This is a genomic window from Glutamicibacter sp. HZAU (genome assembly GCF_004100365.1).
Classification (GTDB): Bacteria; Actinomycetota; Actinomycetes; order Actinomycetales; family Micrococcaceae; genus Glutamicibacter; species Glutamicibacter nicotianae.
Genome location: NZ_SCKZ01000002.1, coordinates 1 through 57,671, shown reverse-complemented (window position 1 = coordinate 57,671; position 57,671 = coordinate 1). Strand labels below are relative to the sequence as shown.

Sequence of the window (57,671 nt, the reverse complement as noted above, 5' to 3'; positions counted from 1 at the left end):
GACGAGTCCCCGGTCTTCGAGGAGATCAATGAGCAGAAGGCCCAGACCGCTGTGCCGATCCTGGTGCTGTTCAAGAAGCATTGGCCGCTGGTCATCATCGCGGCCCTGGTCTTCGCCGGCAACAATGCCGCCGGCTACATGACCACCGGCGGCTTCTTCCAGGCCTACACCACCGATCCCGAGGGCCCGGTGGGCCTGGAGCGCACCGACGTGCTGATCGCCGTGGCCTTCGGCGCCACAGTCTGGCTGGTCATGACCCTGGTGGCCGGCTTCCTGGCCGACAAGATCGGGCGCAAGCGCACCTACCAGCTGGGCTTCATCATCCTTGCCGCTTCCCTGTTCCCGGTCTTCGCACTGGTGAACTCGGGCTCGCTGGTCCTGCTGTACGTGGCCTTCGGCCTGTTCTCCATCGGCCTGGGCCTGACCTACGGCCCGCAGGCGGCGCTGTACTCCGAGCTGTTCCCGGCGTCGGTCCGCTTCTCCGGCGTATCGATCTCCTACGCGATCGGCGCGATCGTCGGCGGCGCGTTCGCTCCGACCATCGCCCAGGCGCTGGTGCAGGCCACCGGCGGAACCACCGCGGTTGCCGTCTACCTGCTGGTCGTCGTGGCGATTTCCTTCACCGCGGTGAGCATGATCCGCGACCGTTCGGGCATCGATCTGTCATTCCGCAACCAGGCGGAGCAGGAAGTCGGCGCGCTGGTCTTCGACAAGCGCCGTGCTGATGCGGTGAAGGCGACCCAGGACGCCTAGGCACTGCTGAAAAAAGCCCGATGGTCCACGGCCATCGGGCTTTTTTCTGTTCGCGCCTACTTCAGTTTGGTGCGCAGCACCGTTTCGGCTCCGGCGCTTGGCTGGAAGCGCCGGCTGCGGGCCTGCGGCATCAGCCGGCGGGAGTAGCCGTATGCTCCCCCGGGAGTATTCCAGCGATATCACCGAGTGCCGTTGCGCAAGATGCCGCAGGGATCAAAAACCGGCAGCCCATCTGGGCTGCCGGTTTTCTCGTATCTACTTCGCGGCGTTGCGCTCGGCGGCTTCGACCACGTTGTTCAGCAGCATTGCGCGGGTCATCGGGCCCACGCCGCCCGGGTTGGGCGAAACCCAGCTGGCGGTCTCGTACAGGGCTGGATCGATATCTCCGGTGACCTTGCCGTCCACGCGGGAGACACCCACGTCCAGCAGGATCGCTCCGGGCTTGGCGGTCTTGATCATGTGGGCCGAACCGGCGGCGGCGATGACCACATCGGCCTGCGCCAGCAGCTCGTCCAGGTTGGTGGTGCCGGTGTGCGCCAGGGTCACGGTGGCGTTGATGCTGCGGCGGGTCAGCAGCAGGCCGACCGGGCGGCCAATGGTCACGCCGCGGCCGACCACCAGCACGTGCTTGCCGTTCAGGTCGATGTCGTGGCGGGCCAGCAGGTCCACGCAGCCCAGCGGGGTGCACGGCAGCGGGGAGGTCATCGGGCGGTTGACGTTGGCAACCAGGCGGCCGAGGTTCATCGGGTGCAGGCCGTCGGCGTCCTTGGCCGGGTCCATGGCTTCCAGGATCACGTCCTGGTCGATGTGCTTGGGCAGCGGCAGCTGGACAATGTAGCCGGTGCAGTCAGGGTTCTCATTCAGTTCCTTGACCTTGGCCAGCAGCTCGTCCTGGGTGGTTTCCTCGGGCAGGTCCACGCGGATGGATTCGATGCCCACCTCGGCGCAGTCCTTGTGCTTGCCGCCGACGTACCAGGCCGAGCCCGGGTCATTGCCGACCAGGATGGTGCCCAGTCCGGTGGTGTGCCCGGCAGCCTTGAGCGCGGCAACGCGTTCGGCCAGTTCCTGCTTGATAGCGGCCGCGGTGGCCTTGCCGTCGAGAATGCGTGCGCTCACGCGTATCCTTCCGTAGGTGCCCTGTTCAGGCGGATGGCATGCAAACCCAGGCGCGCGGCTCGCACGATTAGCTCCCTGGTGGTTACCCACCTAACGCCAGTCACGCCCTCCAGTGTAGCGAAAATGGCCTCGGGAATGACTTTGAAGTGTGCAGGGTTACCTTGATTGTGTACTCGACAATCGTGATCGGCGCAGGGCAAGCCGGGCTTGCCGCCGCCTACCATCTGGCCAAGCGCGGCATCGACTTCCTGGTGCTCGATGCGAACCCGGGACCCGGCGGGGCGTGGCAGCATCGCTGGGATGCCCTGACCCTGGGCACCGCGCACCATATCCACCCCTTGCCGGATTTCCCGCTTGAGGTGCAGGATTCAACGCGCCCGGCCTCCCAAGTGGTCTCCGAGTACTATGCGGAATACGAGCGTCGTTTCGCGTTGCCGGTCCGCCACGGCGCACCGGTGACCTCGGTGACGAGGGACGGCGAGAACTTCGTGGTGCACGCCGATGCCGAGTACCGGGCACGGACCATTATCAACGCCACCGGCACCTGGACCAACCCGTTCTGGCCGCTCTACCCCGGGCAGTTCGACGGCCCGCAGGTGCACACCAACGGTTTCCGCTCCCCGCAGCAGTTCGCCGGGCAGCGCGTCCTGGTGGTCGGGGCCGGAGCCAGCGCCACCCAGTTCATCGTGCAGCTGCGCGCTGCCGGGGTGGATACCCTGTGGTCCACGCGCAGCGCCCCGGACTGGCGCGAAGAGCCCACCGGCGCCGAATGGGGGCTGGAGGTGGAACGCCAGGTCAACGAGCGCACCAGTGCGGGGCTGCCTCCGAAATCAGTGGTGGGTACCACCGGGCTGCTGCTCACGCCGGCGATGCGTGCGGGGATCGAATCCGGCGCGCTGGTCTCGCGCGGGAAGATCGAGCATCTGGAATCCGATGCGGTGGTCTTCACCGACGGGTCGCGCGAGAAGATCGATGCGATCTTGTGGGCCACCGGATTCCGCCATGCCCACCGGCATTTGCGCGATTTGAAGCTGCACACCGCGGCCGGTGGCATCCTGCTGGAGGACGGGGTGGCAGCGGTTGAAGTGCCCGGGCTGTTCTTCGTCGGCTATGGCGCATCGGCTTCAACTTTGGGTGCTACCCGGGCCGGGAGAAAGGCCGCGCTGGCGGCCAGCAAATTCCTGTCCGCGGTGGCGGTATAGCCTGCAGAGTTACTTCTTGCTGACCTTGGTGACCACGGTGGTGTAGCCGGGTTTCGAGGCCGTCACCCACACGCCTAAGGTCTTCCGGGCATCGGCTTTGACGACCTTGTAGTTCGGCTTGGTGGCCTTGGGGATGATCTTTCCGGAGCGCGTCCATTGGTAGGAGATCTTCACGTTTTTAGTGTTGTAGCTGCCTGCCGTGGCTTTCAAGGTCTTGCCGGTGGATTTCTTGCCGTTGATCACCGGCTTCTTCATCACCTTGAGCTTGGCTGGTGCGATCTTCCCTGTCGCAGTGCTGGTCACGGTCTTGGTGGTGTAGTTGGTCTTGGCATAGGCCACCGAGACTGAGATCCGTTGGTTCAGATCTGCGGGTTTGAGCGTATATGTTTTTGCCGTGGCACCCTTGATCTTCTTGCCGCCGCGCAGCCACTGGTACTTGGTGGACTGGGCGGCTGGAGCCGGCATAGCGGCGTTGGCGGTGAGTTTCGAACCGACTTTTGCCGTTCCGGAGACCTTTGGCTTGGCAACCGTGATGGTTCCCTTGGCGACTTTCACCGCGCTGCTGGTCGGCAGCCAGACCGATTCTCCATCCGCAGCATGCATTGTTACCCGTACAGAGATCTTGCGATTGGCGTAGGACTGAGGCGGGGTATAGGTTTTCTCGGTAGCCTGCGGAATCTCGAAACCGTCGACTAGCCACTGATAACGGCGTGCGAAGTCCGGGAAGTATGCGGAATCGAGGGAAGCGGTGAGCTTGTGTCCCACGATTTTGCTGCCGCTGATCGTTGGTTTGGCAATCGAGGCCACCGTGGCGGCGATTGGGGCACCATAGTTCATCGTGCCCTGCACCGAGGGGACCCATACTTCGCCGTTTTGACGAACCGCCTTCGTCTCGTAGCTCAGCGCGATGACTTTATCAGTGTCCTCGCGCACCAGCTGGTAGCTCTCCCCCACCGCATCTGGAATTGGTTCCCCGTTGCGGGTCCACTGCAGGGCAGTGTATGGGTAGTTGGTCGTGGGTGCCAGCAAGGAATCGCCGACTACCGCCGCATCATGGCCCGCCAGCGACGGGTTCCTATTCAGTGAGATCCTGCCAAGCTGGACGGTATCGCGCACGCCGATGTGCCAGCTGGCTGCGTAGCTGACAGACTTCAGGTTTTCCTGTCCAGGGATCACCGCCTCGAAGTCGGTGAGTTCTGTCCTCAATCCCGCGTATCCGGCTTTATTCGCGGTGAATCCGGTGGGGCTGATCTGGCCCAGAATTCGTTCGCGGGTATATTCCCACGGCCTGAGCACACGGCCATCCACCGTTATCACCGGTTCAATTTCCGCACTGGCACCGATCTTCAGTTCGATGAACGGCTTGGTGTAGCTGGCGACATCCAATTTTTCCAGATTGGACAGGTCCTTGGCCCACCGGTAATCCGTTGAACTCGTGGCCAGCACTTCAAGCTCCTTCAGTCCCGAAAGCTGGCCTAGCCCCGCCAGTTGCACCTGCTGCCCCTTGGGGAATGTCAGAGACAGGGATTCCAGCACTGGCAGCTGTGCCAATTCCGGGATGATTTCCTGTGGAGCTTTGCTGATCCGAACCGATTTCAACTGGGGGTTAGCCGCCAGGACTTCCAGACCACCGAGCACTTGATCCTTCTGGGTGTCGATGCCGATCCACTGAATATCGCCCGTCATCGGCAGTTCCTGCAACGACGTCACATTCTTGCAGGATAATCCCACGACGACACTGGCGGTCTCATCCGTGTGTTCAAAGCAGTCTGCAGGACTGATAATACCCTGCGCCGGAGGCACGAGCCCGGCGAAAACCAAGGCTGTTGCGCCCACTACCGAAGCAAAACGATGCAACAACCCCATGTGTTTCCCCAAGCGTGAATATGCCAAATTTATAGACATCATGCCATAGCTTTGCCAAGCACCTATCATCGGTTCGTAAGATGCCATTGACGGCGCATCAAGCATGCCTCTGGGTGCGATTGCTGCTGGTGATTGTGTTTTCTCGATGCATGACTATGTAACTCCACCGTGACGAATGTGCGTACAGCGCGCCAGCCGGTTAATCTCAATGCATGAACAATTTCATCGTCACCCTATCTTGCATCGACCGCCCTGGCATCGTCCACGCCATTTCCGGAGGTCTGCTGGGTGCCGGTTGCAATATCACCGAGTCCCAGCAGTTCCTCTCGCCGGAGACCGGCACCTTCTTTATGCGCATCGAGGTGGCCACCGAGCAGTCGCTGGCGCAAATCCGCGCGGGGCTCGCACCGATCCGCGACGACTTCCACATGGCGCTGCGCGTGGATGACGGCACCAAGCGCACCCGCACCATGCTCATGTGCTCCAAGGCCGGGCATGCGCTCAACGACCTGCTGTTCGCCCAGCGTGCCGGCACCTTGCCCATCGACGTGCCGGTGATCGTCTCCAACCACCTGGACTTGAAGCCGATGGCAGACTTCTACGGTGTGGAGTTCGTGCACCTGCCGGTGACCAAGGAGAACAAGTCGCAGGCCGAGGCCGAGCTGCTGTCCATCGCGGACAAGCACGACATCGAACTGGTGGTCCTCGCCCGCTACATGCAGATCCTCTCGGATTCGCTGTGCGAGCGCATGGAAGGCCGAGTCATCAACATCCACCACTCCTTCCTGCCGTCCTTCAAGGGTGCCAAGCCCTACCACCAGGCCTACGCCCGCGGCGTGAAGCTGATCGGCGCCACCGCGCACTACGTTACCGCTGACTTGGACGAGGGCCCGATCATTGATCAGGAAGTCACCCACGTCTCGCATACCCGCACCGCCGAGCAGCTTGTTGAGCTGGGGCGCAGCGTGGAAGGCCGGACGCTGACCCGCGCCGTGCAGTGGCATGCCGAGCACCGGGTAATGCTTGACGGCCAGCGCACCATCGTCTTCTCCTAAGCATGGATTACGCTGCGCTGGCAGTCATCGCCCTGCTGATTGCCGCCTCGGCGTGCTGGCCCTTGCTCAGGTCATCGGGCAAGCGCCGCAAGGCGTTGAACGCCCAGGCTATGCAGCTGCCCGACCAGCATCGGCCGCGCTACCAAAAATCGTTGGCCTGGGATCCGCTATCTTTTCCGCTGGCCATAAGCAGCGGTTATGCGCTGTGCCGAGATGCGGACACCGCACGCTCATTCTGGCGGGCGCAACCGGACAGTGCGCTAGGCTGTGCCCACGACGTGCATCGGACGCAGGTACGCTCCGGCCCTGAGGGTTCTTTCGCGCAGGTGGCTTTCGCCGCACCGGTACCGGCCAGCCAGCTGCTGCTCCTCGATGCCGCGCGGGAACTGGGACTGTCGTTGCGCGCCGACGAGGAGAATCGGGACTGGCAGCGTGCACTGGTGGCCGCAGCCCGCTCGCGGACTTGAGATCTTCGGTAGTGAACTCGCCGTATCAATGCTTGGCCATTACAGTAGGTGAAATGACGCACATTATTACCATTGACGGCGCGACCCCGAAGGTCGGCCAGGACGTTTTCGTAGCCCCTACCGCCACCTTGAGCGGCGATGTCGAGCTGGCTGACCGTGCCAGCGCCTTCTACGGTGTTTCCGTGCGCGGCGATTCGGCGCCGATTCGCGTGGGCGAAGGCACCAACTTGCAGGACAACGTCGTACTGCACGCCGATGAAGGTTTTCCTTGCACCCTGGGCGCCGGCATCTCGGTGGGCCACTCGGCAGTGGTTCACGGTGCCAGCGTGGGTGATGGCTGCCTGATCGGCATGAGCGCCACCGTCATGAACGGTGCCGTCATCGGCGAACAGTCGCTGGTTGCCGCTGGTGCACTGGTGCTGGAAGGCACCCAGGTTCCGCCGCGTTCGTTGGTTGCCGGTGTACCTGCTAAGGTCCGCCGCGAGCTGAGCGAAGAGGAAGTCGCCGGCTTGAAGACCAACGCCGATCACTACCTCGTTCTGGCTGCCAAGCATCTGGAAGCCAACGCCTAGAGTTTTCAAGGAGCTTGTCAGTTTGACTCTTCTATGTCTGTCAAGCCGAAACAGAAACCTCTTCAACCATTGCTGAAGCACTGAAGATTTTGAAGATGCGACGGACGAGATAGCGTTTGATGCAGCGGCGGATCTCGCGATCGGTCTTGCCATCAGCCCGGCGCTTTTCAACATAGGCTCGCGTCTCCTCGTCATGGGTCATGCGCGTGACCGCGGCCAAGTGCAGGGCAGAATTCAATGACCGATCGCCGCCTCGATTAAGCCGGTGCCGGGTCGTGTTCCCCGACGATGCGGGAATTGGATTCACGCCAGCCAGGCAGGAAAATGCCGCTTCATCACGCACTCGTCCTTCATGGGACCACGCGACGAAACACTTCGCTGCCGTGATTGCCTTGAAGCCGGTCTCATGCAGCAAGGGTGCCGCTTCGCTGGCTTTGACCAGCTCGTCCAGCTGCTGCTCATTGGCCATCAGCTGCTGATCCAAGTCCAGAATATGCTTGGCCAGCCGTACCGCTTCAGACCGTGCGATCCTCAGCGAAAGTTCTTCTTCGCGTTCCCGCCACCGGCGGACCTCAGCGATCTGGATTCCGGTCAGCTTTCTGCGGGCGTCGATCCCTAGGACGTTGCTGCGTACCAGCGCGTTGAGGGAGTTCACCGACCTGGTGCGGTCTTTCGTCATCGAGCTGCGTGCCGTGACAAGGATGCGCAATCCTTGCCGGATCCCTTCATGCAACCGTGGATGGCGCAACTTGTTTACCTGTAGTGGCAGGGAAGCCATCGCCATGCGGTGGGCGTCCAAGGCATCGGTTTTTCCTACGCCGCGGTTCTGCTTCTTGCTCATGCGTGGTGCCTCGGTGAGGGGGAATCCGTGGGCGGCGACAGTGCCGGCAAGGATCGCTCCGTACGTCGCAACTCCTTCGATAACCCAGAGGGTGTCTGCGTTGCCTTCAGTGCGCCTCCCGACCCAGCTAATGGCTCGGCTGATGCCGGCCATGGTCACCGGAAAGGACTGAGTATCGAGTAGGGCGCCGTTGCTGGAATCAATGATGGCGTAGACATGATTGCGTGCGTGAGTGTCGACACCGACGACAAACGGATAAGAATGCGCGACGATAGATGCGGCGGTCACCGGATTTTCCTTTCCTGGATTTTCGTGGTTGGCCGTGACCGGCCGGTACCAGTCCGGGTAAGGGTCACTACGGAACAGAACTGTGATGGGTCACGCCCCTAAAAGGGGTGGACATTCTTCTAATGAAGCTACCGTGGTGGGCCGGATTGGTCCCGGCCGACCCACCCCGAGTGGATGGACAAGTCAATCTGATGACACCTTCCGGGTCAGTTGTGTAATGAGCCACATCCAGGGGGTGGGACGGCTGGTTTCTATCCTGCCAGCTAGTCCCAGACCAGCCACTTCAATACTCACAGTTTGTGTAAGCCCCTAGTCACATCCGTTATTCAGGGCTTCGTAACAATCAATTCGAATACGGCTCAATCCGTTCCGGGTAAGCCATCGCCAACTGCTGCAAGGCCTGCTTCCAGCCGCTCGTCCCAGCCCCTTCCACCAGATGCGCTCCAGCACCGGCCCGCGGGGTCCGACCCTTCTTCTTCGCATCCTTGAACCGCTCTCTTGCCCGCTTGTCCTCGATATTGCAGATCGCCAACCACAGCATCATCACCGCCGCCGCATCGATAAGGAAATCGCCTCGGGACTTGGTGACCTTGCGCAGCTGATAGTTCATCGACTCAATCGCATTCGTCGTGTAAATGACCTTCCACAACTCGGGCGGGAACTCCAAAAACGGGGTGAACCGCTCCCACGCGTTGCGCCAGGTGGCCACCGCCGATGGATACTTCCTTCCCAGCTCGGAGGCCTCGAAATCATCCAAGGATTTCAGCGCGGCTTCGATGCTCGGAGCGGTGTAAATCGTCTTCAACTGCTTGCTGACCGCCTTGCGGTCACCGTAGGACACAAACCGGTTCGCCGCCCTGATCAGGTGCACCACACAGGTCTGCACGGTTGCCCGCGCCCAGGTCGCCTCGATCGCCTCGGGGAACCCGGTCAGTCTGTCGCAGCAGGCAATCAGCACGTCCTTGACCCCGCGGTTGGCCAATTGCGCGCAGACTTGCGCCCAGAACTTCGCGCCCTCGTTCTCGGTGACCCAGATGCCCAGCACGTGCTTGATGCCTTCCACGGTGACGCCGATCAGCAAGGGCCACTGCCAAGTGCTCGAGCAGAACGTGCACTTTCAGGCTCCGCGGCGCCTAGGCAAGAATTCGTCGGCACCCTGCCGAGAAGCATAGACCCTCAACGGTCTTGATGATTCAATCCGCGCCTTGCCGATGAGACTGCTTTGCAAGTGCCTTACGCAACGCCTCATTTTCAGATTCCAGCTCCAAGATGATGCCAATGCCCGCCAAATTCACGCCTCGATCAATCAACTCTGAGATTTGCTGCAACCGAGCCAAATCCTTGGCTTGATACCTGCGCGTGCCACCGCTGGTACGTGACGGGGTGATCAAACCACGCAACTCATATAACCGCACTGTTTGCACACTCACTCCCACACTCTGGGCAGCGGTAGCAATCGAATGCGATCCAGCAACAGGAACGGATCGCGGCGAATTTTTTGTCATTTTTTACTTTCAATAGGCTTGCATGAACTCAGAATCCCATGCTATAAAATCTACATCGTTAGACATAGATCTAACGGAAAGTGAATTGCAGCATCTTAGAGAGTCACACCAGAAAGGAATGAGTTCAGATGATGCAGACCGAGGTACTTCGCGATTTCGACCGCTTGGTACAGCGAGCTTTCAACACCCAGCTCAGCTCCGAACCTGTCCACCCAATGCCAATGGAGGCTTGGAAGGACGACACCGGATTTCACGCTGAGTTCGACCTGCCAGGGGTCGACGCCGAGCAGATCGACATGGCAGTGGAAAAGAACATCCTGACCATCCGCGCTGAACGCGCCAAACCAGGAGACCGCCAGCACATCGCCGGCTCGGAACGACTCTGGGGCCATTTCACCCGGGAACTTATCCTTGGGGATCATTTGGACACTGAAAGTATCCAGGCCACCTACGTGGATGGCGTGCTACGTGTCGACATCGCTGTCGCCGATAGTGCCAAACCCCGCCGGATTCAGGTCGCGGTCGGCCAAGGCAAGAAGAACCCCAAGGAAATCACCAGTTAACCCAAGAAAGGCCCCTTGGAGGCCTGTGCGGAGATGATGTGTCATGTCTGCCCACATTGATTCGGAACTTGATCCGCTGGCCGCTGATGACGAGTTGCTTCTGGCCATATACGAGCTCGAGCTATCCACAGCTTCCCGTCAGCATCAGCCGCCTCGATCGCACCTTTGCACCTCGATCGAGGATGTTCCGCGGCCCAGTCAGCGGTGCCCGGAAGGAACCAACGAAGTACGAACAATTCAACGTTCAGTGCGTCGGGCGGGTCCCGTCCGGGTGTATTCACGCTCGCCACCGAACAAGAGATGACTCCCGGGGAAACTTTTAAGGAGTGGTTGATTCGGGGGTGCGTCCGGAACGCACCGGACGCACCCTGGCAACGAAAGGATCAGCACCATGCGTGAATCATTGCTCAACGTCCACCTCAATGACGAGCAAATCGAAGTTCTCAATGCTGCGCTGTGCGCCTACCGAGACCATTTCAGCGAGCTTCTTGAGTTGAACGAAGAAGCAGAAGGACCGCAAGCTCGCGAGAACAACAAGTACTGGCAGAGCAAAGTCCACGCGATTCAAGAAATGATCGATCAAGTCAACGACTCACTGTATGGTTCCCAACCCCGGGAGGGGCCTCAATAACACCCAGACATTCCGCCACCGCACACTATTCACCTATCTGCCTGTTGATCGTCGACCTTCGAGTGTTGGAATAGGCGTTTCGAGGCTAGGTACCGTGTTTAGGAGACTGATCGAATATAGGTCATCGAACCGGCGGCCCGCTGCAGCGCGTGCTCCGCGATCCTGCGAATGTTCTCGCGGACCGTGGAGCACGCGCAAATGAATCAGCATGGTCAGTGCCCCTGCTGCGGCATCGCCCAAAGGCGTGTGCGCCGCGATGTCGGGGAGCGGTTGGGCGAGACTGAGTGCATTAATCCGCGTTTCCCAGCTCGCGGAGCGTTTCAAGGGTACGTTCGGTGCCGGCTATCCGATGTGCCCAGATCACGAGCCTGCTATCGGCCCTCATGTATCTCAGTCATGCTTCCCATCGCGACCGGCTGGCGATGTGGCTCGATTCCCCGCGCTCGGTAAGCACCTTTTCCGCGCCAGCGGCACGCATCTTGGCTTCCTGCGGCGTTGGGGTCCCCTGGTGCCGGCTTACTCGCGCGTATCCGATAATTGCCATAGCAACAACGGGACCTTGAGCCCTTCGACCTATTTTGGTTTTAAACGGCGTTTCTGACATGCAAAGACCCTGCTTATCGTCGGAGCCGGTAAATGTTAGTTGCGACCGGCGGCTAAGACCAGTACCAGACAGAGGTTCTTGGCATGAATTTCCGCTTCAGCCATGGCGCCAGGGCGAAGGATTTTCGGCGGTCTCGGCTGGGGAACTCCTGACGTGGATGTGCCTGCTCAGAGCAGATGGACGTCGCACTGTCATCAGACTGCCGTTGTGCCTCAGTATAGGATACTGGCCGTTCCTCCGGCCCACACCATCCTGCCCCGGAATCTGACGGCGTGCTCGCCGGACCTGCCCATAAGCGTTCTCCGGGAGGCTCGATAGTTCGCAGCTGTCTTCGCAGTATTGGTGAGCCATTGGACGCCCGAGGCGTTCATCGATCCGCATACCTGATCCTCGAACACTTTGGCTTCAGGGGAGAAAGTGTGCAGCTCGAACGCATGCGGCGATCCCCCGGCGTGCGCGCCGACGGCACCGACCTTCGCATTGGGCAAGTCGGGTTCCAAGGCCTGAACCTCCTCGGAGGAGCCCACTGCACCACGGCCCCGTCCTTGCCATCGCCAACTAATGGATTTCGCGGCATAGGCGGCTCCCCGAAAGCAATCGTCGTGAGGGGCACAGATCGCGATGCCGGAGATCATTAGGTCGGAACCCAGTTTTGCAAGCTTGGAGTGCCCCGGAGGCGCGAATCGCTAAGCGGTGCCGACGTCTTGCACGCGGGCCTTCCTGTGCGGGCGGCCCGCGTGCTGCGACGGCAGGTCAGGCGGTAGCCAGGCTGCGGTGCTGGATGCTGTCGGCCTCGGAAGCCTTCGCGGCTGCGGCCAGCCCGCGTTCCAGATCGGCAATCAGGTCCTCGGGCTCCTCGATGCCCACCGAGAGGCGGACCAAGTTCGCTGGAATCTCCAGCGGTGTGCCGATCAGCGACGCGTGGGTCATTTCGCGCGGATAGCAGACCAGGGATTCCACCCCGCCCAGGGACACCGAGAGCTGGAAGTATTCCATGGACTCGGCGAAGGCGCGGGCTGCCGCTTCATCGGAGAGCTGCAGTGAGAGGATGCCTCCGAAACCGCGCTGCTGGCGCTTGGCAAGCTCGTGGCCCGGGTGGCTTTCCAGCCCGGGATAGTAGACGCGGGCGACCTCGGGACGGTCATCGAGCCATTCGGCCAGGGTTGATGCGGTGGCGCAGTGGCGTTCCATGCGCAGGCCCAGGGTCTTCAGCCCGCGGGCGGCCAGGTAGGAATCCTGCGGACCGGAGACCGCTCCCCCGGCGAACTGCTGGTAGCCGACGGCTTCGGCCAGCGCTTGGCCGCGGTGCAGGTGGTCGGCCACGATGACCGCGCCGCCGAGGACGTCGGAGTGCCCCCCAATGTATTTGGTGGTCGAGTGCACCACCGCGTGCGCTCCGAAGTCCAGCGGCCGTTGCAGGTACGGGGTGGCGAAGGTGTTGTCCACGACCAGCAGGGCGCCGTGCTCGGCGGCGATGGCGGCCCAGCCGGCCAGGTCGGCGATGCCCAGCAGCGGGTTGGACGGGGTCTCCACCCAGAGCAGCGCGGTGTTCGGGCGCAGCGCGGCGCGCACCGCATCCAGGTTGGTGATGTCCACCGCCGAGGAGCTGATCCCCCATTTGCCGTGCAGCTTGGAGATCAGCCGGTTGGTGCCGCCGTAGCCGTCGGCCCCCAGCACGATGTGGTCGCCCGGCTCAAGCACTGCGCGCAGCAGCGCGTCTTCGGCCGCGATGCCCGAGGCGAAGGAGAAGCCGGCGGCCCCGCCTTCCAGCGCGGCGAGCTGGGATTCGAAGCCGTTGCGGGTCGGGTTGGAGCCGCGCGAGTACTCGTGCCCGGCGCGCAGCACGTTGATGCCGTCCTGGATGAAGGTGCTGGTCTGGTAGATCGGCGGGATCACCGCACCGGTGTGCGGGTCCTTGTGCTGGCCGGCGTGCACGGCCAGGGTGTTGAAGCCGCTCATGCGAAGCTCACTTCCTTGGTGTCGGCGGTGGCCCGGGTTGCGGCCAGAGCACGATCCAGCGACTGGGTGATATCCGCCAGCAGGTCGGCCGGGTCTTCCAGTCCCACCGACAGGCGCAGGGTCGAGGTGTTCAGCCCGGCGGCTGCCAGCTGCGCTTCGGAGAGCCGGCAGTGCGTCATGGTGGCCGGGTGGGCGACCATGGTGCGGGTATCGCCGACATTCGCGGCCAGGCTGATCAGTTTGAGCCCGTCGATGACCGGGGAAACCAGGGATGGGTGGGCCAGCTCGATGGCCAGCACGCAGCCGGTGCCCTTCGGCGCCAGCGTCCGGGCCAGCTCGTGGCTGGGGTGCTCGGACAGCGCGGGGTGGTGGATGGCGGCAATGCCCGGATACTCGGCAAGCGCGTCGATCAGCCGGGCGACGCTGCGCTGCACGTGGGCCGCGCGCACCGGCAGGGTCTCGATGCCTGCAAGGATGCCCTGGGCGCTGGCCGGGGCGAGGGTCGGGCCCAGATCGTGCAGGAACTTGGAACGAACCAGCATCGCATAGGCCGCCGGCCCGTGGCGTTCAAGCAGCGAAGTGCCATTCAGCCGCTCGCGCGGTGCGGCGATCTGCGGCCAGCGCAGCGGATCGGAGAAGTCGAAAGTTCCCGAATCCACCACTACCCCGCCGAGCACCGAGCCGTGCCCGGCCAATCCCTTGGTGGCCGAGTGCACCACGATGTCCGCACCGAGTTCCAGCGGGCGCACGTTCAGCGGGGTGGCCAAGGTGTTGTCGACTACCACCGGGATGTTGCGCTCGTGCGCGATGGCCGCGATGGCCGGGATGTCGGCCACGGTGCACAGCGGGTTGGAGACCGACTCAAGGAAGAACGCCCGGGTGTCCTCCTCGATGGCCGCGGCCCAGGCGGCCGGATCGGCTTGGTCGACAAAGCTGATCCGGATGCCGAAGTCGGCGAAGGTGTCGGTGAACAGGTCCACGGTGCCTCCGTACAGCGAGGAGGAAGCCACAATGTGCTTGGGCCCCTGGGTCAGGGCCAGCAGGGACAGGGCCACAGCGGCCTGCCCGGTGGCGGTGGCCACCGCGTGGGCTCCGCCTTCCAGGGCTGCGACGCGCTGCTCGAGGATGGACACGGTCGGGTTGCCGGTACGGGAGTAGGTGAAGCCCGCCTGGCGAAGTGCGAACTTCTCCACCGCTTCGGCATGCGATGCGAATTGGTAGGCCGCGGAATTGTGAAGTGGCGGCAGCATCGGGCGGAACTCTCCGCTCGGGCGGTACCCTGCGTGCACCGCGTCGGTTTCCTGGCTCATTGCTCCTCCTCGATTCTCTGCGAGGGAGTGCACCGGACACCGAAGCCACGGGTCCGGAACTGCTCCATCGTTTCTGGCGGTAGCACCTTTCGGTTTCCCGGTGGTTGCTGCGGCGTCGTCGAGCCAGATCTCTCAGCCGCTCTTGATGGTTTGTTCTTCCATGGTTGGGCATCGGCCGCGAACCGGGCAAGCGGCCCGAATCGCTGCGCTTCACAGAAGGCCGCCGCGCTTCATATGTCGCCGAATTGTCATGATGACATGAGGGCCGAAACCCTTATATGACGCGCCGATGAGGAAAGAATCCTTGAAATCCAAAGGATTTCGGACTCGCACATGACAAAGCACCAAACTTCAATGACCGGAGATGACGCTCAGCCCAGGACTTCGACTCCGAATCCAGCAACCACCGCGCGCACCTCGTCCAGGTAGCGCCGGGCCTGCTCGGTCAGCGGGATCGCTGCGTGGTCGATCCAGCCGACATCGATGCGCTCTTCGACATCCAGCGGGATGGAGACGATGGACGGATCCAGCTCGTCGCTGATGATGCCGGTGGAGATGGTGTACCCGCCCAGACCGATCATCAGGTTGAAGATGGTGGCGCGGTCCGAGACCTGGATTTCACGCTGGCTGGAGCGGGTGGAGAGGATCTCCTCGGCGAAGTAGAAGGAGTTGTTCGCACCTTGGTCGAAGGTCAGCCGCGGCAGGTCTTCGAGGTCTTCGAGGGACACCAGGGTGCGGGAGGCCAGCGGGTTGCTCCGGGCGACGAAGATGTGCGGTTGGGAGCGGAAGAGCGGGTGGAACACGAGCCGGGATTCGCGCAGCAGCTTCTCGATGACCTTGCGGTTGAAGTCGTTGAGGTAGAGGATCCCGATTTCGCTGCGCAGCGTGCGAACGTCCTCGATGATCTGCTCGGTGCGGGTCTCGCGCAGCGAGAATTCGTACTCGTCGGCGCCGCTGGCCTGGACCATCCGCACGAAGGCATCCACCGCGAAGGAGTAGTGCTGGGTGGAGACGCCCAGCAGGCGGCGGGCCGACGGACGGCCGAGATAGCGGTGCTCCAGCAGCTCCACCTGCTCCAGCACCTGCCGGGCGTAGCCGAGGAATTCGGCGCCGTCGCTGGTGAGCGTGATACCCCGGGCCGAGCGGATGAGCAACGTGCGCCCCACCCGTGCCTCTAGCTCCTTCATTGCCGCGGACATGCTTGGCTGGGCGACGTACAAAAGGTCGGCGGCAGCCGAGATGGAACCCTCGGCCGCGACCGCGGTGAAGTAGCGCAATTGTTGCAGTGTCAGACCGCTCGTTCCCTGAACCATAGTTTGAGTCTATATTAATCCATAGTTAGACAGAGTTACCTGATATCAAAAATGCCATGCATGATTGACGCATCGACCTTCTTCCGGCCGCTTCCGGCCGCTGACCAACAGATTGGCCGCCATGGCAGACGCATTGACCTTCAGCATTTCGAGCACAGAATTCAACGAAAACTACACCCCGTCGGCGGACTCGCGCCTCACCACGAACTTCGCCAATCTGGCCCGCGGAGAGCACTGCCAGCAGAATTTGCGCAATGCCCTGACGATGATCAATCGGCGCTTCAATTCTCTGGCTCACTGGGACAATCCCGACGGCGAGCGCTATGCACTGGATCTTGAAATCATCTCCGCCAACGTGCACTTCGACTCGGAACAGGGCGCGCAGGACTTCCCGTTGCTGGAGATGCTGGACACCAGCATCCTGGACCGCAAAACCGGTGTGCGCAGCCCCGGCATCATCGGCAACAATTTCTCATCCTATGTGCGCGACTACGACTTCAGCGTTGTGCTGCCGCAGGCCATCGACTCCGATGGCAAGCCGGTGCCACCTAAGGATTTCGGAGAGCTTCACGGCAGGCTTTTCGAGCATTTCCTGAATTCCGCAGCGTACCGCGAGCGCTTCGAGCAGTTGCCGGTCATCTGCATCAGCGTCTCCACTTCCAAGATTTACCGCCGCAACGGTAATCGCCACCCAGTGCTGGGCTGGGAGTACCGCCAGGACGAATACTCGCTGACCGATGCCTACTTCGCGAAGATGGGGCTGCGCGTGCGCTACTTCATGCCTGAAGGATCCGTCGCTCCGCTGGCCTTCTACTTCCGTGGCGACCTGCTGGCCGACTACACCGACCTGCAGCTGATCAGCCTGATCAGCACCATGGAAACCTTCCAGAAGATCTACCGTCCGGAGATCTATAACGCGAATTCACCGGCTCCGGCGATCTACCGGCCGAGCCTCGGAGCGCAGGACTTTTCGCCAACTCGCATTTCCTATGATCGCGAGGAACGCACCCAGCTGGGCAAGATCCAGGGCAAGTTCACCGAGGAGCACTTCATCGCCCCGCACCGCGAGCTGCTCGAAACCTGGGCCTCCAACTGCGCAGTCCCCGCCGCCTAATCAATTATCTTCAGAATCCAAAGGACCAGTTATGACCAATTCCCTGCTTGCCACCTCTATCGTCGGCTCCCTGCCCAAGCCTTCCTGGCTTTCTGAAACCGAGACGTTGTGGTCTCCGTGGAAGTTGGAAGGGGCGGCGCTGACCGAGGGCAAGCAGGACGCGATGCGCTCCGCAGTGCTGGAGCAGACCCGCCGCGGCATCGACATCATTTCCGACGGAGAGCAGACCCGACAGCACTTTGTGACGACCTTCATCGAGCACCTGTCAGGGGTTGACTTCGAGAACAAGCAGACCGTGCTGATCCGCGACCGCTATGAGGCCAGCGTCCCCAGCGTTGTCGGCGCAGTGGAGCGCAAGGCCCCGGTATTCGTAGAGGATGCACAGTTCCTGCGCACGCTGACCGACCGGCAGATCAAGTGGACCCTGCCCGGCCCAATGACCATGGTGGATACCCTGCATGATGGCTACTACGGCAGCCGCGAGAAGCTAGCCTGGGAGTTCGCTGCCATCCTGAACCAGGAGGCCAAGGAACTGGAAGCTGCAGGCGTGGATGTCATCCAATTCGACGAGCCGGCGTTCAACGTCTTCTTTGACGAGGTGGCCGACTGGGGCGTGGCCACGCTGGAGCGCGCCTGCGAAGGGTTGAAAGCTGAGACCGTTGCGCATATTTGCTTCGGTTACGGCATCAAGGCGAACAATGACTGGAAGGCGACCCTGGGCACCCAGTGGCGGCACTATGAGAAATCCTTCCCGCTGCTGCAGCGTTCGTCCATTAACACCATTTCGCTGGAATCACACCACTCGAATGTCCCACTGGAGGTCGTGGAGTTGGTGCGCGGCAAACGAGTCATGCTTGGCGCCATCGACGTGGCCAACCAGCAGATTGAAACCTCTGAAGAGGTCGCAGAAACCCTGCGCAAGGCGCTGGAGTATGTGGATGCCGACAAACTGATTCCGAGCACCAACTGCGGAATGGCGCCCTTCCCCCGCAATGTCGCCTTGGCCAAGCTCAGCGCTCTGAGCGCCGGAGCCGCGGTGCTGCGCGAGGAGCTTGTCGGCGCCAGTGTCTGAGACTGCGCAAGTCAAAGAAGTGCTCGCACAGTCTGGCAACATCACCATTCATTTCTTGAGAGCGCAGGATCTCGATGTGACGAAGCTCGGCTCAGCAGCGTCGACTGATTCCCCAAAATTGGATCAAGTTCACAGCCTGTGCAATCTCCAATGACCGGGCTGGAGTATAGGCGATTTTTAAAATCATCGCATAAACCGTCCTCGGAAGTTTTCTACAGCTGAATGCGACAATGCCTAATTCAATAGACCAGACAACTTTGCTGGGTCTCGATAACCGTCGTTTATGACACACCACTCAACCGGGTTGGCCGGAAATCTTCGACAGTTGAAAAATCAACAGATTCTCAAGGGCAGTTCGTCGCAAAACTCCGTACCACAAACTAGGTGTCGACTCATTACCTATTTCACGAGTATTGATACTTCTTCCGCCATGGGCCGCCTCCGCAGCTTTATTCGAACCGTCTTTGGCAAGCAAGACGTGCGAATTCACCTCAACTGACGCTCCTGAGAGACTTGAAAGGACTCGGGGCTATGGACCACTTCTTAACTTGGCGGCGCGACACCGGCCCTTTTCCATAACGATGCTTCCATTCTGTAGCAACTTACCTACCCATACAGCAAGAGCCTCCCACCATCAGTCGCATTTGTAACACCGAGTTAGACAGCAGAAGCAAAACGATTGCATGAGTGCAAGCCAGAGATTGTGCACTTCAAGTTCACCCACTTAATTCGGCTTTCGTGCGTTTGTCGCCTTCTGAGTTCCCGATCTAGAGACCGATCGATTCCCTGGCCTCAATAATTGGTTGAATCTGATTATCATCAAGCGTGCGCTTCAAGGCAGCAAGTAACTCGTCTAGCTCATGAGTAATACCGTAAATATCCCTCCTTGTATGGCGAATCCGATGCGCATAATGACCGACCAAATCACTCCCATATTCCGAGATAACTGCATCAGGAAAATCCCATCGACAATGCCGAGTATCAAAACCAACCTCGTGAGGCTCATACATCTCAATCGCCTCAGGGACACCGTCCCCCAAATATGGAATCAGGTATCCCCATGAAGAAACCTCATCAGTCCCAGCATCTCTAGGGATGCCTCTTAAACGCCGAGACATATAATCGCGCAACCAACGCTTCCAAACTTCCGTTCGGTCGACACCAGCATCTTCCAAAAAGGTCCCTATTGTTTGAACAAAAGATGAAGCATATTTTCCATTCTCAGCAAGGATACTTTGTTCGAGTAGCTTCTCACGCTGTTCTTCGGAAATACTCGAATACGAAATAAGCGATATGACTAGGCTAAAGAATTGACCCTGGAGATGAACTTCGAGCTCGTGTATAAGCCCCCAAGCAGTGATAAGACGATCGGTGAACCCTGCAGCTAGAAGTTGGTTGTCAATACGCGGGTTATGCAAATATGCCCTCCAGGAAGCCCGTCTGAATCTCTCATCTTCGAATAGCGGAAGTATATGGTCTACGGTGAACTGAGAATCAGCTGCGTGCATGAAGTACAGATTTCCCGCGAAAGCAGGACCAGCTGCATCGCATACATGCTCGGGATCACCTATGAGCCGCTTTATCGCTGCCCGTTCTTCGTCATCCAGCCCAACCCATTCCTCACGATGTTTCCGCCACCTACGATCAACTTCAGAGATCCAGTAATGCGCGAGATCCCCTGGCCAAGAGTTGAGCTCCAACACCGCAATCGAATTCTTAGCAGATTGCCCTGAATGTCGATAACCATCGCTCTGTTTAGCGAAAAGGTCTATGGCTAGATGACGCATCTTGCCCAAGAATTCGGAATCATCCTCATCTATCCGTTTTTGGATCTGTTCCAGAAGAAAACGACTGACTGCCCGGGCCGCTACCTTGGAAGACGTTAGACTTGCAACTCGTTCAAGCATTGCAACTCCTACGTCTTCTTTCATTGCCATAGCCCAGCCTTCAACTATGGAGATGAACAGTTCATTCTTAGAATGGCTAACGTCTGGGTTGGAGGTAATGAGTGACCAAAATTCATATCCAATATCAGGTTGCGATTCCGCGACTTGCCGTACGAGGGAAAGGCAGTCAGACCATTCGGGCTCTTCGACGTTCTCTCTTGAATAGTCCTGGCTAAGGAGATCTTCAACTGTATGCAATGGTTCGCTTCTGAACTTGGAGATAAATTCGTCGACTTCCATGGGAAGTTTTCCGGCCCACGTTCCTCCTGTCATCCATCTGTTCATATCAGGATGCTCACGCTCAAGAAATTCTGGATTACCAGACTTCAGTTCGTCTAGTACTTCCCTCGCTTCAGTCCACCCGGGATCACTTCTGAACAACCAGCTCACAAGATTGAAAACAGCGTACGCATTGCGCCGCTCGTGGTCTGGAATTTCTTCATCCCTCACGGGTCCGATTCGGGTTGCGGCGAGAAGATTCTTGCGACTCGTCTCGGATGACTCCCCTACTGAACTTTTCAGGGCGAGATAAACTTCGTGTTTTAGCTCAGTCTCGAAAAGAACTGATCTTTCAAGCAACCAAGAAATTTTTTCATCTACGGATACTGCTTGGTTCAGTCTAAGAAGATGGATGGACAGTCGACGGAAAAGCGTTAGATCCGTTGACCACCAGGTGTCAATCAAAGTTGAGTTGACAGGAAGGGCTTTCTCGCCATAGTCACGAAGTCCATCGATGATCGCGTCAATGGGTTTGCGATACTGATCCTGTTCATGGGGCTCAATGGCCATACGACCGAAGGTTAAAGGATCCCAATTTCGGTCCCCGTGGTATGTATTGAGCAATTCGTACGCGCTTTGAAGAGCCATCTCCAGCAAATTGCCCAGCGCCCAGTCACCGGGCCTCCTGGATGCGACAGCTTTAGAGACGTGCCGGGCTAGGGTTCTGGAATGAGCTTCCCAATGCACCACAGCGTCAGGCAACTGCATCAGATCTTGCGTTTCATCAAACGTTATCCGGGGCTTCAGCAACAAATATGGGTCGATAACCGCACGAAGTACCGCTCCTGCCTCCTCTTCATCGTGAGGTTCATAGGGTAAGAGTCCGAACTCCAGGGCCGAGGCACCGGTACGCGACACTGAGGATGCCAGAAACGACTTCCAGCGCCGTCCCGCAAATTTGTCTTGCTTGTACAATTCGTTCGCAGCCATACAAGCCATCTCGATGAATGCCGCATCAAATTTTTGACCTAGTCGCTGCACTGTTTGCAAAGCCGCGCCGTGAAGTTCTGGTTTAGCGATAAACGACCAGCAGAACCAGCGCCCCAAAATCGAAGGAATTGAACCGCGCAATCCTGACGAAAAAATACCCTTAAACGAGGGAAAATCTTCAATCCATCGAAGCCACTGTGCTTGAAGAACCGGTTCAACTGTTTCGACGTGTTTCACAAATTCATGTGCACCTTCTTCCGTGGACAATCTGCTAAGCAGATAATCGTGGTCCACAGGAGTGATCTGAGTTCCCCCGGCAATGATTTCCGCCGTCATTGCGCTGTGGTCAGTTCCTCCCATCCTAACTCGCAGGTCCCACGCTTCGAGAGCAGCCACTAAAGCCTTGTGATCGTTGCCGTGGACAGGATATTCAATCGTTTCGATACCAAGGCTCGACCACTTATTGCGCTCTTTATCAGCGTCGGTGTTCGTCCCATCTTGTTCTTTCACCCCCATGAATGCATATCGAGAAGTTCTCGACGGCAGTCCCAAGGCAAGGTAGCGCATGATGGGATCCTCATGACTGTAACCAACAAAAAGAACTGTAAATTTCTGGAACAGTTGCAGCAAAAACCTTGTTGCCCACGCATCAGTAAGGTATGCCCGTCCGAAATCTCTGTCTGTCAGGACTAAATACCGAGGGTTCCTCTCGGTCGAGCCATGTAAGTGAACGATGCCAGTAAAATCATGTCCTAACGGAACGGCCGGGCCAGCCCAAATGTCGAGTTCGTCATTTTTGGATACAGTTGATAAATGTCTATCAAAGTTTGTCGTAACTAAGCGAGGCTGATCCCTAGATAAGGCAATCCTCATCAGCGCAGCATGAGTGCTATTCGGCTTCGATTCTTCGCGTTCAATGAGATCACGTGTATGTCGATGGACGTCGAAGTCGTCAGGCAGGGAGCCCAAGAAGTAGTCTAGTCCGACCTTACTGTTGAATGGTTCTCCCGCTAGCCTTGCGAGTTCTTTAGCCAATGCTTCAAATGAAGGAAGACTCGAAGGTGCACCCATTGAAGCACCCGCACCAATAAAGAGAACTAATTCACCGTTTTCGTGGTCATCAATAACTTTCTGGGGAAGGTTGACCTCGCTCGTGATCCACACTGCCAGTTACTCCTCTTATGTCGTTAGGATGAAACACACGCATAAATTGCTCTGTTTCAGCATGACTCTGAACGATCGTAGCAACTCACTATTAGTTCTCAGTGTCAAAGTCGGTTGATCCTATACAGTCTTTCAACCTATAGGTTGCAAGACGTCTCGTCGCGTGTCTCTCACTTGGCGAAAAATCCGCAGAATCTCAACGGTCCATAATTCTCGCAACTATGTCTCGCAACCAATGGCGTAAAATCAGGTCTACACCATTAGTTGCGAGACACTTTTGAAGGACCAATGACCAAACTGATCGGCTACGCCCGCGTATCAACCAAAGCCCAAGACGCCGACCGGCAAATCCAAGACCTCCTCGCCGCCGGCGTCCGCCGCGATGACCTCTATATCGACCACGGCCAATCCGGAGCACTGGCCAAACGTCCCGGCTTGGATAAAGCACTGACCGCCCTGCATCCGGATGATACCCTCGTGATCACTACCCTGGACCGTCTTGGGCGCTCCACCCAGAAAATGCTCGACCTCGCCGAAGAGCTTCGTAAGCGAAATATTGGTTTACGGGTGCTGAACTTGGGCGGCGGTGACGTCGATACGAAAACGCCCATGGGAGCCATGGTCTTCACCGTCATGGCAGCACTCGCGCAGATGGAGCTCGAGATCAAACGCGAACGCATCAATGATTCGGTCACCAAACGCCGCACCACCGGAGGCGACCTCGGCGGCCGACGCCCCACCTTCACCGAATCCCAAATCCGCACCGCCGCAAAACTCATCCAGGCCGGCGAACCAGCAACCCAAGTCGCCAAGGACATGGGGATGTCTCGCGCAACACTTTACCGAAGGATCAGAGAACAGCGTTCCAACAGCAACACATAGATACTCACACCTACTTGCTGGACTCGTCTTGTCAGTCTGGACTGTTCAAATAGGACCAGAACTATTTCATAGAGACCGGTAAGCTAAAGACTGGCCGAGGGAACGGATTACGACATGGCTCAGCCCGAACGCAACAAGATCAACAAGTTCGCCATAATTTTTTGGTTGTCAGTCATCGGTTCAGTCTTTTACGCTTGCGGTTGAGCATCGCGATCCATACCGAAAAATAAACACGGCCGATACTCTCAGTTCACCGGTCAAATTCCGCTCGAATCCCTCTACCACATGGAATCCACTTGAGAACCCAAATACTTCGCGCATCAAAAGTTCGCGGTCGCGCTATTCGTCGAGTCCGAAGGCCTCTGAAACCTGGTCGATAGTGAACTGGCTGCGCAGCTTAGTCGCCGTGTTCTGATTAGCAAACATCCCGGGCTTCCAAAAACCTTGCTCCCGCGGTACTGCGTGAGTCCATTGAACGGGCACGGACCATTCAGCTAAATCATCATCTTGGTCACCTTCGTGACGGTAAGATCCCACCAGTGGAAGTGCTGTCAGTGCCGTCTCGGTGCCGTCGTAGAGGACAGTGGTCTCATCAAACCGTTTCGCTTCACCCAGTACCGTGCCCACTCCGACGTACCCATTTTTGGGGATACAGGTAAATACACGGGCGCCAGGCGTGAGATTCTTCAACGTACGCGAGAACCACTTCTCACCCCCGGCAGATATGAACCCGTATTTCATTCCGTCAGTCCATTGCCTTCCTTCGGGTGAATCCCCGAAGGAGACATACCAGTCCTGACCATTCCACGGCTCACGAGACTTGCTCTTCCGTGATGTAGCGGCCGAGATGGCGGGTTGCACTTCGTGCTCTACGAGCCAGGTACGGGCAAGGTACGAGGCCCCGTTGTCGTGGAAGTGCCGGAAGAACACCACGTTGATCGGAACACCGAAGTCTTCGTTCAGGAACCGCACGATCCGCTCCGTTGCGGCATCAACAGATGCTGCCACAATAGTGAAGACCTGGGCGGTGTTCACCTCGGCGGCACACTGCCGGACGAGGTGAAGACCTGGGCGGTGTTCACCTCGTCCGGCAGTGTGCCGCCGAACTGCTCGTTGAAGGCTTCTTCCAACGCAATACCGGGCCGATAATTGGCGAAGATCTTGGTGATCTCTGCTCGACCCAGCGTGGCGACCCAGGAGCCGTAATCCAGTGTCTGTGCGGTGACATCGCGCGGTGTCCGATCCCGCTTGAGCTCGATCACATGAACCGCAGCAGTCTCATCGAGCGCCAACAGGTCGATGAAACCTCCATGAGCGGTCGGCACCTGGCGTCCAATAATCAGCAGAGTTTCACCCAGCATTGTCGGATCAGACTCGATATACGATTCCAGCTGGGCTTCCAGCCCAATAGCGGTGGGCGTGATGCGGGTGAGGTGGTCGCCGTCAGCACGCCATAATCCCATCTCCATACCCATTAGGAACGCTCCACCAGCCGCTGCACGGCAGGATCGTACACGTAGTCGGTGATCTCGCCGGACATGATCATGCTGATCGCTTGGTTGATCACGTTCAATGGCACGACAAACCATTCGGAGGGGTCGTAGTTCTTTCCCTCACGATCGATTTGGGTGATATCCAGGCGGACTGAGGCGAAGACTCGGTGCAGCAGATGCTCTAGCGCTGAAGCACGCAAGTTGTATGCCCGATAGTCGGCCACAATTTCCACTGGAGCCATCAAGTATGTGGGGCTGCCTGCCGCGTTCGCGATGCGCTCTTGGACTGTGGTGGTGCTGAACCCGATCTTGTGCAGGTTCTGGATCGAGGAAACCTGCGGATCAATGCTCAACGAGCGAAGCACATAGACATGGCCGGATTCCTGATCAGCATCCCCCACCTCTGAGGCATCATGTCCAGTCCGGACCAGTGTTTGGCCATCATTCTCGAAGAGCCGCTGAGACAACGACTGCCGATACATCGACGATTCAGTCCCATTTTCGAAGACAATACGAAGTCGTTGCTTACGCTTGAACTTGTCTTGGTTCGGAGTCAGGTTATCTTCTCCGACCTCGGCGATGAGGAGCATGACGCCGTTGAGGACGAAGAACTGTCCCTCGGTAATCGTGTGCAAACCTTTGAAAGGAATGAGGCGGAACTCGTTCGCGACTAGCTCAGCATGTTTGGCCTTGAAAAGGTGTTCAAACCGTTCAAAGTCAGTCGCTTTCTTCCGTCGAGCAACTGATTCCGCTTCCCTGCGCGATGCCGACTGCGGCAGATCAGAAACGTCGAGAAGACCCAGATCATCATCCAACAGATCCAACCCATCCGAACTCAGCAACTCGTCCAACGAATCCGGTGTTTCCGGGAACTCAAGCAACCCCAGCTCATCCAGAGGCTTCAACACAGAGATTTTCTCTTCACTGGCCAGAATTCCTTCCAACCGGGCACCGAGCTTACGCTCGGCAATCTCCCGAGTCGTGGAACTGGGTGGACGCCCATGAGACTTGTTGAACTCGACAATCTCCAAGAAAGCGCGTTCCAACCGCCCCTTGGCGGTGATCTTCCTCGGCTTCTCAGGAGTATCAAGCAACCCATCAAGATCAGAATCGATCAGCGACTGAATATCCAACACCGGCTCAGCGGCATCCAGTCCTGGGGTCACGTCTTCTTGTTCGCTCATGCCTCGTTGCCCACCTGTGTTGCTCGCTGGTTCGCCAAATGCTGCTGCTTCTTCCGCTGCAAGAACAGCAGCGCTTCAGCGTATCTCTTCTCCGTCGGGTCCTCGCTACGAACGTCAGGCTTACGCCCATTGACCTTCACCCAGGCCTGGATCTTCGGCCACAGCTGCAACGCTTCTTGCTCCGTAACCTCCACCCGGGTCGCAGTGATGGTATCCGAAATAATACGCAGCACATTCGGAGTCACCGATTTGCTCATCACTTCAAAGGCCCGCTGGAACGGATTAACCGAATCGATCAGGTTGATATCAATGTCATCGATATTGACGAACTTCTCCGCCATCTTGATGAAGCGCTTGTCCCCCACCTCACGCACCTCACCATTCTTGATCACGGAGTCAACCACGACCTGCTGGCGGACTTCCTCGACCTGAGCTTCGGTCAAGTCCGGGTATTTCTCACGGATGATTTTCGGAATCAGAACCTTGTTCGTCGTTTCCGGGTCAAGGCTGCCAGCAGCCGCCTTGGCAAAGGTGTCATCCTGCAGGATCGTAGCCTTCAAATCGTTCAGATCCGTTGTCACGATCTGCCGCACCCGCGCAGTGGAAGGCTCCTTGAAGCCCTTGATTTTCAGTTCGCCTGGTTTCGGTGCATCATCGTTGCCCCGCTTGGTCTTGAACGTGAAGTTCGGCGCCAACACCTGCTCCATCAGCAACGACGCAGTAATTGCCTTCAAGATGTTGTTGACCGACAGTTTCACCTCATCGGTCGCCGCATCAGGCTGGGCAATCAGATTAGTGAACTGGGCATGGGACTTGCCCTCACTATCACGGGTCACCCGCCCAATGATCTGGATAACCTCAGTGAGCGAAGCCCGGTACCCGACAGTCAGGGCATGCTCGGCATAGGGCCAGTCAAACCCTTCCTTCGCCATCCCCAACGCAATTATGATGTCCACCGCATCACGGTTCTTTGAAGCCGTATGCGCTAGGTAGTGCAGGGTATCGCCGCGCTTCTTCTGGTCCGTGTCATCGACCAAATCAGCCACCTGCACCATCTGTCCGGTGTCCCGACGGCGCACGCTAATAATCCCAGTGTCAGGATCGGTGCTTTCAACCTGGCCGATGGCATCGATGATGAACCCGACTTCTTCGATCTTGTCCTTGGTGGACTCCCCCGAGTTCACGTTCGGGATATGCACGATGGTTTTCTTATCCAGGTCGAGGACTTCCTCAATCGCCTCGGTATACCGGCCCTGGTAGAAATGGTGGCCAATACCCAAGGAATGCAGGTACTCGTACCCGTTGAGCTGGTCATAGTAGTTGAACGTTACCGGGGTGAACTTCGCTTCATCCTCCGGGGACAACACCGGAACGGAATCCCCACGGAAGTAGGAGCCGGTCATCGCGACGATGTGAACGTCCGACCCGTTCATCACATCACGCAGCAGCGCACCCAGTCGTGAGTTCTCTGTATCAGCGGAAACATGATGGAACTCATCGATCGCCAACACCGTACCGTTGAACGCTTCGGGAGCGAGTTTCTCGAACGCGAAGCGCAGCGTCGCATGAGTACACACCAGCACCGCATCAGGACCGGTCAGGAACTTGATGAACTCATCAACCTTGCCCGCCGACGAACCGGCATCGCACAGGTTATGCTCGTCCTTGATCTCCCAGTCAGCCCAGAAACCGAACTTAGTCAGGTTCGTAGATGCGAACGAAGCGCCGATAGAGCGTTCAGGGACCGCAACGATAACCTTCTTGCGGCCTTGGTTGTAGAGCTTGTCCAGGGCAACGAACATCAGTGCACGGGATTTGCCTGAGGCCGGAGGAGCCTTCACCAGCAAATGCTGGGCCTCCCGCTGGGCAAAGACCCGTTGCTGCATCTCACGCATCCCCAACGCATCGGTATTCACCGACGCTTTCGTCTGGGCGTAGGAGACGTTGACGATGTTCGCTGGCTTCTTCAACGCGTTCACTGGGCTACTGCTTTCTTCGACGCACGAGACTTCTTGACCGGTGCTTTCGCTGCCTCTTCAGCACTCATCTGCTCATAGAGGGCAAACAAATCAGACAGCCGCTGCTCGTCCGTTTCATAAGGCTTCTTGGAATAGATCGAATCCACCAACACGTCCACCGCAGCGTGCGCGTCGCGGAGGTCTTGCGGCATCAAATCTGGGTCATACAACTCCGCCAGCGTCTTCTCGCAGTGATACTCACGCACATCCAACACTCTCAGAGCCGCAACCGTCAGCTTCTCCTTCATCGCATCGGATAAAGAAGGGACAGGGAAATTGTTGTAAACGATCGTATTCGAGTACTGATAGTCCTCACGCATCCGTCCCGACACTGCATTGACCCATGCCATGTGAATTTTCGACATCAATAATGCAAAGACCCAAGGTTCCGCGTCATAGACGGCGAACCCCTTATTCGATATCACAGTGTCGGGGCCGAGATAACCCATTGGAATATACTCACGACGGCCCGACGAGATACTAGGGACGATGATCGAGTCTGTGGGTTTGTAGCTGATTTGAACGAATCGATGCGGTTGTGAAGCAAATGCCGCGGTACTTGCGGCCTTGCTTTCAGCGCGATTTTCGCCGACTTTCTTCAGTCGCGCTCCAATCGCAGAGATGGCACTGGCTTCAGCGGCCTGTCCATCTTCAATCCAAAGACAGTAACGTTCGCCGTCATTGATGATTTCGGAAGAACCTACATATCTCTTGATGAAAAAATCGGCTCGCGGATCGGCCGCAATCATTTCTGAACGTTCTTCCGCCGAAAGAATCAGGCCACCGCCATCGCGCGGCATCGACCCAAAAGCCATGCTCGGGAGGCTGCGGTTAAGCGGCATACTCCGACGCTCCATGAAGACAATGGGACCATCAGCTAGATACCCGTTAATGTTGTCCGCAGCGATCTTCAGATCATCTGTATAGAGATACTTTTGTTCAGAGGACTCATTCCTCAGTCCAATGACAGCAACGGTCACGCCCGCGTTTCTTCTGGCGTTGTTTTCCCATTTGAATGACGTGTAGGCGAAGCCGATTTCAATTCCTTGAGCGAAAATCATTGGGAACATCAACGAGACATGCTCACCTTGGGATACCGAGTTAGTTGTAACGAACGCCAGCTCAGCATGCTTGTCCCGAATGTAATCAGAGCCTTTCACGAACCATAAGGCAATGTAATCCAAGTTTTTGTTGTAGGGGCGACTACCGAAGACGAATTCGTAGTCTTCTTTTTGTTCCCTGGTTTGTACTTTTGCCCCTACATACGGTGGGTTTCCGATTAGGTAGATCTCACCACCGTCATTCGGACAGACCATATTCCAATCGACGCGTGTCGCGTTGCCCTGGACGATTTGCCCGGCTTCCTTCAACGGGATCAGCTCAATCTTGAGATTGAACTTCTCGTAGAATTCAGCGTTCATCTGGTGCTTGGCAATCCACAGTGACAGGATCGCGACTTCTACAGCGAAGTCGTCGATTTCGATGCCGTAGAAGTTCTCAATATTGATGCGGGACTCCAGGGAGATCCGCTGGTGTTTGACGCTCAAGTCACCGAGGCGTTCAAGGATGGCGTGCTCTAACTGGCGTAATTGCTTGTAGGCGATGACTAGGAAGTTCCCTGACCCACAGGCCGGATCGAAGATCTTAATCTTGCCGATTCGATCCAGCAGCTTCTCCAGTTGAGGCACCGAGTTGTACGCGTTGCCGAACTGCTCCTTTAACTCGTCCATGAACAGCGGTTCAATGGTTTTCAAGATGTTCGGTACCGAGGTGTAATGCTGTCCCAGGTTCGATCGCTTACCAGGGGTGACGATCGCTTGGAACATCGACCCGAAAATATCCGGATTGATCTCACGCCAAATCAACGACCCGGCCTCAAGCAACAGGTCACGTGCTTTCTTCGTGAACTGAGGGACAGTCTGCTCCGCGGTAATTTGGAAAAGCCGGCCATTGACGTACGGGAACGCTGCCAGATGAGCAGGTTTCGCAGAAGCGAACTGCGTATCCAATGCAGTGAACAAGTCCGTCAGGAATTCAGCAACATCCGAACCATCCGTTTGGGTATGTGACCCGACAGCGTTAGTGAACTGGTTCTCGGTAAAAATTCCGGTGTCTTCAGCGAAGAAGCAGAACAGCAACCGCGTGAAGAACGTATTCAGCGCGTGACGCCCCGTGGGATCCTCGAACAGTCCGGGATTGGCTTGGAGAAGCTCATCGAAGAGTTTTCCCATGCGTTCTGCCGCTTTGACATCCGCGTGTGCTTCGGCGACATACTGGGCTTTTTCCATCCCCGCCCAGGGAAGGAAGAATGTAAAGTGCTGATCGATCTCCCGGATGGGGATCATCAGAGTCTCATTGGTCTTGGTATCAATTGCCACCAGCTCGGCGAAGTCGGTAACGATGACGAACCGGGTGTTGTAGCGCACCACTGTCGGGGACGTGCGGAGTTCTTCAATGACCGTCAGAGGGTCCTTGGTGGTTTCCTTGAAGTAGACCACATTCTTCTGGGCCACTTCAGTCGCCGGATCTTCTGCAACGTTCAAAGAGCCATTGCGCAACCGGGTGATATTGCCCTGGGCTCTGCCATAAGCCGCCAGCAGGTCGAAGATGAATTCCCGGGTGTAGGTTTCTTGGCCTCCCAGGGGAGCGACACGTTCCTCGACAGCTTTGAGATTGAGCTTTATCAAAGCAACTCCTTCTACCGAGCCCCCGGCTCCGGCCTCATTACAAACCCTTGCTCGTCACCACGAATGCATTGAACCATGTAGCGGCAAGTTAGTCCTACTCGAATCTTACCGGTGTGCTGGGACAACTTGTTATTCCAGGCTCTTCAAAAAGCCTGCCCAAGCATCCATAATTCCCATGCCCTGGAAAAAATGAATTCATCGATGTTCCAGAAACGCGAATTTGATCGTTGGACCGCCTCAATACCGGTGTCCGGTTCCGCGCTACTGAGTCTAGCGAGATCGTTTCGATCAGTCGCACAGCTCGGGATGGCACGATCCTCCATCCCCAAACTACCTTGTCGTAATCAATCATTCCCGATTCAATTCTCTGAACCTTAGGAATACACATGTTGGCAACGTTGTGGTCAGGGCTATCCGCTTAAACTACGCGACAGAATCAAGCCATGGTGGCTCAGAACCGATTCCAAAGCCCCGAGACTCAACTTCGACAGATTATTCTGCACCGTCGTCTAAAGGATGAACTTTGCGGTGAATAGGCTTCTGTGAGAAGTCGAACCATGCCAGCGCCGCTACTAAGCACCATTCGGAGCATGTCAATGTCATGCCAAGCTGAGCTCACCTAGGAGCTGATTCGACCATAATGAGTCAGTCACGAACGGTGATCAGGGGAAGTCCGGACCGGAAGGAACATGCATCAGCTGTTTCTGTTCTGCTTCCGGTACTTGTCGTTCCTGGTTAGTTTCAGAGCGAGACAGTTCCTCGGTAAATGTTGACGTAGCTTGGAACGACCAATTCAGCTTTTCTATCGTCACTGCAATCGATCGTTCGCGACTACTCTGGCCTCGCAGTACCCGGCACCCAGGTGCGCGGTACGCGATGCGCGGCCTCCAGCTGTAGCTGACCGCGCAATTGCTGGTCTGCCGCCACTGCGGCGGCGGTGCTGAAGGACAACGGCGGCTCGATTGTTAACTTCGGTTCCGGCTCGGCCATGGTTGGCCAGCCGACCCAGGCCGCCTACGCTTCGGCCAAGGAAGCCATCCGCGGCCTGTCCCGCGTGACCGCCAATGAATGGGCGGCCAACAACATCCGCGTCAACGTGGTCTCCCCTATGGCGCTGACCGACGGGGTCAAGGCCTGGAGCCAGGCCTTCCCAGAACTATACGAGCAGTCGCTGACCAAGGTTCCTCTGGGCCGCTTCGGCGATCCGGAATCCGATGTCGCACCGGTTGTCGCCTTCCTGCTCTCGGATGACGCCAAGTACGTCACCGGCCAGACTCTCATGGCAGATGGCGGGGCCAACAAGCTCTACTAAGCCAACAGACTCCCGCACACCCTGGCTCCGCAACGAGCGGAGCCCGGGGCATGATTCGGGAAACAGCGTCAGCGTTGACACAATGTTTTGCCAGCAGCCAGTACGCGGGAAACAATGGCTGCAGGCAAGAGATTGGAAAGCATCGTGGCACTTCGCGTCCTGGTTCCCTGGCAGCATCTTGCAGAGCAACTGCAGCTGCCCGGCATCGAACCGATCCTCTGGCACATCAATGATGACCCCGAGGATGCCCCGCCGGCTGACGTGCTGGTCACCGAACGTCCGAGCAATCCGGAACTGCGCTCACGAGTCTCGCGTATCAAGGGACTGAGGCATGTCCACCTGCTGTCCCTCGGCTACGAGTGGGTACTGGAGCATCTTCCTGAAAAAGTTTCGTTAACCAATTCCAAGGGTGCCGTGGAAGATGCCACCGCCGAACACTGCCTCGCCCTGATTCTGGCATCCCTGCGCCAGCTGCCGCAGGTCGGAAAGCAGCAGCGTGAAAAGAAGTGGACCCGGACCTGGACCAGCTCGCTGCACGGATCAAAGGTAGTACTCCTCGGCGCCGGTGGAGTAGGCAGTGAAATCCGTTCGCGGCTGCTGCCCTTCAAGCCTGCCGAGATCACTGTTATTGCCCGCACCGAACGAGTTCATGAACAGGGCTACAAGATCCATTCCCTCGATCGGCTCTGGGCCTTTCTCCCCCTTGCTGATGTGGTGATAATTGCCCTGCCACACACCAAGGAAACCGAGCAGCTCATTGACACTCAATTCCTCGCTGCAATGAAGAACGGCTCACTGTTGGTCAATGTGGGACGCGGTCCCATCGTCGACACCGAAGCCTTGCTGGCCGAGCTGCAGACAGGCAGGTTGCACGCGGCTTTGGATGTCGCCGATCCCGAGCCGTTGCCGGCAGAACATCCGCTGTGGAATGCTCCGTACTGCATCATCACCCCGCACATGGCAGGCGACACCCATATGTTCCTGGATTTGGTGTCCCAGTTGGCCGTGGAGCAAGTCCAGGCTCTGGCCGCCGGTGATTCCATCGCTGAGCTGCAGGTGCTGCCCTAGCGCATCATCCGGACGCCGATACTGCCGATCATGCCGGAGCCCATGCCAAACGCGCTAAATACCTACTCCTTCCCACCGTTGAATCCACCCGACGTGCCCCGCAGCACGACGGCTGTGCAAGAATGCACAGCCTAAAACACCTTCCTGTGCAGCTTTGCCGTTGACAGTCCAGAGAGGCCCCTCCTACGCTGAAAATGTAACCTGAATCACCTTTCAGGTTTGGGGAATCACACTCAGCACATTCGGGGCCACCACCTTCCAGGACGCGCCCCATGAGGAAAGGCACGTCACGTGAAGCGAACCAGCAAGGTTGCATTGGCCCTGGTGCTCTCGACAGGCATGGCACTCACCGCCTGCGCACCCACCTCCGATCCGGCAGCCGCCGGCGACGGCGACGCCGCGAGCAGCGTCAATATCGGCATTGTCTACTCGAAGACCGGGCCGCTGGCGGCCTACGGCGAGGCCTACTACGAAGGGCTGCAGGCGGGCCTGGACTACGCCACCGAAGGCACCGGCAAGGTCGGGGACACCGAACTGAACATCACCTACCATGATGACGGCGGCGATCCGGACAAGGCTGTCACCGTCGCCAAGGAACTGATCGGCAAGGACTACAAGATCTTGGCCGGCACCGCTTCCTCGGGCATCGCGCTGAAGCTGGTGGAGCAGGCCGAGCAGAACAAGGTGCTCTACATTTCCGGCCCGGCCGCCACCGACTCGATCACCGGCGCCAACAAGTACACCTTCCGCTCCGGCCGCCAGTCCATGCAGGACGTCGCCACCGCCGGCACGTTTGTGGATGATCTGGACGGCAAGAAGGTCACCGTCTTCGCCCAGGACAACGCCTTCGGCCAGGGCAACCTTGCCGCCGTGGACGCACTGCTCGGAGCCCAGGGAGCGAAGGTCGAATCCATCCTGGTGCCAGAAGACGTCACCGAATTCACCCCATTCGCACGCCAGCTGGTTGATGGCGACCCGGACCTGGTCTTCGCGGCCTGGGCCGGCACCACTTCCGGTTCCATGTGGCAGGCTCTGGACCAGCAGGGCGCCTTCGACGTCGCACCAATTGTCACGGGCCTGGGCGATATTGCCACCTACGGCGCCTTCGGCGATGCCGGAGAGAAGATCAGCTTCCTGAACCACTACTTCCCCGGAGCTGCCGGCACCGACGCGGAAAAGGCCATGATCGACTCCATCGAAGAAGCAGGCAAGGAAGCGGACCTGTTCTCCCCTGACGGATTTGTCGCCGGGCAGATGATCGCGCACGCCGTGGAAGAGGGAGGTGCTGACGTGGACTCCATGGTCGGCGCGCTGGAGGGCTGGAGCTTCGAAGGACCGAAGGGCACCACCACGGTGCGCGCCTCGGACCACGCGCTGATCCAGAACATGTACCAGGTCTCGCTCTCCAAGGACGGGGACAAGTGGATTCCGGAACTGGTCGAGACCATTGACGGCGAGCAGGTGGCTCCGCCAGAAGCCAGCAAGTAAACCCGCTGTCCATCCCAATCTTTGGAAAGGAGGCCACGGCATGAGTTCAACGGCACCAGCCCTGGAACTGTCCGGCGTGGGCCTGCAGATCGGCGGAGCAAGGATCCTCGAGGATGTGAGCTTCACGGTGCAGCCCGGGGAGATGATCGGCGTGATCGGCCCGAACGGGGCCGGCAAGACCACGCTGTTCAACCTCATCTCCGGGGTGCTCAAGGCCACCGGCGGAACTATCGCCATGGCCGGACGCACCTTGGACAAGCTGCCCGTCCACCGGCGGGCCGCCGCCGGGCTGGGCCGCACCTTCCAGACCTCCTCCCTGTTCAACGGGCTGGATGTCATGGAAAACGTCAGGCTCGCCGCCCAGGCGAAACTCGGCGGATCGCTCTCCGTGCTGGCCTTCCCGCGGCGCCATGACGAGGCGAGCACCATTGCCGCCGAGTGCCTGGAACAGGTGGGGCTTTCCCACCGGGCCAAAGTGCGCACCGCAGACCTCTCCCATGGGGACAAGCGCAAGGTGGAAATCGCCATGCTGCTGGCCGCAGACCCCACGGTGATCCTGCTCGATGAGCCGATGGCCGGGGTGGGCATGGGAGATGTGCCTTCTCTGGTGGAAATCATCCGGCGGATGCACCGCGAGTCCGGGCGCACCCTGATGATGGTCGAGCACCACATGGATGTGGTGCTCGGCCTGGCCGACCGGGTGGCGGTCATGCACAACGGCACCCTGCTGGCCATCGACTCCCCCGAGGCGATCATCGCCAATGAAACCGTGCAAAGCGCTTATCTGGGACAGGGGGCCGCGTGATGGAGAACAACATTCGCCCGATCCTCAGCGTGGAAGGCCTGCAGGCAGCCATTGACGGCTCCCAGGTGGTGGAATCGGTCAGCTTCCAGGTTCCTGCCACCGGGATCACCGCGGTGCTGGGCCGCAACGGCGTGGGCAAGACCAGCACGCTGAAGGCACTAATCGGATTGATCACCCGCACCGCGGGCACCATCGAGCTGGACGGCGAGCGCATTGAGAAGCTGCCCACGCACAAGATCATCCGCCGCGGCGTGGGCTATGTGCCCGAGGACCGCGAGGTCTTCTCCGCGCTGAGCGTGGCAGAGAACCTGCGTCTGGCCGAACGCGACGACAGTCCGCGCCGCGCCCTGGTGGAACAGCTCTTCCCTGATCTGGTGAAGCGGGCCAACCAGGCTGCCGGCTCGCTGTCCGGCGGGCAGCAGCAGATGGTGTCGCTGGCCCGGGCGCTGCTCAACGAGAACAAGCTGCTGCTGGTGGACGAGCCCACCAAGGGCCTGGCCCCGAAGATCGTGCAGGAGGTGGCCGAGGCGCTGGCCGAAGCGGCGAAGACCGTGCCGATCCTGCTGGTGGAGCAGAACCTGCCGGTGGTGCGGCAACTGGCCGACGGGGCGCTGGTGCTCTCCGCCGGCCAGGTGGTGCACCGCGCCGACTCGGCCCGCGAATTCCTTGATGATCAGACACTGACCCAGCGCTATCTGGGCGTGCAGTCCGAACCTGCGGCCAACAATTCCGGGCATCAGATGCCCGCAGGAGGTGCACGATGAGTACCCTGGTTCTCTTGCTGATCACCGGTGTGGGGCTCGGTGCCCTGTACTTCCTGGTGGCCTCCGGCCTGTCGCTGATCTACGGGCTGATGGGCGTGCTGAACTTCGCCCACGGCGCGTTCCTGACCCTGGGCGCGTTTGTCGCCTGGGAATTCTCCCGCCGCTTCGGCGAGGGGTCTTGGCTGATGTTCCTGCTCTCCTTGCTGATTGGCGCGATTGTGGGCGGGGTCTTCGCGGCCCTGACCGAGGTGGTGCTGATCCGGCCCCTGTACAACCGGCACATCGAGCAGGTGCTGGTCACCGTGGGGCTCTCGCTGGCCGCGGTGGCCATCTTCGAGGGCGTATGGGGCACCGACCCCCAGTACCCGGCGGGACCGGCCTGGCTTTCGGGCACCACCGGGATCCTCGGGGCGCAGATCCCCAATGACCGCTTCGTGACGATCATCATTGCGCTGCTGGTGCTCGCAGGCATCGTGCTGTTCTTGAAGAAGACCCGCTACGGCATGATCATCCGGGCCGGAGTGGAGAACCGCTCCATGGTTACGGCCCTGGGCATCGACGTGCGCAAGGCCTTCACCCTGGTGTTCACGCTCGGCGGCGCTGCCGCCGGCCTGGGCGGGGTGCTGGCCAGCCACTACTTCGGCTACGTCTCCCCCGCACTGGGCGGCTCGCTGCTGATCTTCGCATTCATCGTCACGGTGATCGGCGGGCTGGGCTCGCTGGCCGGCGCGGCCATTGCCTCCGTGGTGGTGGGCGTGCTGCAGCAGCTGGCGAACTTCTACTGGGGCGTGGGCGATTTCGTGGTCATCGTGCTGCTGGCAGTCGTCCTGCTGAGCAAACCGACCGGATTGATGGGGAAGATGGCATGAACACGCAACCAACGAACACCTCGGAAGCCATGGACACGCGTCCTGCGGACCCCGGGACCGGCTCTGCGCCGCTCGAACCGGGCGCTGAACCCCAGACCGGCCAGGCCAGCCAGGCAGGCACTGCCACCAAGCTGGCACGCCGCGTGCGGGTAGCTGACCCAGGCCCACGCACGGCCGGCGGCCGGATCGGTGTCTGGGCTGCGGGCATCGGCGGGATCATCATCCTGGCGCTGCTGCCGCTGCTGAACATCAGTGTTCCCGGCCTGCTGCCCACCCCTACGTACCAGCCCGGAGCCCTGCAGCTGCTTTCCCTGTGCCTGCTGATGGCGGCCGCCGCGCTGAGCTACCACCTGCTCATCGGGGTGGCGGGACTGCTGTCCTTCGGCCATGCCCTGTACTTCGGGGCAGGCAGCTACGGGCTGGCCATCATCCTGAACACCTTCGGCCTGCCGCTGCTGCCCTCCATGGGCCTGGCCCTGGTGGCCGCGCTGCTGCTCTCCGCACTGACCGGCATGGTGGCGCTGCGCGTCACCGGCATCCCCTTTGCCATGGTCACCCTGGCCTTCGCCCAGGCAGGCAGCGTGCTGGTGCGACGCAACCCGGGAGGGGCCACCGGCGGCGAGGAAGGCCTGAGCCTGAATACCGCCGGCGTGCCTGGCTTCCTGGTGGGCGTATCCAATACCCGCAACCTGTACTGGCTGGCGCTGCTGACGCTCATCGTGGTGTTCGCGCTGGTCAGCTGGGTGCAGGCAGGACGCGCCGGGCATGTGGCTGCCGCGGTGCGCGAGAACGAGCTGCGCGTGCGGGTCCTCGGCCTGCAGCCCTACCGGGCCAAGCTGCTGGTGTTCGTGGTCGGCGGAACCCTCGCCGCCCTGGTGGGCATGGTGTTCCTGCTGCTGCAATCCGGCACGGTTCCGCGCCAGGTCTCCGCGGACTTCACCATCACGCTGCTGGTGATGGTGGTGCTCGGCGGGGTCGGCTCCAAGTGGGGCGCGGTGCTCGGCGGGGTGATCTACACGCTCCTGGACCAGCGGCTGACCACGCTCTCGCAATCCCCGGCGCTGGATGCCCTGCCACCGGTGCTGCATGTGCCGCTCTCCGAGCCGCTGTTCATCCTCGGCACGCTGTTCATCCTGGTGGTGCTGTTCATGCCCGGCGGCCTGGTCGGGGCAATCCACCGGCTGCGCGGCCGCTTCTCGAAGAAGCAGGCCTAGATGGATACCGCAGCCATGCCCCCAGCGGGGCTGCACACCCTGGGCCGCTGGACCACCGACCGGGCGAGAACCAGCCCGGAACGCATCGCCATCGATGACCGCGGGGTGCTGGTCACCTACCGCGAACTCGATGAGCGGGCCGAGGCCCTGGCCGCCGCCCTGCGCGCCGCCGGCTACGCCCCGGGGAGCCGGCTGGCCACCCTGTCCGGCAACAGCGCCGAACAGGTGATCGCGTTCTTTGCCTGCGCCAAGGCCGGGCTGGTGCTGGCTCCGCTGTCCTGGCGGCTGACCCCGGCCGAGCTGGCAGACCAGCTGGTCACCGCCGATCCGCTGCTGTGGATCGTGGAAGACGAGTTCATGGCCCTGGCCGACTCGGCCCGCGCCCTGCTGGCCGCGGAGATCCCAGTGGTCCGCATGGGCCACGGCGGCCTGGAGCTGGAGGTCCCGGCCGCCACCGGACTTGCCCTTGATGCGTCGACTGCCATGGTCCGCGCGCCGCAGGACGAGGACCCGCTGCTGATGCTGTTCACCTCGGGTACCGAGGGAAAAGCCAAGGCAGTGCAGCTGAGCCACGCCAACTGCTTCTGGAACAACCTCGCCCTGTCCCGCACCCTGGACCTGACCAGCCAGGACACCGTGCTGGCGGTGCTGCCGCTGTACCACAGCGGAGGCTGGAACATCCAGCCGCTGCTGGCCTGGTGGACCGGGGCCACCGTGGTCCTGGAGCGCACCTTCGATGCCGGGCGGGTGCTGCAGCTGCTGGCGCACCGCAAGGTCACCACCATGATGGGCGTGCCCACGCACTACCTGGCGCTGGCCAGCCATTCGGCCTTCGCCTCCACCGACCTGGACACGCTGCGCGTGGCCGTGGTGGGCGGAGCACCTATGCCGCCCAGCCTGCTGCGCACCTGGCACGCCCGCGGGGTGAAGCTGGTGCAGGGCTACGGGCTGACCGAAGCCGGACCCAACGTGCTCTGCCTGAGCGCAGAAGATGCCGTGGCCAAGAGCGGCTACGCCGGACGCCCCTACCCGCACGTCGAAATCCGCGTGGTGGACCCGGCCACCGGAGCCATCCTGTCCGGGGCCGGCACCGGGGAACTGCAGGTGGCCGGACCGAGCGTCTTCTCCGGCTACTTCCGCGACCCGCAGGCCACCGCGGCGGTGCTGTCCGGCGGCTGGCTGCGCACCGGGGACCTGGTGCAGCGCGACGAGCAGGGCTACATCAAGGTCATCGACCGGATCAAGGACGTGTATATCTCCGGTGGCGAGAACGTGGCGCCCGCAGAAGTGGAACAGGTGCTGGCCAGCCACCCTGCCGTGGCCGAAGCCGCCGTGCTGGGCATCCCCGACAGCACCTGGGGCGAGGTGGGCGCCGCATTCATCGTGCTGCGCCCCGGCACCCACGCCGATGCCCAGGAACTGGCCGAGCACTGCGCTGGTTCATTGGCCAAATTCAAGGTGCCGGCCCGGTTCACCTTCGTGAACCAGCTGCCGCACACCGGGATCGAGAAGGTCTCGCGCTCCAGGCTGCGCGGCCGCCTGCCCCGGCTGCCCGAGCACGAATCACAGAACAGAAGGACACCATGAGCACCGCACCGCGCACCGCGCCACGCACCGAACGGGGCACCCGCACCCGCGCCAAGCTGATCGCCGCGGCCGAGCAGGTTTTCGCCACCTTGGGCTACCACGAGGCATCGATTGTGAAGATCACCGAAGCCGCCGGCGTCGGCTCGGGAACGTTCTACCTGTATTTCGACAGCAAGCAGCAGATCTTCGATGACCTGGTCGAGGACTTGAACCGCCGGGTGCGCAACGCCATGAGCGCCGCGGCCAGCCAGGAAACCGACCGGCTGGCCGCCGAGCGGGCAGGGTTCCGGGCCTTCTTCGGCTTCACCGCCACCCACCCGGCGCTTTACCGGATCATCCGGCAGGCCGAGTTCGTGTCCCCCGGCGCCCTGCGCCTGCACTATTCGCGCATTGTGGACGGCTACATCCAAGGGCTGCAGGCATCCCAGGCCGCCGGACAGGTCAGGGACATGGACCCGGAGGTCGCCGCCTGGGCGCTGATGGGCATCGGCGAGCTGATCGGCATGCGCTGGGTGCTCTGGGAACAAGCCGGAGCAGACGGCACGCACCCGGATGTCCCCGAGCAGGTCTTCGAGGAAATGATGGACTTCATCAATCGTGCACTGGCCCCCAACGGCCAGCTGCCAGCGGAAGGAACACAGCGATGACCAACAGCGCAAACACACCCGGCAGCGCCGCAGACTTGTCCGGACGGCGGGCACTGGTCACCGGCGGCGCCTCGGGCATCGGCCTGGCCTGCGCCATCGAGCTGTCCCGCCTGGGAGCCACGGTCACCGTGGCCGACCTGGACGGGCAGGCAGCGCAGGCGGCCGCCGAGAAGGTCGGCGGCATCGCCTGGGCCGTGGATCTGTCCGATACCGCGGCCTTGGAAGAGCTCAGCCTGGACACCGACATCCTGGTCAACAACGCCGGGGTGCAGCGTGTGGCGCCAATCCACGAATACGCACCGGAAGATTGGCGGCTGATCCACCGGCTGATGCTCGAAGCGCCCTTCCTGCTGATTCGCGCCGCACTGCCCGGCATGTATGAGCGCGGCTTCGGCCGGATCATCAACATCTCAAGCGTGCACGGGCTGCGCGCCAGCGCTTTCAAGAGCGCCTACGTGGCGGCCAAGCACGGGCTGGAAGGGCTCTCCAAGGCCACCGCCCTGGAAGGCGCCGAGCACGGGGTGACCTCCAACTGCATCAACCCCGGCTATGTGCGCACCGCACTGGTGGAAAAGCAGATCGCCGACCAGGCCAAGGTGCACGGCATCGACGAGGCCGAGGTGGTGCAGAAGATCATGCTCACCGAGGCGGCCATCAAGCGCCTGGCTGAACCGGAGGAAGTCGCCTCGCTGGCCGGGTGGCTGTGCGCCGAGCAAGCCGGCATGGTTACCGGCGCTTCCTACACTATCGACGGCGGATGGAGTGCCCGATGAAGACTTATCGAACCACCACAGTCCCGGTCACCGGCGGGCAGCTCCAGGTAGGCCTGTGGGGCCCGGAGGACACCAGCGCCCCGACGGTGCTGCTGGTCCATGGCGTCACCGCCTCCCACAAGGCCTGGGGCCGGGTGGCCCAAGCCCTGCCCGGGGTGCGGCTGATCGCTCCGGACCTGCGCGGGCGCGGGCGCAGCAACCAGCTGCCCGGTCCCTACGGCATGCCGGCGCATGCCGTGGATCTGGCCGCCGTGGTGCGGCAGCTGGCCGGCGGCCCGGTCGCAGTGGCAGGGCACTCCATGGGCGCCTTCGCTTCCCTGGTCTTCGCCGATAACTACCGCGACCTGGTCTCCTCGCTGCTGCTGGTCGATGGCGGCCTGCCCCTGCAGGTGCCGCCGGGACTGGATGATGACCAGATCGTGCAGGCGGTCCTCGGCCCCGCCGCCGAACGCCTGGCTATGGAGTTCGAATCCGTCGAGGCCTACAAGGAATTCTGGGCCCCGCACCCGGCGTTCGCCTCGAACTGGAACGAGCTGGTGGACGAATACCTCGAATACGACCTGCACGGCACCGCACCGCACCTGCGCCCGGCCACCAGCTATGAGGCCGTCGCGCAAGATACCGCGGAACTGCACCGCGGCGCCTCCCTGCTGGCAGCGCTCCAGCAGCTGCACCATCCTGCCGTGTTCCTGCGCTCGCCGAAGGGGCTGCTCGGGGCGGAGCCCGGACTCTACGAGGCGGAGTATGTCAAAGAATGGGGACAGCGGTTGCCGGAGCTGGCCATCGAGGAAGTGCCCGGCACGAACCACTACACGATCGTGATGGACTCCCCCGGAGACCAGATCGTGGCCGGTCACCTGCGGGCCATGCTCTGCGCGGTGCGCACCTAGCTCCAACTGGCTATCCCGCCCGGCAGGTGAATCCTGCCGGGCGGATCCCGCTGGCACAGTTCGCGTGGCGCGGGCGGCCGGCAGCCGGGCTGCAGTACTAAGCTGGTCTACACCATGGATTACAGGGCCAAGACACACCTCAGCGGCGGGCGGGAACGCGCCATTGCCGAACCGAGCCTGAATGGCGAGGACGAATTCCGCATCGATATCGAGCGCATCCGCTTCTCCCCCTATTTCTCCCGGCTGTCCTCGGTCACCCAGGTGATCCCGCAGGCAGGATCCGGCACCCTGGTGCACAACCGGCTGACCCATTCACTGAAGGTCTCGGCGGTGGCCCGCTCCATCGCCATCCGGCTGCGTAACGCCGATGAATCAACTAGAAGACTCATCGACCATTTGGGTGGCTGCGATCCGGTGGTCGTGCAGGCCGCCGCGGCGGCCCACGACCTGGGGCACCCGCCCTTCGGCCACCTCGGCGAGCTGGAGCTGGACCGCGTGGCCCGGGGATTGCTGAATCTGCCCGACGGCTTCGAGGGCAACGCCCAGACCTTCCGTATCCTCACCGCGCTGGACAGCTGCGATGCCACCGCCCGCGGCATGAACCTCACCCGCGCGGTGCGCGCCGCCGTGCTGAAATACCCTTGGACCCGCAACGAATGGCGTGCCCTGGCCCCGTTGGCTCCCGAGATGCTGCCGCGCGGCGTGGGGACTGACCCGGCGGCCGGCGCTTTGAAGTATTCGGCCTATGATGTCGATGCCCATGAGATGGCCGATGTGCTCTCGGTGTTCCCCAATATCGGCCGGCACCAGCAGACCTTGGAGAGCTCGGTGATGGATATAGCCGATGACATTGCCTATGCCGTGCATGATCTCGATGACTTCTACCGTGCCGGGGTATTGCAGTACACCAGCGTTTCGGCGGAATTGCGCGCCTGGCTGGAGCAGTCCCGGGAACTGGGTCAGCTGAAGCAGGCAGAACTCGATGCCCGCCGCCCGGGCCACGCCTTGGAGGAAACGTGGCGCAGGGCACTGGCCAAGGATCCATGGATCGCGGATGCGCAGGCATTCCGCGACTCCGTCGAACGGGTGGGCCATGACCTGGTCGACGGGCTGCTGGCAGTGCCCTATGACGGCGGACTGGAAGCAGATCGCGCAGTCACCGCGTTCACCCGACGGTGGATCGAGCGGCTCCAGACCTCGGTGACCGTCGAGCAGACCCCCACCGTGCGCAGCGGGCATGTCCGGTTGGGCGATGAGGCCTGGCATGACGTGATCGTGCTGAAATTCGTCCATGCGCGCTTCGTGCTAGAACGCCCGGACTTGGCGGTGTACCAGCGCGGGCAGACGCGGATCATCCGTTCGCTGGCCGAAGGGTTCCACACCTGGCTCAATGATCCCGATGATGCCGGACGCGCCCCGCGCCGGCTGCTCGATTCGGTGGAAGCGGCCACCGAGGAATACCGGCACCTGCGCGAGCTGTCCCCCGAGCTGTTCCGCCAGGCCGGGCCGGACGAGGTGCAGCGCCTGGGCCAGTCCCGGGCCATCGTTGACTACATCGCTTCCTTCACCGATGCGCAGGCGGTCTCGCTCAATGCGTTGCTGACCGGCACCGCGGATAACCTGTGGGAGGCCGGCCGCGGGCTGTAGTTTGTACCTTTTCAGCTCGTCAATACCGCATCCGATGACGGGTCGACGCAACTAAATCGGGCAACAATTGCCCAGAGGCATAACGGCCGGGTCCTTCCAGCCCAAATGCGAAGGCGGCTGACCCTCGCGCAGTGGCGAACGTCCGGCTGCGGGACCGAGCGTCGCCCGCAGAACGTTAAAACAGGCAGGTGCCGCCCCAATGGGACGGCACCTGCCTGTTCAACTCGGGAGGACTACTTGGTCAGCAGTTCCAGAGCCTTGTTCAGGGTTGCGCTTGGGCGCATCACAGCGGAGGTCTTGGCCTCGTCCGGACGGTAGTAGCCAGCGATGTCCACAGCCTGCCCCTGGACCTCGGCGAGCTCGGCCACGATGGTCTGCTCGTTCTCGTCCAGCACCTTGGCAACCTCGGCGAACGCGGAAGCCAGCTGCGCATCCTTGTCCTGCTTGGCCAGCTCTTCTGCCCAGAACTTGGCCAGGTAGAAGTGGCTGCCGCGGTTATCCAGCTCGCCCACCTTGCGCTTAGGCGACTTGTCTTCCAGCAGGAAGGTGCCGGTAGCTGCATCCAGGGTGTCTGCCAGCACCTGGGCGCGGGCGTTGTTGGTGGTCACTGCCAGGTGCTCGAAGGAAGCGCCCAGTGCCATGAACTCGCCCAGCGAATCCCAGCGCAGGTGGTTCTCGTTCACCAGCTGCTGCACGTGCTTTGGAGCGGAGCCGCCGGCACCGGTCTCGAACAGGCCGCCGCCAGCCAGCAGCGGAACGATGGACAGCATCTTGGCGCTGGTGCCCAGTTCCAGGATCGGGAACAGGTCGGTCAGGTAGTCGCGCAGCACGTTGCCGGTGACCGAGATGGTGTCCTCGCCCTTGCGGATGCGCTCGATCGAGTACTTGGTGGCCTCGACTGGGGACAGGATCTCGATGGTAAGGCCATCGGTGTCGTGTTCCTTCAGGTACTCGTTGACCTTGCCAATCAGCACTGCGTCGTGGGCGCGGTTCTCGTCCAGCCAGAACACTGCCGGGGTCTGCGAGGCGCGGGCGCGGTTCACTGCCAGCTTCACCCAGTCGCGGATGGCAACGTCCTTGGTCTGGCAGGCGCGCCAGATGTCGCCGGCGAAGACCTGGTGCTCGATGAGCACGGTGTCGTTCTCGTCGACGATCTGCACGTGGCCGTTGGCTGACAGTTCGAAGGTCTTGTCGTGCGAGCCGTATTCCTCGGCCTTCTGCGCCATCAGGCCGACGTTCGGCACGGTGCCCATGGTGGTCGGGTCGTAGGCGCCGTTGGCGCGGCAGTCCTCGATCACGGTCTGATAGACGCCGGAGTAGGAGGAGTCAGGCAGCACGGCCAGGGTGTCTGCGGTGTTGCCCTTGGCATCCCACATCTTGCCGCCCAGGCGGATCATGGCAGGCATGGAAGCGTCAACGATGACATCCGATGGGACGTGCAGGTTGGTGATGCCCTTGTCGGAATCGACCATGGCAACTGCCGGGCCTTCTTCCAGGCCCTTGGCGATCAGCTTCTCGACGCCGGCGCGGACCTCGTCGGACAGCTCGTCCAGGCCGTTCAGGATAGCTGCCAGGCCGTTGTTCGGGTTCAGGCCGGCCGCTGCCAGTTCCTTGCCGTAGGTCTCGAACAACTCGGAGAAGTAGGCCTTGACTACATGGCCGAAGATGATCGGGTCGGAGACCTTCATCATGGTGGCCTTCAGGTGCGCCGAGAAGAGGATGCCCTCTTCCTTGGCGCGGGCCACGGAGTTCTTCAGGAACTCGGACAGCGCTGCGGCGTGCATGACGGTGCCGTCGATGACTTCGTCCTTGAGCACGTCGAATGGCTTCTTCAGGACCTTGACTTCGCCGTCTTCGCCGACGAAGCGGATCGAGATCTTCTTGTCCGCGTCGATGACCACGGACTTCTCGTTGGAAGCGAAGTCGTCGGCACCCATGGTGGCCACGTTGGTCTTCGAGTCGGCTGCCCACTCGCCCATGGAGTGCGGGTACTTGCGGGCGTAGTTCTTCACGCTCAGCGGGGCGCGGCGGTCCGAGTTGCCTTCGCGCAGCACCGGGTTCACTGCCGAACCCTTGATCTTGTCGTAGCGTGCGCGGATGTCGGTTTCCTCATCCGAGGACGGGTTGTCCGGGTAGTCAGGCAGTGCGTAGCCGGCAGCCTGCAGCTCGGCGATGGCGGCCTTCAGCTGCGGGATCGAAGCCGAGATGTTCGGCAGCTTGATGATGTTCGCTTCCGGGGTCTTGGCCAGGTCGCCAAGTTCCGCCAGTGCGTCACCGATGCGCTGTTCCTCGGTGACATAGTCCGGGAAGGTAGCGATGATGCGACCGGCCAGCGAGATGTCGCGGGTCTCAAGTTCCACCCCGGCGGTCGACGCGAAGGCCTCCACGATTGGCAGGAACGAGTGGGTCGCCAGCATTGGCGCTTCGTCGGTGTGGGTGTAAATAATCTTTGCCATAGGTGTGGCGTCTCCCTGAACGTCGTGCGGAAGCGGTGTTACCGCCCTGAACTCAACGTTCCAAATCTACCTGATTTTGCCCAGCACCACACTTTCAGGCCAGCAGAAATGCGCGCGGCAATCCCCAATTTTCGCCGAAATCCCGGGCTGGACTGCCCGCAAGCAGTTCGTCACATTTAAGTTAATCGGCGATAACTCAAGATTGGTCTTCGCTATTCGGACGCGGGCCCGGCCAGCTGCGCCAGATTCATCATTGCCGCATCGAAGAGCTCAACCGGATCCGCAGGCTCCCCGGCCCGCTCCGCCTGGCCGAAGCACTGCCAGGCCACCCGCCACAGCGCAGCCAGGGTTTCGCCGATGATCAAGGCGGGCATGGCCGGCAGCAGCCCGCGGCGCTGCAGCTCCTGCGCGGTGGCCGCCGAGAACGCCTCCTCCTGCCGGGTAATGGACAGCAGCAGCTTCGGCTCGATGACAATCAGCCGGGAAATGCGGCGGTATTCGCTGGCGCGGATCTCGGCCGCCAGGAGCTTGCGGCACTCGGCAGCCAGCACGCGGAAAATCTGCGCGCTCGTGGAGCCGGGGGCAATCTCGCATCCGGTCACGGCCTCGATCAGCTCATGCTGGGCGGGCACGATGGCTGCTTCCCTGGAATCGCAGTAACGGAAGAACGTCCGCTCCGAGATGCCCGCACGGGCGGCAATCTGCCCCACCGTCACCGAGTCCAGCCCCTGGGATTCCACCAGGTCCAAGGCCGCTGCCTGAATTGCCTTGAGGGTTGCCGCTTTGCGCTCCTCGCGAATCCCCATGGTGCTCTCCAATGCTCCAGGCCGCCTGCGCCGCGCAGGCCGCAAAAGCCGAATTTGTTTCCTGTCACAGTCTGCCAGATTCGCTTACGAAAAAGTGGCAGAGTGTGACAGAATTTAGCGGTTGGCACCCCAGAGGAAGAAGAATTCATGACGACAAAACCCGCTGCAACCAGCGCAAAGCCAGGAGCCGGGCCCGCTGGGCAGCTCAGCAGCAAGGCCTTGACCGGCATCATCGCCTCATTGGCTTTGGCCGCATTCATGATGATCCTGAACGAAACCGTGCTCACCGTGGCACTGCCGGGCATCATGCAGGACATGGCCATTTCGGCATCCACCGGCCAGTGGCTCACCACCGGGTTCCTGCTGACCCTGTCAGTAGTCATCCCGACCACCGGCTTCCTGCTGCAGCGCTTCGCGCACCGCTCGCTGTTCTTCTTCGCAATCATCAGCTTCATCGTCGGCACCGCCATCGCGGTCGTAGCCCCGAACTTCGGCTTCCTGCTGCTGGGACGCATCATCCAGGCCGTGGGTACGGCCATCATCCTGCCGTTGCTGATGACAACCACCTTGACGCTCGTGCCGGTGCGCCTGCGCGGCACCGTCATGGGGCTGAACTCGATCGTCATCGGCGTGGCCCCGGCGATCGGGCCGACCGTTTCGGGCGCCATCGTGCATGCCCTGGGCTGGCACTACATCTTCGTCCTGATGCTGCCGATCGCCGTGGCGGTCCTGGTACTGGGCGCCATCTTCTTCAAGCTCCCTTCCACCGCTCGCAAGCTCAAGGTGGATTCCGCTTCGGTCCTGCTCTCGGCCCTGGCCTTCGGGTTCCTGGTCTACGGCATTTCCAGCATTGAGCAGGCTGCGGATAACGCCACAATGATGATCGCCAGCTTCGGAATCGGCCTGGTCGCACTGGCCCTGTTCATCATCCGCCAGGTCAAGCTGGCCCCAAGCGGCCGCGAACTGCTGAACCTGGCCCCGTTCACCTCGCGCACCTTCAGCTTCGCGATCGCGATGATCATGATCGCCTTCGGCACCCTGCTCGGCTCGCTGATGATCGTGCCGATCCTGCTGGAATCCGGCAAGGGCATCGACTCGCTGCAGATCGGCATCATGCTGCTTCCCGGCGGGCTGGCCCAGGCCATCGCCTCGCCGATCTTCGGGCGGATCTACGACAAGCATGGAGCGCGCCCGGTACTGATCCCCGGCGCCATCATCCTGGCTGCCGGGCAGTGGATGTACGTCTCGGTGACGACACAGTCCTCCCTGTGGATGTTCGCAGCCTGCCACGTGGTGTTCTCCATCGGCCTGGGCCTGCTGATGACCGGGCTGATGTCCTCGGCCATGGCTTCGGTGGATCCGCGCCTGTTCGGCCACGGTTCGGCGATCTTCAATACCGCGCAGCAGCTGGGCGGTGCCATCGGCACCACCATCTTCGTGACCGTGATGTCGCTGCTCTCCAAGGTCGAGCTGGATGCCGGTTCCGAGCTGGCCGAGGCCCTGTTCTCCGGCGCGCACATCTCATTCATTGTCGCCGCGGTACTGGCAACGATTGGCATCGCTTTCTCGTTCACGATCAAGGGCGAGAAGCCGCACGCTAATCACTGACACACCGATTCGGCGCTACTGGCCATACCCTAACGGCTTGGATTCGCCTGGGTGCTGACTTCCGGGACGACTGGCGCCCAAGATTATTGCAGTATTCAGCCCGAGCGGAGGAATTCCTTTCGGAATTCCACCGCTCGGGCTTTTCTTGTCCCATGACCGATTCCCGCCATGCCCGGAATACTCCACCCATGCTCCAGCCGGCAGTTCAATACAGCCTGAGAGAACCAGTCATTGGGGGCAACTACCGGGCGAGTGCTGCCGGCCCTCAAGACGAACCCTCCTACTAACGAATGATTTACCGCAGGAATTGGACTTGTTACCGTTGCCAAGTGAGTTTGACCATGAAGTTGCACATCTACACCCATGTAGAGATGCCTTCTGGGGAAACTCAAAAATCGACTGGAAGGCTACCGATGTTCCTAGGAATCGGATTCGTACTCTCTCTCGCGATTGCTTTTGGCAGTCCGTACCTATGGGATTCTTCAGAGAATCCCGCTCTCCTCGCTGCTCTCACAACCGCAGTCGCTTTCCTGGTGCTCTGCGGAGGCGGCTTATTGCTTGATCGGCAACGCAAGAAGAAACATTCAATCTCTTGAAGGGCGCACAATGAATCGTTTAGCTAAAGCGGCTACTGCCTTACTTGTCACGACGGCCTTGGCGGCCAGCTCTGCTGGAACGGCTTTTGCCAACCCGATTGCACGCGAGACGTCAGATGAGTCCTCGTCCTTCGTTTCAGGGAAACGGAGCGAAGAAGTTAAAACAGTCTTGGACTATGTCTTGCAGACGAAAAACCTGCCGTGGTCAGCGAGACTTCGTCCACGATTGAGAAGGACTACGAGTTTTCGGAAGGGTCGACCCTAACCATCGTTCAAGATGCCAAGGCAGCTATTGACGTTGCCAACCCTGCCCTCAGTGCAGGGCAAGACTCGACTGCCTTCTACATTGACATGTCGCCAGCAGATCAGCGATCTATTATCAACGGGGCAGCGCTCTGATTCTGGCCTCGATAGGGGCGCTGATGGGGCCGTTTGCGATTGCGGTTCTTCCAAATTTGGGCTCGTATATAACTCCACAGCTCGAAGGCCTGACTTGTGTTAATGAAAATAGGACAATGCGGTTCTATTACACTTTCGACGGCAACGCTGTGTCGTCCAGATGCATCCAAAGGCCAAAGGTTCGCACGCAGGTTCTTGAAATGACGGGGACAGACATTGGCGACTGCTCATGCCTTGGTTTCAGGATCGTATTGTTGATGCCCCGGCCGGTTCCCGGTGAAGTGCCGATCCACGTTATGCCGACACGTTCTGCCCGGCGCAGTCTTCTCCCCTCGCCTGCAAGGTGATAGCTTGAAGGCCAATCAGGGAAGTCCAGCAACCTTGGTCTTCCTCATCCCCGGATCGCCGGGCCGCCAGATAGGGGACGCAGCATGGCAGCAGTGCAGGACACCGACATGAGCGATCTCGCGATTGCCTCGCGGGCAGTGCTCGCACCGATCTCCCGGATCGCCGAAGCCGCCGGAATCCCGGACGCTGCGCTGGAGCCCTATGGCAAATACAAGGCCAAGATCGATCCGGCGCTGCTGCCCAGTGGAACCCGGCGCGGAAAAGTGGTCCTCGTCAGCGGCATGTCCCCGACACCGGCAGGGGAAGGCAAATCCACCATGGTGGTGGGCCTGGCCGATGCGCTGGCGGCCACCGGGACCAAGACCATGATCGCCTTGCGCGAGCCCTCGGTCGGCCCGAGCTTCGGCATGAAGGGCGGAGCCACCGGCGGCGGCCAGTCCCAGGTGCTGCCCATGGACGAGATCAATCTGCATTTCACCGGGGATTTCCACGCCATCACCAGCGCGAACAACCTGCTCATGGCAATGCTCGACAACCACCTGCAGCAGGGCAACGCGCTGGGCATCGACCCGCGATCCATTACCTTCAAACGGGTGCTGGACATGAACGACCGGGCACTGCGCCACGTGGTGATCGGCCTGGGCGGTACCGCCAACGGTGTTCCCCGTGAAACAGGCTTTGAAATTACCGCCGCATCCGAAATCATGGCCGTCTTCTGCCTGGCCACCGGGCTCGCGGACCTGCGTGCCCGGCTGGGCAGGATCACCGTCGGATACACCTACGCCAAAACCCCGGTCACCGCCGATGACCTGGGGGCGGCAGGTGCCATGGCGCTGCTGCTCAAGGAAGCCATCAAGCCCAACCTCGTGCAGAGCATCGGCGGCACTCCCGCACTCATCCACGGCGGGCCCTTTGCCAACATCGCGCACGGCTGCAACTCGGCCATCGCCACCAACACCGCCCGCGCACTGGCCGATGTGGTGGTGACCGAGGCAGGCTTCGGCACCGATCTGGGCGCCGAGAAATTCATGGACATCAAGGCCCGCTACGCCGGGTGCCCGCCGGACACGGTGGTCATTGTCGCCACCGTCCGCGCACTGAAAATGCATGGAGCGGTACCCAAGGAAGAGCTGGGGACCGAAAACGTCGAGGCCGTGCGCGCCGGGCTGCCGAACCTTGAACGCCACGCGTCGATCATCTCCAAGTTCGGCATCAAGCCGGTCATCGGCATCAACCGCTTCACCACGGATACCGATGCCGAGCTGGAAGCGGTCATCAGCTGGGCAGCGCAGCAGGGCATCGCCTGCGCAATCGCCGATGTCTGGGGCCACGGCGGGGCCGGGGCCACCGAGCTGGCCTCCGAGGTGCTGCGCGCCATCGAGGAACCAGGAAATTTCGCCCCGCTGTACGAGCTGGAGCAACCGGTCGAGGACAAGATCCTGGCTCTGGTGCGCGAAATCTACGGGGGCGAAGGCGTCGAGTACTCAGCCAAGGCCCGGCGGATGCTCCAGCAGGTCAATGAGAATGGGTGGTCCCACCTGCCGGTCTGCATCGCCAAGACGCAATATTCCTTCTCCGATGACCCACAGCTGCTCGGCGCCGCCAGCGGCTTCACCGTTCAGGTCCGCGAGCTGATTCCGAAGATCGGTGCCGGTTTCATCGTGGCCATTACCGGGTCGCTGACCACGATGCCGGGCCTGCCGAAGGTTCCGGCCGCCGTGCACATGGACGTCGATGAGCAGGGCAACGCTATCGGATTGTCATAGCGGGCCGACTCGCCGCGGATACTGCCCGCGGGCACCGTTCCACTGCGGGCGAACATGATAGTTCGCTGAGCGTGCCAGACTCCACGCAGCTCCCCGGCTAGGCTGTGTGGACCAGCACCCTCCAGCTGGCATCAAGACAAGGCACGGAAGAAGGGAAGCAACCATGGGAACCGCAAACCACGACGAAACCACAGGACCACGCCAGACCCCGGATCCAGAGGGCGAGAATACTGCTGTCCCTGATCCGGACGACGCGCAGAGCGCGCCCATCCCGTTCGGCCATGAAGGTGCCGACGGCGAAGAAGAGGACTAAAGCTAAGCGGCGCACAGTCCAGCACGAGACCGGCCCGGGGGCGGGGATTCCATAAGGAATCCCCGCCCCCGGGTTTTCTCATTCCTTGCGCAATTCTCCTGTTCAGCACGCAATTCGGGGCAATTCCTCCGGTCCTTCGTATTGCTGTCCTCCAAACTCGACGTCAGGATTGTTGAACAATTACGGAAATTGAGGCATTCTTTTACCAACAGGTTTTCACGAGACGGGGATCACAATGCCATACATAGACTTGAATTCGGACGTCGGAGAGTCCTTCGGCAACTGGAAGATGGGCGACGATGCCGCCATCTTCACCTCCGTTTCCTCCGCCAACGTCGCCTGCGGCTCCCACGCCGGAGATCCGAGCACCATCGCCCAGACCTGCCGCGATGCCGTGGCAGCCCAGGTCACCATCGGCGCCCACGTCGGCTACCGCGACCTGGCAGGCTTTGGCCGCCGCTTCCTGGATTGCTCCGCCACCGAGCTGGCCGATGACGTGCTCTACCAGCTCGGCGCCCTGCAGGCACTGGCCCGCAGCGCCGGCAGCGAGATCAAGTACGTCAAGCCGCACGGCGCCCTGTACAACACCATCGTGCACCACGAGGTCCACGCCCAGGCTGTCATCGATGCCATCAAGGCCTTCGGCACCGACCTGCCGGTGCTGCTGCTTCCCGGCTCCGTAGCCCTGCAGAAGGCCGAAGCCGCCGGCCTGCGCGGCGTCGCCGAAGCCTTCGCCGACCGCAACTACACCCCGGAAGGCACCCTGGTCTCCCGCCGCGAAGCCAACGCCGTGCTCCACGACCCGGCACAGGTCACCGAGAACATGGTCCGCCTGGCCACCGAAGGCACCATTGTCGCCGTGGACGGCAGCACCATCAAGATGCCTGCCGAAAGCATCTGCCTGCACGGCGACACCGCCGGCGCCGTGGCCATGGCCAGCGCCGTGCGCGCCGGCTTGGAACACGCCGGAGTGCAGATCCGGAGCTTCGCGTGAGCATCCGCGCCATCCACCGGGCAGGATCGCACGACCTGCTGGTCGACCTCGATTCGCTCGACTCGGTGCTGGCGCTCACTGCCGCGCTGGAAGCTGACCCGCTGCCCGGGCAGCGCGACCTGCTTTCTGCAGCCCAAACCCTGTTCCTGAAATTCGGGACCTCCGAAGAAGCCGCCCAGGCCAGCCAGCAGCTGCCCGGACTGGACATCGGCAGCGTTGCGCACACAGCTGGCAAGATCGTCGAGGTTCCGGTGCACTATGACGGCGAGGATCTGGCCGCCGTGGCCGAACTGACCGGCCTGGGCATCGACGGGGTCATCAAGGCCCATTCCGGCCAGTCCTGGCGTGCGGTGTTCGGCGGGTTCGCCCCGGGCTTCGCCTACCTGCTCGGCGAGAACCAGCTGCTGAATGTCCCGCGCCGGGATACCCCGCGCACCAAGGTGCCTGCTGGTGCCGTCGCACTGGCTGGGGACTACTCGGCCGTCTACCCGCGCCAGTCCCCCGGCGGATGGCAGCTGATCGGCCATACCGATCTGCAGATGTGGGACTTGGACCGCGAGAATCCTGCGCTGATCCGCCCGCAGGACACCGTGAAGTTCATTCCTGCCACCGAAAGGATTTCCCTCCAGGCACCGGCCGCCCAGCCCGCCACCGTGCAGGATCCCGGCGTCGGAGGCCTGCGGATCCTTGATCCCGGACTGCAATCGCTGCTGCAGGATGCCGGGCGCATCGGCTACGGCAACCTGGGTGTGGGCGCCGCCGGCGCAGCCGACCCGGCCGCCTTCCATCAGGCCAACCGCCTGGTCGGAAACCAGCCAGGCCAGGCAGTGATCGAGAACCTCGGCAGCCGCCTGAGCGTCGAAGCCGAGCAGGACCAGGTGCTGGCGCTGGCCGGAGCCGAAGCCGAACTGCTGATCACCCCGGCCGAGGACGATGAGCTGCGCACCCCGCGCCAGGTGGCGATGAACGCGCCATTCGCCCTGCTGCACGGCGAGCGCCTGGATGTTGAACCAGCTGGGCGCGGGCTGCGCAGCTACCTCGCGGTGCGCGGGCGCATCGCGCAGGAGCCGGTCCTCGGCTCGCTGTCCACCGATACCCTCTCCGGGCTGGGCCCCGAGCCGTTGCAGGCCGGGAGCATGCTTGAGGTGCAGCGCCCGCGCATCGGCCACATTGTCGGCAACAGCGAACCGAGCACCCTGCCGGTACCGGACGCTAGCGGCGTGTACACGCTGCGCGTCATCCCCGGTCCGCGCGCCGACTGGTTCGGCCCGGCAGGCCTTGAGCAGCTCACCGCGCAGGTCTGGGAGGCCACCAGCGAATCCAACCGCGTGGGCGTCCGCCTGGCCACCGGGCAGCAGCCGCTGCAGCGCGTGCGCGAAGGCGAGCTGGCCAGCGAAGGCGTGGCCCGCGGATCCCTGCAGGTGCCGCCCTCCGGCCTGCCGGTGCTGTTTCTCGCAGACCACCCGGTCACCGGCGGCTACCCGGTGATCGCCACCGTCATTGCCGAAGACCTGAGCGCAGCCGCGCAGCTTCCTCCCGGAAGCAAAATCCAATTCATCCTCCAACCCACTGCCGGCCACGCGGCATCTGACGCCTAAGGAATTGCCATGAAGAAAGTACTCATCGCCAACCGAGGCGAAATCGCTGTCCGCATTGCCCGGGCTGCCGCCGACGCGAACATTGCTTCGGTAGCCATCTACTCTGATCCGGATGCCGACGCGCTGCATGTGCGCCGCGCCGACGAGGCGTACCCGCTGCACGGTTCCACCGGGGCGGAGACCTACCTGGATATCGAGAAGATCATCGACATCGCGAAGCGCAGTGGAGCCGACGCCGTGCACCCGGGCTACGGTTTCCTCTCGGAGAACGCGAACTTCGCCAAGGCAGTCATCGATGCAGGGTTGAGCTGGATCGGCCCGTCGCCGCAAGCCATCGAGGCCCTGGGCAACAAGGTCACCGCCCGCCAGATCGCCGTCCGGGCCGGCGCACCGCTGGCCCCGGGCACCGACGGCCCGGTGGCCGATGCCAGCGAGGTACGGGCCTTCGCCGAAGAGCACGGCGTTCCGGTGGCCATCAAGGCCGCTTTCGGCGGCGGCGGCCGCGGCATCAAGATTGTCCACGCCCTCGAGGAGATCTCCGATGCCTTCGAATCCGCCACCCGCGAGGCCACCGTGGCCTTCGGCCGCGGCGAGTGCTTCGTGGAACGCTTCCTGTCCAAGCCGCGCCACGTCGAGGCGCAGGTGCTTGCCGATACCCACGGCAATGTCGTGGTGGTCGGCACCCGCGACTGCTCGCTGCAGCGCCGCCACCAGAAGCTCGTTGAAGAAGCCCCTGCACCGTTCTTGACCGATGAGCAGCGCGCCCGGATCCACGAGTCCGCCAAGGCGATCTGCAAGGAAGCCGGGTATGTCGGGGCCGGCACCGTGGAGTACCTGGTGGCCCAGGACGGCCTGGTCTCCTTCCTGGAAGTCAACACCCGTTTGCAGGTGGAGCACCCGATTACCGAGGAGACCTCAGGTGTGGACCTGGTGGCCGAGCAGTTCCGCATCGCCGACGGCCTGCCACTGTCCATTACCGAGGATCCGCAGCCAACCGGCCATGCCATCGAATTCCGCATCAACGCCGAGGACCCGGCCCGCGGCTTCCTGCCGGCACCAGGCACCGTTGAGCGCTTCGAAGCGCCCACCGGCGCCGGCGTGCGCGTGGACTCGGGCGTGCGCAGCGGCTCGGTCATTCCCCCGTTCTACGACTCGATGATCGCCAAGCTGATCGTGCGCGGGGCGGACCGCGACCAGGCAATCCGCCGGGCCCGCCTGGCCCTGGAGGAAATCAGCATTGCCGGAGTCCCCACGGTCCTGCCCTTCCACCGTGCAGTGATCGAGCATGAGGCGTTCAACGGCGATTCGCTGGGTGTCTACACCACATGGATCGAGGACGAGTTCCTCAACGAGGTGGAAGCCAGCGACGAGATGGATCTGGACCAGCGCGACACCAGCCGCGAGACCATCACCATTGAGCTCGATGGCAAGGCTGTCCAGCTCGGTCTTCCGGCGGCGCTGACCAATGCCCTGCGCAACACCTCGGGTGCCGGCACCGCCGCCTCGCAGGATGAGGATGGCGGAGCAGTGGATGCCGCCGCGGTGCGCAGCACCATGGACGGGAACCTGGTCCGCTTCGCCGTGGAAGATGGCAGCGAGGTCACCGAAGGGCAGAGCGTAGCCATTGTCGAGGCGATGAAGATGGAATCCACCATCACCGCGCACCGCGGTGGCATCTTCCAGGCCGCGGATCTGGGCGCCGGGGCGGCCCTGCGCCGCGGCGATACTTTGGGCACCATCAGCTAGCGTCGTGGCCACGCCGGCCGACAGCAGAGGCCAGTTGGGATAAATTGGAAGCATGAACGCCACCAACAGCATCTCGCAGCAAGCCAAGGCTCCCCACGCGCACAGTGGACCCTGGGCGGCAAGCGTGTTGCGCCGCCGCATCGCCGAAGGCGAGCTGCTGCCCGGGGACAAGCTTTCCGAGCAGGCCTTGGCTGAATCGCTGGGGCTTTCGCGCAATACCTTGCGCGAGAGCTTCACGCTGCTCAATAGCGAGCTGATCATCACCCGCATCCCCAACCGGGGTGTTTTCGTGGCCTCGCCTGATGCTGATGACGTACGGGAAATCTATGCGGTGCGCCGCACCGTCGAACCGGCTTGCCTGGCCTGGGGCGAGGGCCTGGATCTGGACCGGCTGGAAGAGATCATCGCCGAGGCGCGAGCCGGCCTGGCTGCGGGCGATGTGCCGCGGATGGCCAGCGCCAACCAGGCGTTCCACGAGCAGCTGGTCGCTTCCTCTGAAAGCGACCTGCTCCAGGAGCTGATGGGCCGTGTGCTTGCCCGCATGCGCCTGGTCTTCCATGCCATGAGCGATGCCCCGGATTTCCATTCGCACTACGTAGAGCGCAATGCGCAGCTGCTGGACTTGCTGCGCACTGGAAAGCGCATGGAAGCTGCACAGACCTTGCGCGACTATCTCGACACCGCTGAAGCCGAATTGCTCAGGCACATCGAGGATCGCTCCAACTAGCTCTCAAGCTGGGCAATCCCCATCCTGCGTGCGATTTCCCTCTCATCCGCCTCAGGATTTTCCCGCTGGCCTGAGGTGGATGCGTGTTTCCAGAATTCAATCCGTCGACGCTGCAGCGCACATCTTCCGCTGTGGCCCTAGACGCGAATTCCGGGATCTTCCCGGGTATTCTCCACTGCAGCCATCCTTCCATGCGGTTCCACGGTGTATTTTCGGTGTCCTTGCCTCCCTATGCGAGCAGCAGCTGGATGCCTTTCCAGCTGCTGCCGCTGAGCCAACCACAACCCAAGCAAGCACATAGATAGCCGACGTATGGTTTAACGATGTGATGTCTCAAGACACCGGTGACACTTCTGTCTCAGGACATCGGTAACACTCGGTGTCTCAGGACATCGGTAACAGATCAGACCGGGTCAGGCATGTTTTGGAACTTCGC

43 protein-coding genes, 2 pseudogenes and 2 riboswitches (1 of these 47 running past the window's edge) are annotated in these 57,671 nt (G+C 61.1%); of the genes and pseudogenes, 29 read left to right on the top strand and 16 right to left on the bottom strand.

Annotated elements, in window-relative coordinates:
• A protein-coding gene (locus tag EKH49_RS02885) for an MFS transporter (RefSeq protein WP_128469634.1) crosses the window boundary here: on the top strand, nt 1-753 show its 3' portion. It extends 636 nt beyond the left edge of the window; the window shows 753 of its 1,389 coding nt (coding positions 637-1,389); its start codon lies beyond the left edge, outside the window; the stop codon is at nt 751-753.
• A 255-nt stretch (nt 754-1,008) separates the two neighbouring features.
• Here EKH49_RS02885 and EKH49_RS02880 read toward each other — a convergent pair whose 3' ends face one another.
• Nucleotides 1,009-1,869: a bifunctional methylenetetrahydrofolate dehydrogenase/methenyltetrahydrofolate cyclohydrolase gene (locus EKH49_RS02880; protein WP_121866296.1), complete on the bottom strand. Its 861-nt coding sequence runs from the start codon at nt 1,867-1,869 to the stop codon at nt 1,009-1,011.
• A gap of 37 nt (nt 1,870-1,906) precedes the next feature.
• Nucleotides 1,907-1,983, bottom strand: a riboswitch (ZMP/ZTP riboswitch).
• A gap of 53 nt (nt 1,984-2,036) precedes the next feature.
• Between EKH49_RS02880 and EKH49_RS02875 the strand changes: the two genes are divergently transcribed.
• Complete coding sequence (locus EKH49_RS02875) at nt 2,037-3,071, top strand: flavin-containing monooxygenase (RefSeq protein WP_128469633.1); 1,035 nt, start codon at nt 2,037-2,039, stop codon at nt 3,069-3,071.
• A 9-nt stretch (nt 3,072-3,080) separates the two neighbouring features.
• On the opposite strand, the gene EKH49_RS02870 is transcribed toward EKH49_RS02875, so the two are convergent.
• Nucleotides 3,081-4,757, bottom strand: coding sequence for a hypothetical protein (locus EKH49_RS02870; RefSeq protein ID WP_128469632.1), 1,677 nt, complete (start codon nt 4,755-4,757; stop codon nt 3,081-3,083).
• Nucleotides 4,758-5,149: 392 nt separating this feature from the next.
• Here EKH49_RS02870 and purU point away from each other — a divergent pair, with 392 nt between their 5' ends.
• The 3 genes from purU to EKH49_RS02855 are packed head-to-tail and all read left to right on the top strand — an operon-like array spanning nt 5,150 to nt 7,031.
• The gene (gene purU, locus EKH49_RS02865) at nt 5,150-5,992 is read left to right on the top strand and encodes a formyltetrahydrofolate deformylase (protein WP_128469631.1); all 843 of its coding nucleotides are present in this window, start codon (nt 5,150-5,152) and stop codon (nt 5,990-5,992) included.
• 2 nt (nt 5,993-5,994) lie between these two features.
• A complete protein-coding gene (locus EKH49_RS02860; protein WP_128469630.1) occupies nt 5,995-6,459 on the top strand; it encodes a hypothetical protein in 465 nt (154 codons plus the stop codon).
• A gap of 53 nt (nt 6,460-6,512) precedes the next feature.
• Nucleotides 6,513-7,031 carry a gamma carbonic anhydrase family protein gene (locus tag EKH49_RS02855; RefSeq protein WP_073706575.1) on the top strand — a complete coding sequence of 173 codons (519 nt, stop codon included), beginning with the start codon at nt 6,513-6,515 and terminating at the stop codon, nt 7,029-7,031.
• A gap of 40 nt (nt 7,032-7,071) precedes the next feature.
• On the opposite strand, the gene EKH49_RS02850 is transcribed toward EKH49_RS02855, so the two are convergent.
• The 3 genes and pseudogenes from EKH49_RS02850 to EKH49_RS02840 form a co-directional block, all read right to left on the bottom strand.
• Entirely contained in the window at nt 7,072-8,160 is a 1,089-nt protein-coding gene (locus tag EKH49_RS02850; protein ID WP_128469629.1) for an IS110 family transposase, read from the bottom strand.
• Nucleotides 8,161-8,503: 343 nt separating this feature from the next.
• Nucleotides 8,504-9,241, bottom strand: a pseudogene (locus EKH49_RS02845) (IS256 family transposase); the annotation flags it as partial.
• A 112-nt stretch (nt 9,242-9,353) separates the two neighbouring features.
• Nucleotides 9,354-9,665 (bottom strand): MerR family transcriptional regulator, encoded by a 312-nt coding sequence (locus EKH49_RS02840; RefSeq protein WP_052253536.1) that lies wholly within the window; start codon nt 9,663-9,665, stop codon nt 9,354-9,356.
• Nucleotides 9,666-9,793: 128 nt separating this feature from the next.
• Between EKH49_RS02840 and EKH49_RS02835 the strand changes: the two genes are divergently transcribed.
• Nucleotides 9,794-10,228: an Hsp20/alpha crystallin family protein gene (locus EKH49_RS02835; RefSeq protein ID WP_128469628.1), complete on the top strand. Its 435-nt coding sequence runs from the start codon at nt 9,794-9,796 to the stop codon at nt 10,226-10,228.
• Between the two features lie 391 nt (nt 10,229-10,619).
• Nucleotides 10,620-10,859, top strand: coding sequence for a hypothetical protein (locus EKH49_RS02830; protein ID WP_022874873.1), 240 nt, complete (start codon nt 10,620-10,622; stop codon nt 10,857-10,859).
• 1,357 nt (nt 10,860-12,216) lie between these two features.
• Here EKH49_RS02830 and EKH49_RS02820 read toward each other — a convergent pair.
• The 3 genes from EKH49_RS02820 to EKH49_RS02810 all read right to left on the bottom strand — a co-directional run bounded on the left by EKH49_RS02820 (nt 12,217) and on the right by EKH49_RS02810 (nt 16,045).
• Nucleotides 12,217-13,422, bottom strand: coding sequence for a cystathionine gamma-synthase (locus tag EKH49_RS02820; protein WP_128469626.1), 1,206 nt, complete (start codon nt 13,420-13,422; stop codon nt 12,217-12,219).
• Nucleotides 13,419-14,732: an aminotransferase class I/II-fold pyridoxal phosphate-dependent enzyme gene (locus EKH49_RS02815; protein ID WP_128469625.1), complete on the bottom strand. Its 1,314-nt coding sequence runs from the start codon at nt 14,730-14,732 to the stop codon at nt 13,419-13,421. Before EKH49_RS02815 ends, EKH49_RS02820 begins: the two co-directional genes overlap by 4 nt.
• Nucleotides 14,733-14,793: 61 nt before the next feature.
• A riboswitch (SAM riboswitch) is annotated at nt 14,794-14,884 on the bottom strand.
• Nucleotides 14,885-15,103: 219 nt separating this feature from the next.
• Complete coding sequence (locus EKH49_RS02810; protein ID WP_128469624.1) at nt 15,104-16,045, bottom strand: LysR family transcriptional regulator; 942 nt, start codon at nt 16,043-16,045, stop codon at nt 15,104-15,106.
• A 121-nt stretch (nt 16,046-16,166) separates the two neighbouring features.
• Here EKH49_RS02810 and EKH49_RS02805 point away from each other — a divergent pair, with 121 nt between their 5' ends.
• Both EKH49_RS02805 and EKH49_RS02800 read left to right on the top strand, forming a co-directional pair.
• On the top strand, nt 16,167-17,159 hold the full coding sequence (locus EKH49_RS02805; protein ID WP_128469623.1) for a putative oxygenase MesX: 993 nt from the start codon (nt 16,167-16,169) through the stop codon (nt 17,157-17,159).
• 31 nt (nt 17,160-17,190) lie between these two features.
• Nucleotides 17,191-18,231 carry a methionine synthase gene (locus tag EKH49_RS02800; RefSeq protein ID WP_128469622.1) on the top strand — a complete coding sequence of 347 codons (1,041 nt, stop codon included), beginning with the start codon at nt 17,191-17,193 and terminating at the stop codon, nt 18,229-18,231.
• A 767-nt stretch (nt 18,232-18,998) separates the two neighbouring features.
• On the opposite strand, the gene EKH49_RS02795 is transcribed toward EKH49_RS02800, so the two are convergent.
• Nucleotides 18,999-22,550: an SIR2 family protein gene (locus EKH49_RS02795; RefSeq protein ID WP_128469621.1), complete on the bottom strand. Its 3,552-nt coding sequence runs from the start codon at nt 22,548-22,550 to the stop codon at nt 18,999-19,001.
• 288 nt (nt 22,551-22,838) lie between these two features.
• Here EKH49_RS02795 and EKH49_RS02790 point away from each other — a divergent pair, with 288 nt between their 5' ends.
• Nucleotides 22,839-23,432 (top strand): recombinase family protein, encoded by a 594-nt coding sequence (locus EKH49_RS02790; RefSeq protein ID WP_128469620.1) that lies wholly within the window; start codon nt 22,839-22,841, stop codon nt 23,430-23,432.
• Nucleotides 23,433-23,771: 339 nt separating this feature from the next.
• On the opposite strand, the gene EKH49_RS16805 is transcribed toward EKH49_RS02790, so the two are convergent.
• From EKH49_RS16805 to EKH49_RS02770, 5 genes are read right to left on the bottom strand one after another with little or no spacing between them, the layout of a single operon-like run.
• The gene (locus EKH49_RS16805; RefSeq protein ID WP_236641013.1) at nt 23,772-24,467 is read right to left on the bottom strand and encodes a hypothetical protein; all 696 of its coding nucleotides are present in this window, start codon (nt 24,465-24,467) and stop codon (nt 23,772-23,774) included.
• The gene (locus EKH49_RS16800; protein ID WP_236641012.1) at nt 24,464-24,907 is read right to left on the bottom strand and encodes an endonuclease NucS domain-containing protein; all 444 of its coding nucleotides are present in this window, start codon (nt 24,905-24,907) and stop codon (nt 24,464-24,466) included. The genes EKH49_RS16805 and EKH49_RS16800 overlap by 4 nt, the downstream gene beginning before the upstream one ends.
• The gene (locus tag EKH49_RS02780) at nt 24,907-26,109 is read right to left on the bottom strand and encodes a GIY-YIG nuclease family protein (RefSeq protein ID WP_128469619.1); all 1,203 of its coding nucleotides are present in this window, start codon (nt 26,107-26,109) and stop codon (nt 24,907-24,909) included. Before EKH49_RS02780 ends, EKH49_RS16800 begins: the two co-directional genes overlap by 1 nt.
• On the bottom strand, nt 26,106-28,025 hold the full coding sequence (locus tag EKH49_RS02775; protein ID WP_236641011.1) for a DEAD/DEAH box helicase: 1,920 nt from the start codon (nt 28,023-28,025) through the stop codon (nt 26,106-26,108). The genes EKH49_RS02780 and EKH49_RS02775 overlap by 4 nt, the downstream gene beginning before the upstream one ends.
• A 59-nt stretch (nt 28,026-28,084) precedes the next feature.
• Entirely contained in the window at nt 28,085-30,814 is a 2,730-nt protein-coding gene (locus tag EKH49_RS02770) for a DNA methyltransferase (RefSeq protein WP_201739547.1), read from the bottom strand.
• Nucleotides 30,815-31,745: 931 nt separating this feature from the next.
• Here EKH49_RS02770 and EKH49_RS02765 point away from each other — a divergent pair.
• From EKH49_RS02765 to EKH49_RS02710, 12 genes and pseudogenes are all read left to right on the top strand, one after another.
• A pseudogene (locus EKH49_RS02765) lies at nt 31,746-32,126 on the top strand (SDR family NAD(P)-dependent oxidoreductase); the annotation flags it as partial.
• Between the two features lie 144 nt (nt 32,127-32,270).
• Entirely contained in the window at nt 32,271-33,194 is a 924-nt protein-coding gene (locus EKH49_RS02760; RefSeq protein WP_161567433.1) for a 2-hydroxyacid dehydrogenase, read from the top strand.
• 339 nt (nt 33,195-33,533) lie between these two features.
• A complete protein-coding gene (locus EKH49_RS02755) occupies nt 33,534-34,682 on the top strand; it encodes a substrate-binding domain-containing protein (RefSeq protein ID WP_128469897.1) in 1,149 nt (382 codons plus the stop codon).
• A gap of 40 nt (nt 34,683-34,722) precedes the next feature.
• Entirely contained in the window at nt 34,723-35,487 is a 765-nt protein-coding gene (locus EKH49_RS02750; protein WP_128469616.1) for an ABC transporter ATP-binding protein, read from the top strand.
• Nucleotides 35,487-36,251 (top strand): ABC transporter ATP-binding protein, encoded by a 765-nt coding sequence (locus tag EKH49_RS02745; protein ID WP_128469615.1) that lies wholly within the window; start codon nt 35,487-35,489, stop codon nt 36,249-36,251. The genes EKH49_RS02750 and EKH49_RS02745 overlap by 1 nt, the downstream gene beginning before the upstream one ends.
• Entirely contained in the window at nt 36,248-37,120 is an 873-nt protein-coding gene (locus EKH49_RS02740; RefSeq protein ID WP_128469614.1) for a branched-chain amino acid ABC transporter permease, read from the top strand. The genes EKH49_RS02745 and EKH49_RS02740 overlap by 4 nt, the downstream gene beginning before the upstream one ends.
• Nucleotides 37,117-38,334, top strand: coding sequence for a branched-chain amino acid ABC transporter permease (locus EKH49_RS02735; RefSeq protein WP_236641008.1), 1,218 nt, complete (start codon nt 37,117-37,119; stop codon nt 38,332-38,334). The genes EKH49_RS02740 and EKH49_RS02735 overlap by 4 nt, the downstream gene beginning before the upstream one ends.
• Nucleotides 38,335-39,921 carry a class I adenylate-forming enzyme family protein gene (locus EKH49_RS02730; RefSeq protein ID WP_236641007.1) on the top strand — a complete coding sequence of 529 codons (1,587 nt, stop codon included), beginning with the start codon at nt 38,335-38,337 and terminating at the stop codon, nt 39,919-39,921. It abuts the gene before it with no gap.
• Nucleotides 39,918-40,568 (top strand): TetR/AcrR family transcriptional regulator, encoded by a 651-nt coding sequence (locus EKH49_RS02725; protein ID WP_128469613.1) that lies wholly within the window; start codon nt 39,918-39,920, stop codon nt 40,566-40,568. The genes EKH49_RS02730 and EKH49_RS02725 overlap by 4 nt, the downstream gene beginning before the upstream one ends.
• On the top strand, nt 40,565-41,341 hold the full coding sequence (locus EKH49_RS02720) for a 3-hydroxybutyrate dehydrogenase (RefSeq protein WP_128469612.1): 777 nt from the start codon (nt 40,565-40,567) through the stop codon (nt 41,339-41,341). Before EKH49_RS02725 ends, EKH49_RS02720 begins: the two co-directional genes overlap by 4 nt.
• Entirely contained in the window at nt 41,338-42,231 is an 894-nt protein-coding gene (locus EKH49_RS02715; RefSeq protein WP_236641006.1) for an alpha/beta fold hydrolase, read from the top strand. The genes EKH49_RS02720 and EKH49_RS02715 overlap by 4 nt, the downstream gene beginning before the upstream one ends.
• Before the next feature lie 114 nt (nt 42,232-42,345).
• Nucleotides 42,346-43,878 carry a deoxyguanosinetriphosphate triphosphohydrolase family protein gene (locus EKH49_RS02710; protein ID WP_128469610.1) on the top strand — a complete coding sequence of 511 codons (1,533 nt, stop codon included), beginning with the start codon at nt 42,346-42,348 and terminating at the stop codon, nt 43,876-43,878.
• Nucleotides 43,879-44,111: 233 nt separating this feature from the next.
• Here EKH49_RS02710 and EKH49_RS02705 read toward each other — a convergent pair whose 3' ends face one another.
• A complete protein-coding gene (locus EKH49_RS02705) occupies nt 44,112-46,334 on the bottom strand; it encodes an NADP-dependent isocitrate dehydrogenase (RefSeq protein WP_128469609.1) in 2,223 nt (740 codons plus the stop codon).
• A 212-nt stretch (nt 46,335-46,546) separates the two neighbouring features.
• Nucleotides 46,547-47,140, bottom strand: coding sequence for a TetR/AcrR family transcriptional regulator (locus EKH49_RS02700; RefSeq protein WP_128469608.1), 594 nt, complete (start codon nt 47,138-47,140; stop codon nt 46,547-46,549).
• Nucleotides 47,141-47,287: 147 nt separating this feature from the next.
• On the opposite strand from EKH49_RS02700, the gene EKH49_RS02695 reads away from it, so the two are divergent.
• From EKH49_RS02695 to EKH49_RS02670, 7 genes are all read left to right on the top strand, one after another.
• A complete protein-coding gene (locus EKH49_RS02695) occupies nt 47,288-48,748 on the top strand; it encodes a DHA2 family efflux MFS transporter permease subunit (RefSeq protein ID WP_128469607.1) in 1,461 nt (486 codons plus the stop codon).
• Nucleotides 48,749-50,174: 1,426 nt separating this feature from the next.
• Entirely contained in the window at nt 50,175-51,857 is a 1,683-nt protein-coding gene (locus EKH49_RS02690) for a formate--tetrahydrofolate ligase (protein ID WP_128469606.1), read from the top strand.
• A 163-nt stretch (nt 51,858-52,020) separates the two neighbouring features.
• Nucleotides 52,021-52,170: a hypothetical protein gene (locus tag EKH49_RS16490; protein WP_161567432.1), complete on the top strand. Its 150-nt coding sequence runs from the start codon at nt 52,021-52,023 to the stop codon at nt 52,168-52,170.
• A 235-nt stretch (nt 52,171-52,405) separates the two neighbouring features.
• Nucleotides 52,406-53,164 (top strand): LamB/YcsF family protein, encoded by a 759-nt coding sequence (locus EKH49_RS02685; RefSeq protein ID WP_128469605.1) that lies wholly within the window; start codon nt 52,406-52,408, stop codon nt 53,162-53,164.
• The gene (locus EKH49_RS02680) at nt 53,161-54,762 is read left to right on the top strand and encodes a carboxyltransferase domain-containing protein (RefSeq protein WP_128469604.1); all 1,602 of its coding nucleotides are present in this window, start codon (nt 53,161-53,163) and stop codon (nt 54,760-54,762) included. Before EKH49_RS02685 ends, EKH49_RS02680 begins: the two co-directional genes overlap by 4 nt.
• Nucleotides 54,763-54,771: 9 nt before the next feature.
• Nucleotides 54,772-56,508 carry an acetyl/propionyl/methylcrotonyl-CoA carboxylase subunit alpha gene (locus EKH49_RS02675; RefSeq protein WP_128469603.1) on the top strand — a complete coding sequence of 579 codons (1,737 nt, stop codon included), beginning with the start codon at nt 54,772-54,774 and terminating at the stop codon, nt 56,506-56,508.
• Between the two features lie 52 nt (nt 56,509-56,560).
• Complete coding sequence (locus EKH49_RS02670) at nt 56,561-57,235, top strand: GntR family transcriptional regulator (RefSeq protein WP_128469602.1); 675 nt, start codon at nt 56,561-56,563, stop codon at nt 57,233-57,235.
• Nucleotides 57,236-57,671: the final 436 nt, after the last annotated feature.

Excerpts from the sequence above, each read along its gene's own strand:
- EKH49_RS02870 (WP_128469632.1), bottom strand. The coding sequence starts at position 4,757 with ATGACGGGCGATATTCAGTGGATCGGCATCGACACCCAGAAGGATCAA.
- purU (WP_128469631.1), top strand. The coding sequence starts at position 5,150 with ATGAACAATTTCATCGTCACCCTATCTTGCATCGACCGCCCTGGCATC.
- EKH49_RS02860 (WP_128469630.1), top strand. The coding sequence starts at position 5,995 with ATGGATTACGCTGCGCTGGCAGTCATCGCCCTGCTGATTGCCGCCTCG.
- EKH49_RS02855 (WP_073706575.1), top strand. The coding sequence starts at position 6,513 with ATGACGCACATTATTACCATTGACGGCGCGACCCCGAAGGTCGGCCAG.
- EKH49_RS02840 (WP_052253536.1), bottom strand. The coding sequence starts at position 9,665 with ATGACAAAAAATTCGCCGCGATCCGTTCCTGTTGCTGGATCGCATTCG.
- EKH49_RS02835 (WP_128469628.1), top strand. The coding sequence starts at position 9,794 with ATGATGCAGACCGAGGTACTTCGCGATTTCGACCGCTTGGTACAGCGA.
- EKH49_RS02830 (WP_022874873.1), top strand. The coding sequence starts at position 10,620 with ATGCGTGAATCATTGCTCAACGTCCACCTCAATGACGAGCAAATCGAA.
- EKH49_RS02820 (WP_128469626.1), bottom strand. The coding sequence starts at position 13,422 with ATGAGCGGCTTCAACACCCTGGCCGTGCACGCCGGCCAGCACAAGGAC.
- EKH49_RS02815 (WP_128469625.1), bottom strand. The coding sequence starts at position 14,732 with ATGAGCCAGGAAACCGACGCGGTGCACGCAGGGTACCGCCCGAGCGGA.
- EKH49_RS02810 (WP_128469624.1), bottom strand. The coding sequence starts at position 16,045 with ATGGTTCAGGGAACGAGCGGTCTGACACTGCAACAATTGCGCTACTTC.
- EKH49_RS02805 (WP_128469623.1), top strand. The coding sequence starts at position 16,167 with ATGGCAGACGCATTGACCTTCAGCATTTCGAGCACAGAATTCAACGAA.
- EKH49_RS02800 (WP_128469622.1), top strand. The coding sequence starts at position 17,191 with ATGACCAATTCCCTGCTTGCCACCTCTATCGTCGGCTCCCTGCCCAAG.
- EKH49_RS02790 (WP_128469620.1), top strand. The coding sequence starts at position 22,839 with ATGACCAAACTGATCGGCTACGCCCGCGTATCAACCAAAGCCCAAGAC.
- EKH49_RS16800 (WP_236641012.1), bottom strand. The coding sequence starts at position 24,907 with ATGGGTATGGAGATGGGATTATGGCGTGCTGACGGCGACCACCTCACC.
- EKH49_RS02780 (WP_128469619.1), bottom strand. The coding sequence starts at position 26,109 with ATGAGCGAACAAGAAGACGTGACCCCAGGACTGGATGCCGCTGAGCCG.
- EKH49_RS02755 (WP_128469897.1), top strand. The coding sequence starts at position 33,534 with ATGGCACTCACCGCCTGCGCACCCACCTCCGATCCGGCAGCCGCCGGC.
- EKH49_RS02750 (WP_128469616.1), top strand. The coding sequence starts at position 34,723 with ATGAGTTCAACGGCACCAGCCCTGGAACTGTCCGGCGTGGGCCTGCAG.
- EKH49_RS02745 (WP_128469615.1), top strand. The coding sequence starts at position 35,487 with ATGGAGAACAACATTCGCCCGATCCTCAGCGTGGAAGGCCTGCAGGCA.
- EKH49_RS02740 (WP_128469614.1), top strand. The coding sequence starts at position 36,248 with ATGAGTACCCTGGTTCTCTTGCTGATCACCGGTGTGGGGCTCGGTGCC.
- EKH49_RS02735 (WP_236641008.1), top strand. The coding sequence starts at position 37,117 with ATGAACACGCAACCAACGAACACCTCGGAAGCCATGGACACGCGTCCT.
- EKH49_RS02730 (WP_236641007.1), top strand. The coding sequence starts at position 38,335 with ATGGATACCGCAGCCATGCCCCCAGCGGGGCTGCACACCCTGGGCCGC.
- EKH49_RS02725 (WP_128469613.1), top strand. The coding sequence starts at position 39,918 with ATGAGCACCGCACCGCGCACCGCGCCACGCACCGAACGGGGCACCCGC.
- EKH49_RS02720 (WP_128469612.1), top strand. The coding sequence starts at position 40,565 with ATGACCAACAGCGCAAACACACCCGGCAGCGCCGCAGACTTGTCCGGA.
- EKH49_RS02715 (WP_236641006.1), top strand. The coding sequence starts at position 41,338 with ATGAAGACTTATCGAACCACCACAGTCCCGGTCACCGGCGGGCAGCTC.
- EKH49_RS02710 (WP_128469610.1), top strand. The coding sequence starts at position 42,346 with ATGGATTACAGGGCCAAGACACACCTCAGCGGCGGGCGGGAACGCGCC.
- EKH49_RS02705 (WP_128469609.1), bottom strand. The coding sequence starts at position 46,334 with ATGGCAAAGATTATTTACACCCACACCGACGAAGCGCCAATGCTGGCG.
- EKH49_RS02700 (WP_128469608.1), bottom strand. The coding sequence starts at position 47,140 with ATGGGGATTCGCGAGGAGCGCAAAGCGGCAACCCTCAAGGCAATTCAG.
- EKH49_RS02695 (WP_128469607.1), top strand. The coding sequence starts at position 47,288 with ATGACGACAAAACCCGCTGCAACCAGCGCAAAGCCAGGAGCCGGGCCC.
- EKH49_RS02690 (WP_128469606.1), top strand. The coding sequence starts at position 50,175 with ATGGCAGCAGTGCAGGACACCGACATGAGCGATCTCGCGATTGCCTCG.
- EKH49_RS16490 (WP_161567432.1), top strand. The coding sequence starts at position 52,021 with ATGGGAACCGCAAACCACGACGAAACCACAGGACCACGCCAGACCCCG.
- EKH49_RS02685 (WP_128469605.1), top strand. The coding sequence starts at position 52,406 with ATGCCATACATAGACTTGAATTCGGACGTCGGAGAGTCCTTCGGCAAC.
- EKH49_RS02675 (WP_128469603.1), top strand. The coding sequence starts at position 54,772 with ATGAAGAAAGTACTCATCGCCAACCGAGGCGAAATCGCTGTCCGCATT.
- EKH49_RS02670 (WP_128469602.1), top strand. The coding sequence starts at position 56,561 with ATGAACGCCACCAACAGCATCTCGCAGCAAGCCAAGGCTCCCCACGCG.